Annotated in this window: 57 protein-coding genes, 2 pseudogenes, 1 riboswitch and 1 other annotated feature (1 of these 61 only partly in view); of the genes and pseudogenes, 32 read left to right on the forward strand and 27 right to left on the reverse strand. The window is 36.3% G+C overall.

Annotated features, from left to right (window positions below; genetic code table 11):
* Together qoxB and qoxA are read right to left on the reverse strand one after the other, a co-directional pair.
* A protein-coding gene (gene qoxB, locus JIN86_RS13715) for a cytochrome aa3 quinol oxidase subunit I (protein WP_202342185.1) crosses the window boundary here: on the reverse strand, nucleotides 1–1,885 show its 5' portion. The gene continues 65 nt to the left of window position 1, outside the view; only the first 1,885 of its 1,950 coding nucleotides appear in the window; the start codon lies at nucleotides 1,883–1,885; the stop codon falls past the left edge of the window.
* A 20-nt stretch (nucleotides 1,886–1,905) separates the two neighbouring features.
* Nucleotides 1,906–2,796, reverse strand: coding sequence for a cytochrome aa3 quinol oxidase subunit II (gene qoxA / locus JIN86_RS13720; protein WP_202342186.1), 891 nt, complete (start codon nucleotides 2,794–2,796; stop codon nucleotides 1,906–1,908).
* 352 nt (nucleotides 2,797–3,148) lie between these two features.
* Between qoxA and pdxR (JIN86_RS13725) the strand changes: the two genes are divergently transcribed.
* Nucleotides 3,149–4,579, forward strand: coding sequence for a MocR-like pyridoxine biosynthesis transcription factor PdxR (gene pdxR, locus JIN86_RS13725; protein WP_202342187.1), 1,431 nt, complete (start codon nucleotides 3,149–3,151; stop codon nucleotides 4,577–4,579).
* Between the two features lie 643 nt (nucleotides 4,580–5,222).
* On the opposite strand, the gene JIN86_RS13730 is transcribed toward pdxR (JIN86_RS13725), so the two are convergent.
* Together JIN86_RS13730 and JIN86_RS13735 are read right to left on the reverse strand one after the other, a co-directional pair.
* A complete protein-coding gene (locus tag JIN86_RS13730) occupies nucleotides 5,223–5,834 on the reverse strand; it encodes a hypothetical protein (protein ID WP_237497276.1) in 612 nt (203 codons plus the stop codon).
* A gap of 235 nt (nucleotides 5,835–6,069) precedes the next feature.
* Entirely contained in the window at nucleotides 6,070–6,702 is a 633-nt protein-coding gene (locus JIN86_RS13735; RefSeq protein WP_202342188.1) for a hypothetical protein, read from the reverse strand.
* Between the two features lie 918 nt (nucleotides 6,703–7,620).
* Between JIN86_RS13735 and JIN86_RS13740 the strand changes: the two genes are divergently transcribed.
* The 3 genes from JIN86_RS13740 (at nucleotide 7,621) to JIN86_RS13750 (ending at nucleotide 10,320) form a co-directional block, all read left to right on the forward strand.
* The gene (locus JIN86_RS13740; RefSeq protein WP_202342189.1) at nucleotides 7,621–9,150 is read left to right on the forward strand and encodes a DHA2 family efflux MFS transporter permease subunit; all 1,530 of its coding nucleotides are present in this window, start codon (nucleotides 7,621–7,623) and stop codon (nucleotides 9,148–9,150) included.
* A gap of 176 nt (nucleotides 9,151–9,326) precedes the next feature.
* Nucleotides 9,327–9,527 (forward strand): TetR/AcrR family transcriptional regulator, encoded by a 201-nt coding sequence (locus JIN86_RS13745; protein WP_237497277.1) that lies wholly within the window; start codon nucleotides 9,327–9,329, stop codon nucleotides 9,525–9,527.
* Nucleotides 9,445–10,320 (forward strand): MFS transporter, encoded by an 876-nt coding sequence (locus JIN86_RS13750; RefSeq protein WP_237497278.1) that lies wholly within the window; start codon nucleotides 9,445–9,447, stop codon nucleotides 10,318–10,320. The genes JIN86_RS13745 and JIN86_RS13750 overlap by 83 nt, the downstream gene beginning before the upstream one ends.
* A 189-nt stretch (nucleotides 10,321–10,509) precedes the next feature.
* Here the strand turns inward: JIN86_RS13750 and JIN86_RS13755 are convergent, their stop codons facing one another.
* Nucleotides 10,510–11,418: a C40 family peptidase gene (locus tag JIN86_RS13755; RefSeq protein WP_202342190.1), complete on the reverse strand. Its 909-nt coding sequence runs from the start codon at nucleotides 11,416–11,418 to the stop codon at nucleotides 10,510–10,512.
* Nucleotides 11,419–11,938: 520 nt separating this feature from the next.
* Between JIN86_RS13755 and JIN86_RS13760 the strand changes: the two genes are divergently transcribed.
* A complete protein-coding gene (locus tag JIN86_RS13760) occupies nucleotides 11,939–12,547 on the forward strand; it encodes a DUF4304 domain-containing protein (protein WP_202342191.1) in 609 nt (202 codons plus the stop codon).
* 47 nt (nucleotides 12,548–12,594) lie between these two features.
* Here the strand turns inward: JIN86_RS13760 and JIN86_RS13765 are convergent, their stop codons facing one another.
* The gene (locus JIN86_RS13765; RefSeq protein ID WP_202342192.1) at nucleotides 12,595–13,197 is read right to left on the reverse strand and encodes a YczE/YyaS/YitT family protein; all 603 of its coding nucleotides are present in this window, start codon (nucleotides 13,195–13,197) and stop codon (nucleotides 12,595–12,597) included.
* A gap of 127 nt (nucleotides 13,198–13,324) precedes the next feature.
* On the opposite strand from JIN86_RS13765, the gene paiA reads away from it, so the two are divergent.
* Nucleotides 13,325–13,843: a spermidine/spermine N(1)-acetyltransferase gene (gene paiA / locus JIN86_RS13770; RefSeq protein ID WP_004229956.1), complete on the forward strand. Its 519-nt coding sequence runs from the start codon at nucleotides 13,325–13,327 to the stop codon at nucleotides 13,841–13,843.
* A 45-nt stretch (nucleotides 13,844–13,888) separates the two neighbouring features.
* On the opposite strand, the gene JIN86_RS13775 is transcribed toward paiA, so the two are convergent.
* On the reverse strand, nucleotides 13,889–14,506 hold the full coding sequence (locus JIN86_RS13775; protein WP_202342193.1) for an FMN-binding negative transcriptional regulator: 618 nt from the start codon (nucleotides 14,504–14,506) through the stop codon (nucleotides 13,889–13,891).
* A gap of 165 nt (nucleotides 14,507–14,671) precedes the next feature.
* On the opposite strand from JIN86_RS13775, the gene pdxR (JIN86_RS13780) reads away from it, so the two are divergent.
* Both pdxR (JIN86_RS13780) and JIN86_RS13785 read left to right on the forward strand, forming a co-directional pair.
* Nucleotides 14,672–16,087 (forward strand): MocR-like pyridoxine biosynthesis transcription factor PdxR, encoded by a 1,416-nt coding sequence (pdxR, locus tag JIN86_RS13780; protein ID WP_202342194.1) that lies wholly within the window; start codon nucleotides 14,672–14,674, stop codon nucleotides 16,085–16,087.
* Nucleotides 16,088–16,156: 69 nt separating this feature from the next.
* A complete protein-coding gene (locus tag JIN86_RS13785) occupies nucleotides 16,157–16,588 on the forward strand; it encodes a DUF2935 domain-containing protein (protein WP_004229948.1) in 432 nt (143 codons plus the stop codon).
* A gap of 78 nt (nucleotides 16,589–16,666) precedes the next feature.
* Here JIN86_RS13785 and JIN86_RS13790 read toward each other — a convergent pair whose 3' ends face one another.
* Nucleotides 16,667–17,032, reverse strand: coding sequence for a hypothetical protein (locus JIN86_RS13790; RefSeq protein ID WP_004229945.1), 366 nt, complete (start codon nucleotides 17,030–17,032; stop codon nucleotides 16,667–16,669).
* Nucleotides 17,033–17,380: 348 nt separating this feature from the next.
* Here JIN86_RS13790 and JIN86_RS13795 point away from each other — a divergent pair, with 348 nt between their 5' ends.
* The 3 genes from JIN86_RS13795 to JIN86_RS13805 all read left to right on the forward strand — a co-directional run bounded on the left by JIN86_RS13795 (nucleotide 17,381) and on the right by JIN86_RS13805 (nucleotide 22,103).
* On the forward strand, nucleotides 17,381–20,428 hold the full coding sequence (locus tag JIN86_RS13795; RefSeq protein ID WP_202342195.1) for a sensor histidine kinase: 3,048 nt from the start codon (nucleotides 17,381–17,383) through the stop codon (nucleotides 20,426–20,428).
* Nucleotides 20,425–21,528, forward strand: a complete 1,104-nt coding sequence (locus JIN86_RS13800) for a response regulator (protein ID WP_202342196.1) — start codon at nucleotides 20,425–20,427, stop codon at nucleotides 21,526–21,528. The genes JIN86_RS13795 and JIN86_RS13800 overlap by 4 nt, the downstream gene beginning before the upstream one ends.
* 71 nt (nucleotides 21,529–21,599) lie before the next feature.
* Entirely contained in the window at nucleotides 21,600–22,103 is a 504-nt protein-coding gene (locus JIN86_RS13805; protein ID WP_202342197.1) for a GNAT family N-acetyltransferase, read from the forward strand.
* Nucleotides 22,104–22,199: 96 nt separating this feature from the next.
* On the opposite strand, the gene JIN86_RS13810 is transcribed toward JIN86_RS13805, so the two are convergent.
* Nucleotides 22,200–22,940, reverse strand: a complete 741-nt coding sequence (locus JIN86_RS13810) for a DUF3888 domain-containing protein (RefSeq protein ID WP_202342198.1) — start codon at nucleotides 22,938–22,940, stop codon at nucleotides 22,200–22,202.
* A gap of 90 nt (nucleotides 22,941–23,030) precedes the next feature.
* Between JIN86_RS13810 and JIN86_RS13815 the strand changes: the two genes are divergently transcribed.
* The gene (locus tag JIN86_RS13815; protein ID WP_202342199.1) at nucleotides 23,031–23,450 is read left to right on the forward strand and encodes a hypothetical protein; all 420 of its coding nucleotides are present in this window, start codon (nucleotides 23,031–23,033) and stop codon (nucleotides 23,448–23,450) included.
* Between the two features lie 32 nt (nucleotides 23,451–23,482).
* Here JIN86_RS13815 and JIN86_RS13820 read toward each other — a convergent pair whose 3' ends face one another.
* Nucleotides 23,483–24,964, reverse strand: a complete 1,482-nt coding sequence (locus JIN86_RS13820; protein WP_202342200.1) for an Lsa family ABC-F type ribosomal protection protein — start codon at nucleotides 24,962–24,964, stop codon at nucleotides 23,483–23,485.
* Between the two features lie 697 nt (nucleotides 24,965–25,661).
* Here JIN86_RS13820 and JIN86_RS13825 point away from each other — a divergent pair.
* The 9 genes from JIN86_RS13825 to JIN86_RS13865 all read left to right on the forward strand — a co-directional run bounded on the left by JIN86_RS13825 (nucleotide 25,662) and on the right by JIN86_RS13865 (nucleotide 32,443).
* Nucleotides 25,662–26,027: a DUF2089 domain-containing protein gene (locus JIN86_RS13825; protein ID WP_004229931.1), complete on the forward strand. Its 366-nt coding sequence runs from the start codon at nucleotides 25,662–25,664 to the stop codon at nucleotides 26,025–26,027.
* Nucleotides 26,028–26,040: 13 nt separating this feature from the next.
* Nucleotides 26,041–26,427 (forward strand): SHOCT-like domain-containing protein, encoded by a 387-nt coding sequence (locus JIN86_RS13830; RefSeq protein ID WP_202342201.1) that lies wholly within the window; start codon nucleotides 26,041–26,043, stop codon nucleotides 26,425–26,427.
* A gap of 9 nt (nucleotides 26,428–26,436) precedes the next feature.
* Entirely contained in the window at nucleotides 26,437–26,718 is a 282-nt protein-coding gene (locus JIN86_RS13835; protein WP_202342202.1) for a hypothetical protein, read from the forward strand.
* Between the two features lie 360 nt (nucleotides 26,719–27,078).
* Nucleotides 27,079–27,256, forward strand: a riboswitch (cobalamin riboswitch).
* Between the two features lie 118 nt (nucleotides 27,257–27,374).
* A complete protein-coding gene (locus JIN86_RS13840) occupies nucleotides 27,375–27,599 on the forward strand; it encodes a glutaredoxin family protein (protein WP_004229925.1) in 225 nt (74 codons plus the stop codon).
* Complete coding sequence (nrdI, locus tag JIN86_RS13845) at nucleotides 27,596–27,955, forward strand: class Ib ribonucleoside-diphosphate reductase assembly flavoprotein NrdI (protein ID WP_202342203.1); 360 nt, start codon at nucleotides 27,596–27,598, stop codon at nucleotides 27,953–27,955. The genes JIN86_RS13840 and nrdI overlap by 4 nt, the downstream gene beginning before the upstream one ends.
* Nucleotides 27,952–30,045 carry a class 1b ribonucleoside-diphosphate reductase subunit alpha gene (gene nrdE / locus JIN86_RS13850; protein ID WP_202342204.1) on the forward strand — a complete coding sequence of 698 codons (2,094 nt, stop codon included), beginning with the start codon at nucleotides 27,952–27,954 and terminating at the stop codon, nucleotides 30,043–30,045. The genes nrdI and nrdE overlap by 4 nt, the downstream gene beginning before the upstream one ends.
* Complete coding sequence (gene nrdF / locus JIN86_RS13855; protein WP_004229921.1) at nucleotides 30,033–31,001, forward strand: class 1b ribonucleoside-diphosphate reductase subunit beta; 969 nt, start codon at nucleotides 30,033–30,035, stop codon at nucleotides 30,999–31,001. Before nrdE ends, nrdF begins: the two co-directional genes overlap by 13 nt.
* A 12-nt stretch (nucleotides 31,002–31,013) precedes the next feature.
* Nucleotides 31,014–31,451 carry a dUTP diphosphatase gene (gene dut / locus JIN86_RS13860; RefSeq protein WP_202342205.1) on the forward strand — a complete coding sequence of 146 codons (438 nt, stop codon included), beginning with the start codon at nucleotides 31,014–31,016 and terminating at the stop codon, nucleotides 31,449–31,451.
* A 143-nt stretch (nucleotides 31,452–31,594) separates the two neighbouring features.
* A complete protein-coding gene (locus tag JIN86_RS13865) occupies nucleotides 31,595–32,443 on the forward strand; it encodes a stalk domain-containing protein (RefSeq protein WP_202342206.1) in 849 nt (282 codons plus the stop codon).
* An 81-nt stretch (nucleotides 32,444–32,524) separates the two neighbouring features.
* Here JIN86_RS13865 and JIN86_RS13870 read toward each other — a convergent pair whose 3' ends face one another.
* A complete protein-coding gene (locus tag JIN86_RS13870; RefSeq protein ID WP_202342207.1) occupies nucleotides 32,525–33,016 on the reverse strand; it encodes a PaaI family thioesterase in 492 nt (163 codons plus the stop codon).
* 308 nt (nucleotides 33,017–33,324) lie between these two features.
* Between JIN86_RS13870 and JIN86_RS13875 the strand changes: the two genes are divergently transcribed.
* The gene (locus JIN86_RS13875; RefSeq protein WP_202342208.1) at nucleotides 33,325–33,921 is read left to right on the forward strand and encodes a hypothetical protein; all 597 of its coding nucleotides are present in this window, start codon (nucleotides 33,325–33,327) and stop codon (nucleotides 33,919–33,921) included.
* A gap of 111 nt (nucleotides 33,922–34,032) precedes the next feature.
* On the opposite strand, the gene JIN86_RS13880 is transcribed toward JIN86_RS13875, so the two are convergent.
* Complete coding sequence (locus JIN86_RS13880) at nucleotides 34,033–34,419, reverse strand: hypothetical protein (RefSeq protein ID WP_004229908.1); 387 nt, start codon at nucleotides 34,417–34,419, stop codon at nucleotides 34,033–34,035.
* 191 nt (nucleotides 34,420–34,610) lie between these two features.
* Between JIN86_RS13880 and JIN86_RS13885 the strand changes: the two genes are divergently transcribed.
* The 9 genes and pseudogenes from JIN86_RS13885 to JIN86_RS13925 all read left to right on the forward strand — a co-directional run bounded on the left by JIN86_RS13885 (nucleotide 34,611) and on the right by JIN86_RS13925 (nucleotide 43,648).
* Nucleotides 34,611–35,105, forward strand: coding sequence for a DinB family protein (locus JIN86_RS13885; RefSeq protein WP_202342209.1), 495 nt, complete (start codon nucleotides 34,611–34,613; stop codon nucleotides 35,103–35,105).
* A gap of 47 nt (nucleotides 35,106–35,152) precedes the next feature.
* Nucleotides 35,153–35,707 (forward strand): GNAT family N-acetyltransferase, encoded by a 555-nt coding sequence (locus tag JIN86_RS13890; protein WP_016991743.1) that lies wholly within the window; start codon nucleotides 35,153–35,155, stop codon nucleotides 35,705–35,707.
* Between the two features lie 14 nt (nucleotides 35,708–35,721).
* Nucleotides 35,722–36,483 (forward strand): glycosyltransferase, encoded by a 762-nt coding sequence (locus JIN86_RS13895; RefSeq protein ID WP_004229896.1) that lies wholly within the window; start codon nucleotides 35,722–35,724, stop codon nucleotides 36,481–36,483.
* Nucleotides 36,484–36,684: 201 nt separating this feature from the next.
* Nucleotides 36,685–37,629, forward strand: coding sequence for a serine hydrolase domain-containing protein (locus tag JIN86_RS13900; RefSeq protein ID WP_237497279.1), 945 nt, complete (start codon nucleotides 36,685–36,687; stop codon nucleotides 37,627–37,629).
* 329 nt (nucleotides 37,630–37,958) lie between these two features.
* Nucleotides 37,959–38,525 carry a TetR/AcrR family transcriptional regulator gene (locus tag JIN86_RS13905; protein WP_131520400.1) on the forward strand — a complete coding sequence of 189 codons (567 nt, stop codon included), beginning with the start codon at nucleotides 37,959–37,961 and terminating at the stop codon, nucleotides 38,523–38,525.
* 57 nt (nucleotides 38,526–38,582) lie between these two features.
* The gene (locus tag JIN86_RS13910; RefSeq protein WP_202342211.1) at nucleotides 38,583–40,463 is read left to right on the forward strand and encodes an alpha/beta fold hydrolase; all 1,881 of its coding nucleotides are present in this window, start codon (nucleotides 38,583–38,585) and stop codon (nucleotides 40,461–40,463) included.
* Nucleotides 40,464–41,182: 719 nt separating this feature from the next.
* A complete protein-coding gene (locus tag JIN86_RS23610) occupies nucleotides 41,183–41,560 on the forward strand; it encodes a FadR/GntR family transcriptional regulator (protein WP_237497280.1) in 378 nt (125 codons plus the stop codon).
* Nucleotides 41,561–41,845: 285 nt separating this feature from the next.
* The gene (accD, locus tag JIN86_RS13920; protein ID WP_202342212.1) at nucleotides 41,846–42,694 is read left to right on the forward strand and encodes an acetyl-CoA carboxylase, carboxyltransferase subunit beta; all 849 of its coding nucleotides are present in this window, start codon (nucleotides 41,846–41,848) and stop codon (nucleotides 42,692–42,694) included.
* Nucleotides 42,687–43,648: pseudogene (locus tag JIN86_RS13925) on the forward strand (acetyl-CoA carboxylase carboxyltransferase subunit alpha). The gene accD and the pseudogene JIN86_RS13925 overlap by 8 nt, the downstream one beginning before the upstream one ends.
* Nucleotides 43,649–44,532: 884 nt before the next feature.
* On the opposite strand, the gene JIN86_RS13930 reads toward JIN86_RS13925, so the two are convergent.
* The 15 genes and pseudogenes from JIN86_RS13930 to JIN86_RS14000 form a co-directional block, all read right to left on the reverse strand.
* Nucleotides 44,533–45,018 (reverse strand): GNAT family N-acetyltransferase, encoded by a 486-nt coding sequence (locus JIN86_RS13930; protein ID WP_202342213.1) that lies wholly within the window; start codon nucleotides 45,016–45,018, stop codon nucleotides 44,533–44,535.
* Between the two features lie 58 nt (nucleotides 45,019–45,076).
* Nucleotides 45,077–46,429, reverse strand: a complete 1,353-nt coding sequence (locus tag JIN86_RS13935; RefSeq protein ID WP_202342244.1) for an NAD(P)-binding domain-containing protein — start codon at nucleotides 46,427–46,429, stop codon at nucleotides 45,077–45,079.
* A gap of 102 nt (nucleotides 46,430–46,531) precedes the next feature.
* On the reverse strand, nucleotides 46,532–46,738 hold the full coding sequence (locus JIN86_RS13940) for a hypothetical protein (protein ID WP_004230360.1): 207 nt from the start codon (nucleotides 46,736–46,738) through the stop codon (nucleotides 46,532–46,534).
* Nucleotides 46,739–46,803: 65 nt separating this feature from the next.
* Nucleotides 46,804–47,085, reverse strand: coding sequence for a Fe-S cluster assembly protein HesB (locus tag JIN86_RS13945; RefSeq protein ID WP_036124835.1), 282 nt, complete (start codon nucleotides 47,083–47,085; stop codon nucleotides 46,804–46,806).
* A complete protein-coding gene (gene arsA / locus JIN86_RS13950; RefSeq protein ID WP_202342214.1) occupies nucleotides 47,082–48,872 on the reverse strand; it encodes an arsenical pump-driving ATPase in 1,791 nt (596 codons plus the stop codon). The genes JIN86_RS13945 and arsA overlap by 4 nt, the downstream gene beginning before the upstream one ends.
* Nucleotide 48,873: 1 nt before the next feature.
* Complete coding sequence (gene arsD, locus JIN86_RS13955) at nucleotides 48,874–49,233, reverse strand: arsenite efflux transporter metallochaperone ArsD (RefSeq protein WP_089932857.1); 360 nt, start codon at nucleotides 49,231–49,233, stop codon at nucleotides 48,874–48,876.
* Between the two features lies 1 nt (nucleotide 49,234).
* Nucleotides 49,235–49,654: an arsenate reductase (thioredoxin) gene (gene arsC / locus JIN86_RS13960; RefSeq protein ID WP_202342215.1), complete on the reverse strand. Its 420-nt coding sequence runs from the start codon at nucleotides 49,652–49,654 to the stop codon at nucleotides 49,235–49,237.
* Between the two features lie 12 nt (nucleotides 49,655–49,666).
* Nucleotides 49,667–50,725: an ACR3 family arsenite efflux transporter gene (arsB, locus tag JIN86_RS13965; protein ID WP_202342216.1), complete on the reverse strand. Its 1,059-nt coding sequence runs from the start codon at nucleotides 50,723–50,725 to the stop codon at nucleotides 49,667–49,669.
* The gene (locus JIN86_RS13970) at nucleotides 50,718–51,044 is read right to left on the reverse strand and encodes an ArsR/SmtB family transcription factor (RefSeq protein WP_202342217.1); all 327 of its coding nucleotides are present in this window, start codon (nucleotides 51,042–51,044) and stop codon (nucleotides 50,718–50,720) included. Before JIN86_RS13970 ends, arsB begins: the two co-directional genes overlap by 8 nt.
* Nucleotides 51,045–51,427: 383 nt before the next feature.
* Nucleotides 51,428–52,144: a class I SAM-dependent methyltransferase gene (locus tag JIN86_RS13975; protein ID WP_202342218.1), complete on the reverse strand. Its 717-nt coding sequence runs from the start codon at nucleotides 52,142–52,144 to the stop codon at nucleotides 51,428–51,430.
* 179 nt (nucleotides 52,145–52,323) lie between these two features.
* Complete coding sequence (gene serS, locus JIN86_RS13980) at nucleotides 52,324–53,610, reverse strand: serine--tRNA ligase (protein ID WP_009371656.1); 1,287 nt, start codon at nucleotides 53,608–53,610, stop codon at nucleotides 52,324–52,326.
* Between the two features lie 130 nt (nucleotides 53,611–53,740).
* Nucleotides 53,741–53,957: a binding site (T-box leader), on the reverse strand.
* A gap of 225 nt (nucleotides 53,958–54,182) precedes the next feature.
* A complete protein-coding gene (locus JIN86_RS13985; RefSeq protein ID WP_202342219.1) occupies nucleotides 54,183–54,656 on the reverse strand; it encodes an EVE domain-containing protein in 474 nt (157 codons plus the stop codon).
* A gap of 11 nt (nucleotides 54,657–54,667) precedes the next feature.
* Nucleotides 54,668–55,204, reverse strand: coding sequence for a DinB family protein (locus tag JIN86_RS13990; RefSeq protein ID WP_202342220.1), 537 nt, complete (start codon nucleotides 55,202–55,204; stop codon nucleotides 54,668–54,670).
* Between the two features lie 67 nt (nucleotides 55,205–55,271).
* Complete coding sequence (locus JIN86_RS13995; RefSeq protein WP_004230373.1) at nucleotides 55,272–56,219, reverse strand: helix-turn-helix transcriptional regulator; 948 nt, start codon at nucleotides 56,217–56,219, stop codon at nucleotides 55,272–55,274.
* 141 nt (nucleotides 56,220–56,360) lie between these two features.
* A pseudogene (locus JIN86_RS14000) lies at nucleotides 56,361–56,755 on the reverse strand (NUDIX hydrolase).
* A 608-nt stretch (nucleotides 56,756–57,363) separates the two neighbouring features.
* On the opposite strand from JIN86_RS14000, the gene JIN86_RS14005 reads away from it, so the two are divergent.
* Nucleotides 57,364–57,510 (forward strand): YrzI family small protein, encoded by a 147-nt coding sequence (locus JIN86_RS14005; RefSeq protein ID WP_004230375.1) that lies wholly within the window; start codon nucleotides 57,364–57,366, stop codon nucleotides 57,508–57,510.
* The last annotated feature ends 161 nt before the right edge of the window (nucleotides 57,511–57,671 follow it).

A 57,671-nucleotide genomic window follows, 5' to 3' on the forward strand; every position in this document is an offset into this window, starting at 1 on the left:
CTGGATCTTTTTCCAATGAACGGTGAGCCATGCAAATAAAAATACCAATGGTTGTGAGAATTGTTGGTATCCACATTCCGAAAACAAAGGAGAAGCCCCATGCAAAGAAAATACATCCTAATATAAAAGGCACACCGCTATTATTCGGCATATGGATCTTTTCATATGGCTCTGGGAACAGTTCATGTTGATGATATTTTGCATCCCATAACGCTTCCGTTGAAATCACATGTGGAACCTTGGCAAAATTATAGTAAGGCACAGGGCTTGGTGTAGCCCACTCTAACGTGCGAGCGTCCCATGGATCCGACCCAACATTCCTTGGTGAATAACGAATACTGTAGATAACATTGTAAACAACTAATATAAAACCAATTGTTAAGCCAATTGCACCGATAAACGAAATCATATTCCATAATCCAAAGCCAGTGGAGGCAGAATAAGTGTACATACGTCGTGCTTGTCCATCTAAGCCAGAGACAAACATTGGCATAAAGGCTAGTAAAGTACTGATAGCAATAATCCAAGCCGTCCACTTGCCGATTTTTTCATTCAACATAAAGCCAAACATTTTTGGCCAATAGTAATGTAAACCAGCTAGCATAGCAAAGACAACACCAGGAATAATTACCATATGGAAGTGGGCAACCAAGAACATTGTATTATGGTATTGATAGTCAGCTGCTGACATGCCAAGCATTACACCCGTTACGCCACCTATTGTAAAGGTAGGAATAAATAACATGGAGTAAAGCATTGGCGTTGTAAAAACAATTTTTCCTTTCCACAGGGTGAATAACCAGTTAAAAATTTTAACACCAGTTGGAACGGCAATGGCCATCGTTGTAATCGAGAAAATACTATTTGTTAAAGCACCTTGTCCCATCGTAAAGAAATGATGGGTCCATACTAAAAACGAAAGGAAGGAAATGATCACCATGGAGCCGACCATTGATTTATAGCCATAGAGATTTCGACCTGAGAAAGTAGAAATAATCTCACTGTAGATCCCAAAGGCAGGTAAAATCAGAATATAAACCTCAGGATGCCCCCAGACCCAGAAAAAGTTTGCCCACAGCATATCCATACCACCATCGGATGTTGTGAAAAAATTAGTAGCAAATAGGCGGTCAAAAGTTCCCATCGTTAAGGCAACCGTTAAAACAGGAAAGGCAAAAACGATAATCACGTTTGCTACTAATGAAGACCACGTAAACATCGGCATTTTCATAAGCGTCATGCCTGGTGCTCTCATTTTAAGTATCGTCACAATCATATTAATACCAGTAATTAATGTGCCAAGACCTGAAATCTGTAAGGCAAATAAATAATAGTTTGTTCCTACAGATTGACTAAATTCATTATTTGCTAGAGGGAAATAATTCGTCCAGCCAGCATCAGGGGAGCCACCTATAACAAAGGATATATTTAGTAGCATAGCCCCCATGAAAAATAGCCAAAAGCTTAAAGCATTCAAACGTGGGAAAGCAACGTCTCTTGCACCGATTTGTAAGGGCACAATATAATTCATAAAGGCCATAATAAAAGGCATGGCCATAAAAATAATCATGACTGTTCCATGTGTTGTGAAGATTTCATTATAATGCTGCGCATCAAGTAATGTATTGTCAGGTACAGCCATTTGGGCGCGCATCATAATCGCATCTGCTCCACCACGGAAAAGCATCAGAAGGGCAGAAATTAGATACATAATACCAATACGTTTATGATCAACGGTAGTTAACCATTCACGCCAAAGGTAGCCCCATTTTTTAAAGTAGGTTAAGCCAACTATAATTGCTATCACCGTCAGTCCAATCGCAACCATCGATGCATAGATAGCTGGGCTTGGATGGGGTATAGCAAATCGTTCGAAGTACTCCATATGACTATGTCTCCTTTTAATTAATGATCGTTTTGTTGAGAAGCATGATCTTTAATGTGTGATGTGCCATGCTGATGTCCACCATTTTCACCCTCAGGGGCTGGCAGGAATGTTAAATGTGTACCCGTGTAGGTTGATTGGCCAACGTGTCCTGGTTCTAGCAACGTATTAAATTTTTCTTCTGTTAATGGTTCAGCTGTTGCTTTTACTTCCTTCACCCAATCATCAAACTCATCCTGAGTCACTGCTGTTACGTTAAACGTATTTTCAGCGAACCCTTTACCATTAAAGTTTGCATTTCTCCCCATATACTCCCCAGGTAGATCCGCAGCCAGATGCAATGTATTCACCATATCGGCCATTGCATATTTTTGACCACCTAGTTGAGGAATCCAGAAACTTGTAATTGGTCCGTAAGAATAAAGTTTAAATTCGATAGGACGCTCTGCAGGAATATACAAATAATTTACTGTTTCAATATCTTCCTCTGGATAGCTAAAATGCCATTTCCAGTTCGATGTTGAAGCATAAATGATTAACGGCTCTTCCTGTTTGTATTTCTCTGGGGTAGATTCCACCTTATAGTTACTTTCAACAGAAATGAAGGATAGGTACGCTACAATTAGAATGGGTATACCTACACAAATGATTTCCACCTTTGTACTCCCCTTAATGTGGGGAGGCTTATAGTCAGGGCTTTGCTTAGATGCACGAAATTTCACTAACATATAAGCTAACAACACAAAAACAATGAGTACGATAAAGGACATAATCCCTATCGAGAGTATAATATCTTTGGCTTGCACTTGAGCTTGAGGTCCTTTTGGATCTAATACTAACAATGGGTCACAGCCTGTTAGCATAGTGACAATAGTGGAAAGACCAATTAATCTGAGCCAACTTTTTTTCATAAACAAACCCCTTTAACTATTTCATTGAAGTGCTATTGGCTACTACGAGTTTGTATGGAATTCGATTCACAATTGATTTTTATAATAGGGGCACTTCTTTTGAAAGACAAGGCGTTTTCCAAGATAACACAGAATGTTCTCAAACGAGAAAAATAATTTCAGTATAATTTTATAGAAGGAAATGCGCATCGAGTAAGGGCTTTCATCAATTAGAATAGATTGAAATTGAAAGTGGATGGTGAAAGTAATAAGGAAATGGATGGTTAGTTTCAAATATTGTTATAGTATGATTGTCTTTTTAGCTTATTTACTAGAGCTAAGAAAGGATAAGGCATAACCGAGGTGAATAAACATGGATTGGAAACCTGATCGAACAGTAAAAAAAGCGATTTATAAGCAGCTCGCAGAATACATTGAAAAGGGTATTGCAGATGGGACATTCCCGCCCGATAAGCCCTTACCATCTGAGCGCTATTTAGCAAACGCTTTGAGTGTAAACAGAAGTACGGTAGTTAGTGCATACGATGAATTGGAAGCAATGGGGCTGATTGAACGAAATCGTGGAAGTGGCACAACCATTAGCAAAGACATCTGGGGCATCACGAGGAAACGAATTCCTAGCTGGAATCGCTATATTGAGGCAGGTTCCTTTTTACCGAACCTTCCTGTTACCCAAAAAATTAGAAAAGAGGCTATTGAACATAAATTAATTAATCTAGCTACTGGCGAATTATCAGAGGATCTTTTTCCCAAAAGCGCCTTGAGAGAAATTACCGCAACGCGTTCATTTATCGGTAGCCTTGGGTATGACCATCCTTTAGGGAGTGACATATTACGGACAACCCTTACACGGCATATTAAAAACAGCAGGGGAATTGAGACAAAGCCGTCCTCCATACTGATTACTTCAGGAGCACAGCAAGCGCTACATTTGATTGTCCAATGCCTGTTAAAGCCTGGAGATGCAGTCGCCATAGAAGATCCTTCTTACAACTTTAATCTGCCTATATTTAAAACAGCAGGCTTACAAATCCATTATCTTCCTGTCAACAAGGATGGCATTAACCCGGATGATTTGCAAGTATTATATAAAAAACATCGAATTAAAATGATTTTTCTAAATCCTGATTTTCATAATCCTACGGGATCTTCCTTAGATTTGAAGAAAAGAGAAGCTATTCTAGACATATCCTCTAAACTAGGTATACCAGTAGTAGAAGATGACCCCTATAGCCTAACAGCTTTTTCGGGGGATAAAATACCTACGCTTAAATCGCTCGATAAGAACGGGAATGTTTTATATATTAGCTCTTTGTCCAAAATTGTAGCCTCAGGCTTACGAATCGGATGGATTGTTGGTCCTACATCTGTAATCGAACGACTATCCGATGCCAAGCAACAAATTGACTTTGGGCATTCTAGTTTCACACAATGGATCGCCAATGATTTTTTAGAGTCCCCTAACTTTAATTTGCATATTAAGCATTTAGTGAAGGAATTAGAAACACGACGAGATACCATTGTACAGAGCTTCGATATGTATTTAAAGGACATAGTGACGTTTTCCATTCCACAAGGTGGGATTCATTTATGGTGTCATGTTCTCAAGGAATATAACGAAACGCAATTACCTGAGGAATCCATTAAGCGAGGCGTCATTTATGTTCCTGGATCTACGATGGGCTCCAAAAAGGGTTTTGTACGCTTCACTTACGCCAGAGAGGATGTTCATTCAATCAATGAGGGGATTAAAAGGTTTGCACAAGCTCTAAATAGCTTCTAGTAATTTTGTAAATTATAGCCAAGTGGATGGCTGAGAAAGTGCTTAAGTGGATGGTTTAAATTCGCTAGAAAGTATTTAAGATAGAGTCATGGATAACAACTATCCATCAAGGCTAACTACTATCATGGCAGTGTGGATGGATTCACAATTATTCACACAAGTAATGAAATCTGTAAATTGGGAAGGTGATAGAGGAACCTTGACTGCTATGCCGAGGACGTTAGGGAAGAGGTAGATCGCTAATGCTAGTAGGTTAATGCTTCACAGAGGTTATTGGAAAAAATCGCTATAGCCCACTTTTAATAAAGAGGTTATAACATTCACAACACCGATTGTTAAAGTTGTCTGAAAGCTTTACCTGTTCGACCAATTTCATTTTTAGCTTTAGCTGCTGATGAAAAAAACCAAGGCAGTCACTACTTATTATATTTTAAGGCCAACGAGAATATAGAAAGGATATAGGTACTCCTTATATATTCAATTAAAACTAGTTAAAAGCATCACTTAGCCACCTAGCTCTGCAATACCATCAGCGCGCTAGGTGGCTGGCTGCTTTTATAGAAAGATTGAGAAAATAGTTAAGTAATAATATCTGATTATAAAAATTTCGTGATCACTCAGTTAGTGGTGATGATATACAATATTATTTTTTAGTTACTATATTAATGCCTGCACTTGCAGTACCTATTACATTAACTGGTAGATTCACTGTTATTGAAGGAATATAAAAAACGATTAATAAACAATCACCTATCGTTATAGGTAAGGGTGAAATATTACCTGATGCGAAAGCTATTTTTCCTAAGGTTACAATCGGTAATGTTATAGGGGGAGTCAAATCAATAAAGGCACTTGTACCAGTGAACATATTACTTCCAACGGGTGCATGAAAAATTTGAGCACGGATTGTAACAGTTCCTTCTACTAAAGGTAATGATCCTAATGGAGAAAATGACGCTGAGATAGCTGTAATGTTACCATTACAAGGAACTGTGAAGGCTTCACTTGTGTTTCCATTTAAGTTAATGACATTATTTATAATAGAAACAGTATTTGCAGTACCGAACCCTATGCTACTTGCGAGTCCAACTAGAGCTTGAATATGTGATGTTGAATTTCCAGTTGAGAATGCAATTATAGTGTTATCAGTGGTAGAAGAAGGGTTTAAACAGTTGGTTTCTTTAGCCACAAATGGTCCTGATTGATCGCATGCTCTAAATGTTGACAATCTACTACTATATCGACAATTATCCATACAAGAACTTATCCCCTTTCTATTTTTAATATGTAGTAAAGAGTATTAGGCATGAACAATAACCTTATGTCTGGGTATTTAATGTGAGTAAAAACACTTTCAAATGGTTCACAAATGAACTACATATAATATAGATAAGGAAGATCACTTTGAGCGACAAGTGATCCTTCTTTTTTATACGTCCAATTAAGTTTCTTTAGTCCTGAAAGATTATGATTTATAAGGAATACAGGTTTTAGTCATCGCATGTATATTTAAATTCCGGATTAGTCTGAATAAAATATCCACTTCTAACTTGCCCTGCCCAATTCTGTAGTGCTTCTTTCCACGCTACACTTTCAAAAAACTCATCTACTGTTGTTGTTTCAGAAAACCAAATTAATGGTGTGAAGGGTGCAAGAGGTCCCGCATCACCCCAAATCCCCCCAGCTTTAATCGTACTTTGTTTCACAAGAAGCAAGGGGAGCCCGTGTTGAAAAGACATGGAAGGTTCTATTTGCATGAAAGGTGAATAGGGTTCTAATTGATCCGTACGACGTGTTGGCTTTAAAAGGGCAGCTATAGTTCCGTAAGTAGAGTTTACAATTCTACGGACATTTTCTAAAGTGGTGTTAGGATACTGGTCTGTATTGGGTAGTGTTCTAGGGAAAAGAAGAACCTCTTTTATTTCATTAAACATACGAATAATGAATCGCTGCTCTTGTGATAATGGTGGTTGCGATGGCCCCAGAGTAAATAGGTTCTGATGGCTAAAAAAAATAGGTATCCGGAAAAAAGCACTCGCTGCTTCATTGAAATCATCAACAGCTTTATAAAACTGATCTATTTCATTATTAGTAGCATTTTTTCTAGTTTTATTCTCACTCAATTTTTTATCACCTCCTCACGATAACTTATTCATAAGTTGGAAGGGAGGTTTGTGTTTACATACAAAGTTCACTATTCATTTTAGTATTCATGAATCTCTTTAAATAGATATTTATTTCTAGGATTATATATTATTTATGAAAAAATAAAATGAAACTAATTATTCGTCTGTTCAACATTTTTGTTTCAGAAAAATCTTTGCCTGCACATTTATGGTTCTTATGAATAATAACTTAACTCCTATTTTCCCATGTTGTAAACACCACAGAATAAAAGTGCACCTTTTAACTGTTTCTTATCAACAAAAGTTTGAAGATCCATTGATTTTGCTAGTGCTTCATTAGTATTATCGCCTTTATTCGACTGGCAATTTAAGTCCATGCTGAATCACCGTCAATAAATAATTGATTTGAGACATTCGCCTGTAAATATTTGAGCGCCTGATTAACTTGTATAATTGGTCCTAGATATTGCGGCAGAAACATTAGTGTTTCGCGTGGTCACTGCTACTTACAAGAAGTCACCCCTATCATTTACGAATTAATAAGGGAAGGATTATTTATAAAAATAACGACAACAAAAAAGTCGCATTCCAAGAATTCAGGAATCGACTTTTTGTGAAAAAATTATATAAAATACATTGAAATGTGAATAGTCTTATGATAAATTTATAGAGATAGACACTGTATAATTATTTTACCGCGCATTATCCCTATCTTAATTATACAATACAATTTATTGTGTCGTCAACAATTTTAATTTTATTTTTTTGAGGGGTGGTTGCGATGAAATTAACAGGGGCAAAACAGCAGATTGGGGGAACAAACACACGAAGAAGCTCCATTCTTTGACACAATCAATGGCTTCCTAAACATGTGAATGAAATTGAAAAAGATAAAGAAAGTAGGACTGATACTATATGTCAGAGAAAACCATTTCAGTTGAGACAAAAGCGCCATATGGCATGATTGCCATTTTATTTATCGGGGCCTTTGTTGCTATTTTAAATGAGACCTTACTCAACATTGCACTACCAGCCATTATGGACGAATTCGATGTGAAAGCCACTGCAGTACAATGGCTTTCAACAGGCTATATGCTAATTAACGGTATTTTAATTCCTGCCAGCGCGTTCTTCATTCAACGATTTACGGATAAAAAATTATTTATTACAGCGATGGCTCTGTTTACATTAGGTACATTTCTGGCCAGTATTGCACCTGCATTTGGTGTGTTATTAGCAGCACGTATGATACAAGCTGCAGGCTCAGCGATCATGATGCCTTTATTAATGAATGTGATGCTGACAGCATTCCCTGTAGAAAAACGAGGAGCTGCAATGGGGATGTTCGGTCTTGTCATGATTACAGCTCCAGCGATCGGCCCGACACTTTCTGGTTGGATTATCGAGCATTATAGCTGGAGAATGTTATTTGATCTTGTGCTACCAATTGCCATTTTAACTTTAATTTTTGCAGCCTTTAAATTAAAGGATGTAACGCCACAACGTGCGATTAAGCTCGATGTGATTTCTCTTATTCTATCAAGCATTGGATTTGGCGGTTTGCTTTATGGCTTTAGTTCCGCAGGTGAAAAAGGATGGGATCATATCCTTGTATATGGAACTATTATTATTGGGACGATTGCATTAATTACCTTTACCCTTCGTCAGCTTCGAATGGATGAACCAATGCTTGAGTTTCGTATTTTCAAATATCCAATGTTTTCCTTATCCTCAGCCATCTCCATCGTTATTTCGGTGGCGATGTTCTCGGCTATGATTTTAATGCCTATTTACGTACAAACCATTCGTGGTATTTCCCCAATGGATTCAGGTCTACTCATGCTGCCTGGTGCCATTGTGATGGGCATTATGTCGCCGATTACAGGGAAGCTCTTTGATAAATACGGGGCAAGAAGCTTGGCTGTATTTGGCTTGATCATTACCATTGTTACGACGTATTACTTCAGTAAAATTAGCATGGATACAGCTTATTCTACATTGGTGCTGCTGTATACATTACGTATGTTTGGGATGTCTATGGTAATGATGCCCGTGATGACAAATGGTTTAAATCAGCTACCAGCACACAATAATCCGCACGGTACAGCTATGAACAACACATTACAACAGGTTTCTGGTGCGATTGGTTCTGCGGTGCTGATTACGATTATGAACAATAAAACAACTGCCAAGGCAGAGGAATTGGCTGCAGGCACGATGAATAATATGAGTGCCAACGCAGCACAGGCAACGACACAGGCTGCCAGCGAATTAAAACAGCAAATCTTAAACGAAGCCATGCTGCATGGCATCAATTATACGTTCTTCCTTTCCACATTGATTGCGGCCATCGCACTCATACTTGCCTTCTTTATTAAGCGAGTAAAGCCTAACGATAATAATCACACAGGTGGGGAAGTTGCTGGAAAACAGGTAGAGGAATAGATGAATGGGATAAAAAAACAGGCGTTGCTTATGCTGAGCAACGTCTGTTTTTAATACAAAGAACTTTAAGAATATAAAAATTAAATTGACATAGGAAACAACTTACAATACATTTTGATTGATTCATCAATCATTTTTTTGAAGGAGTTTTGAAATGAAATCTAAATTAACTATTAATGAAAAAAAAGAAAATAAAACGATCCACTATTCTAAACGCTGCCATCAAATTATACAGCGAAAATGGTTTTGCAGAGACAAAAGTGGCAGAAATAGCAAAAGAAGCAGGTGTTAGTTTTGGAACAGTATTTACATATTTTGAATCGAAAGAAGCACTTTGGAATCATTGGCGCATTTCTCTTCAAAAATTACTTATTTGAATTATTTATCGGCATATCATTTATCTCGTTGTTATCTGTATTAATGACCCTTTTTTTCATTACGGAAACCTACATACCCAAACAACCTGCTAAACCATTAAATCAAAAACAAAATTGGGCATTAAAAGAAATGTTCTATAGTTTTTCTACTGTTTTAAAAGATAAATTGTTTATGTTTTACATTATAGGAGGGGTCTTAATCCTTTCATTGGAACAGTCTTTAACAAACTATATTGGCATTCGTCTCGAAAAAGATATACCTCATCAACTAACTACATTCTTCAATATAAATTTCATGCTTGATGGCACAAAGATGTTAGGCTTTCTACGCACAGAGAATACCATTCTTGTGGTTCTCTTATCCAGTGTTATATTATTCGCATTTAAAAAGTGGCGTGATCGCTGGACGCTAGTTACAGGCATGCTGATCTTTTCGATATGCTTCAGTATTTTTGCTTTTACAAATAATGTGTTAATTCTTTTTATTGCTATGTTTATTGGAACAATCGGGGAACTGATGTATGTTCCGATAAAGCAGGCAATGTTAGGCGAAATTGCACCACCCAACGCTCGGAGCACCTATATGGCTTTTAATAGCATGACCCTCTATGGAGCAATGGTAGTTTCTTCATTGCTAATCATCATAGGAGAGTGGGTTTCACCTATTTATATGGGAGGCTTACTTCTTCTACTAGGATTAACTGGTACATTTTTGTACTATATAGTTACAAAAACACTAGACGTGAGAGTCAGTGAGAAAAAAGAAAGTCAAGTACCTGTTTCTCAACTTTAATTTCGATTGAATAAATTTGAAAAAAACTTACTAACAGAGTCCAAAATAATTTACTTGGAAATCCTAGTTGATTAGTCAGTACAATTCGTACTGGCTTTTCTCTATGGTAGTGGGGGAGTAAAAGAATGCTATTTCCTAGTAAGAATGAAAAAGGTATTCCATCCATAGATGAAATACCTTTTCTAGTAGTTATTGAGCTAATCGTTGGATAAAGGCTTCTAATTGGACCAATGTGACATTGTCGTTCACACCGAATGTGCCGTCCCCTTTACCTACGGTTACTTTATTCGAAGCAAGGATTGCTACATAATTATTTGCCCAATGTGAGCCTGGAACATCAATAAATTGTTCAGCTGTTCCTTGCTGTGTTAAATGAAATGCTTCCACTAAGACTTTAGATAGTTGCCCACGTGTCATTGGAGACCCAGGATTGAATTTTCCATTATCATCACCCGTAAAAACGCCAATTTTTTTAAGTGCCTCTGCAGCACCTGCATATTGAGATGATGGTTTAATATCTGGGAAACTTGAATTTGTATTACTCGTATCTAAATGTAATTTATTGGCTAATCGAAGAGCTACCTCTCCACGCGATGCATAAATACTAAAGTCAATTTCCGCATCTTTTACTTCTCCATAATCAGAGAAGTTGGCAATACGTTTTGCCCCTACATAACGTGAACCCCAATAATATGGGTCATTCACTGTATCTACCTTAACCCCAGAACTTGTAGTAGCTGAGATAAAATTATTGTCACCTATGTATATGCCAACGTGTGAAACACCGCTTCCAGAAGTATTAAAAAATACGAGATCACCCGTTTTTAAATTGTCTTTTGAAATGGAAGTACCTTGTTGGTATTGATCTTTAGATGTACGCTCTAATGAAATGCCTACCTTAGAAAAAACTAACTGTGTATATGCTGAGCAATCCACACCTGTCTTAATATCCGTTCCTCCATATTTATAAGGAGCTCCAATATATGCTTTGGCTGTATTTGTTATATCTGCTATTGTTGCCGCTTTCGCATCATGAATACCCATACCTGTAAAGAACATAAACGATGCGAAAATGGGCAGTAACCATTTTTTCTTCAAATCAATCTTACCCCTTTCAAAAAGCTTTCGCATTTGAACTAAAGTAAGAATAGCATGAAATAGGGTAGAGTTATTTTTCAATAATATTACCGATTACCCCTAAACACCAAAATTGAAACCTTAATTTTAATTGTGTAAAACTTTTGCAATAATAATGGGCAATTTTACTAAAAATATATGAAATTAATGGATTTATAGGGACATAAGTGTTAATTTAAACGTTTTATCCAATTGAAAAATCGTTATTGTAATAGTGGCTTTCTAACATAACGGTTATTTAAACAATATTATTTTTATGTGATACTCACGTTATGACACGAAGGATGGTAGTATAAAATTCTGCTTTTATGTAGTTCCCATAACTTCAAAGTCATTTATTGCTAAATAGGAATGGTTAGCCTTAATTTATGTATTTTTGAGCAATGGATACGTTAAACTATGATAGAAATAATAAAGAAACATACGAGCGTGATAGAGAAATTAAAATCGAATGAATACTAAACGAGAAGGAGGTATTCCATTGCAGCAAATTTTTAATGAAATAATAAAACAGGACATCAAGCCATTTCTAATCAAGCTAGGCTACAAAAAGAAAGGATTGAACTTCTATCAAACAACTGAAAATCTTATCTATCTCATCAATTTTCAAAAATCCTCTGGTAATACAGCCGACACTCTGATGTTTTATGTGAATTGTGGGATATATGCAGCTGAGCTGGCACAGCTACAATCAAGAGAGTGTGTGACAGCACCCAAAGAAGCAGAATGCCACTTTCGAGCAAGGATTAGCTCCATTGTCGAAGATGCACCTGATCGATTTTCCATCACAGCCACTACAAATTTGGACGAATTAACCAACATATTGCTGCTGGGATTAGAGGAGGTTCATAATTTCTATGAAACAATGACTTCCGCAAGATCCATTGTGAATTATTATATAGCAGGGCCATTTTTGCACTTGGGCGAAGAAAGTTTTCATTTGTTATTACAAGCCAATGATGTAACAACAGCAAAGCTCTACTACAATGCATTGCAGAAACAGCATGGAACCGAACAGAGGTGGTCCATTTTCAAAAATATATACCAAGCCATTTTCAATCAATACGGTGTGGAACTTGGGGAAAATTAGGCATCAAAACCAGAACTCATTCTTGAACGAGTATCTGGTTTTATATTTTAGGAGTTGTTCAGTATATTATCTAGTATTCTTCCAGTTATCGGCATAAAAAAATGGAGGATATAACCACCTAAGCAAACTGTTAATAATGTACCGACACCGATGGGGCCATTAAAAATGATAGCTAACATTAAAAATAAAATATAAATAAGGGTTCTTGAGAAGAAAACCGTTTTTCTTGTTAATTCTTTGATGATCAAAGTAAGTCGATCTACAGGAATTGGTGCAAAATTTGTATGTAAATAAGTTGCCGTTCCTAACCCAACTATAACTAATCCAGTTATAAAACAGACAGCTTGGCTAAACCAAAGATCTGGTGATACTACATCGTGTAATAAAAATAACCATATATCAATCCCTATGCCAGTGATCAATGCGGTGAGCAAACCTAAAATTTCAGGCCTTTTTCTAGCTAATAGGGAATTACTACCTATTAATAGGAGAGCTAAGAGAATTTCCCAACTACCTACAGTTAGCCCCACATTTTTAGATAATCCTACTAGAAGCGCATCGAAAGGTGATGTGCCTAGTTTAGATTGTATCGTGAGCGAAATACCTAGCGTTAAAATTAAAATACCCACTACATAAAAGACATATTTCAACTAAAAGACCTCCTCCTACAATTTTTATTGCAAATACAACAAAATTGCGTTAAATTGACTATATACTCTTTTTATTGCATTTGCAATATAAAATCTAGTAAGAGTTTACGACAAAGGAGTGGAATCAATGTCTGTTAAATTAGAGAAGTGTGAGCACGCAAATTTAAAACAGCTTCAAGCAATAAGTATTGAAACATTTAATGATACATTTAAAGACCAGAACTCCCCCGAAAATATGAAGGCTTATTTAGAGCGTGCCTTTCATAGGCAGCAGCTAGAGAAGGAATTGGCCAATTTGGATTCAGCGTTTTATTTTATCTATTATGAGGAAGAAATAGCTGGTTATCTAAAAGTAAATGTCAATGAAGCACAATCCGAACTAATGGGGGATGAGTCATTAGAGGTGGAGAGAATTTATGTTCGACATCAATATCAAGGAAAAGGGCTTGGCAAATACCTTATGAATAAAGCAATAGAGGAGGCTGTGGCTCAAAACAAAAAAAGCATTTGGCTAGGGGTTTGGGAGAAAAATGACAGTGCCATCGGTTTTTATCAGAAAATAGGCTTTGTCCAAACAGGCGCCCATTCATTTTATATGGGTGACGAAGAACAAATTGATCTTATCATGACGAAAACACTTGCCTAAATGTTATGGCAGAAACGTTGATTCACAACATTTCTGCCTGCTATTTTAATGGCTTCTATTTTTCTTCATCGCCTCAGCTAACGCATCAGCATGTGGGTTTTCCTCTTTATAAAGTTCCTTTATTATATGGGCGTAATCACTAGCATTTCGATTTTGACTTAATTTATAGGCTGCCTGCACTTCTTCCACCTTTATTTTAAACCCCTTTATTCCTTTCATTTCTTGCTGCAAAAGCTCAGGAGATAGTTTATCCCATAACACAGGATTTTCACGGAATGACTCATATTTTTCAAGTAAGCTAGTCAAATCTTGTTCTAAAGCTATTCCTTCAATCAGACTTGCCTGTCCATATACATGGACAGCTTGATAATTCCAGGTTGGTACATTTTCATGCTCATACCACGAAGAAGAGATATAGGCATGTGGACCATTAAATATTACGAGAATGTCTTGTACTTCCTCAAAGGTCTTCCATAAAGGGTTACCATAGGCTAAGTGACCAGTCAAATAATAGTCATTCTCGATTTTTTTCAGCAACACGGGTATATGGGCTGCAATTGGCTTACCTTTTCTTATTGAAACGATTGTTGCGAAGGAATTATGTTGAATAAATTCTTTGATTTCTTCTAAATCCGATACTTTATAATACTTAGGAACATACATGGAAATCTCTCCTTATACATAAAATCATCGCGAGTTTTTTGAATAAAAAATAACTATGCAGGGATGTCTTTACATTTTCTACTCAACAATGTAAATTTTATTATAATCAATCACTGGCACCCCTTAAAAGTGCCAATAATGCTATTTTCAAAGGAGCCAAGCATCATGCTCGAAATGACCCCAAACCTGAATAATGAGGAGCCACTTTACCTTCAATTATATAACTATATAAAAGTAGAAATCCAAAATGGAAAGATAAGGGCTCAAAGTAAATTGCCGTCTCAGCGTAGTTTAGCTAAACATTTACAGATTAGTCGCAACACAGTAGATGCAGCATATCAGCAGCTTCTTGCAGAGGGCTATGTGATAAGTAGAGAGCGAGATGGACTATATGTGGTTGACCTTGAAAAAGGTTATTTTCAAGGAGGCCCTCATCATTTTGAACCACAATTAGCGACTCAGCAGAAACAAGACCGACCAGCGATTAAGTACAATTTTAATTATGGGGATATTAATCTAAAAGATTTTCCCTTTAAAATATGGCGTAAATTATCGATGCAGAGCCTTGATGAAGAACAGGCTCATCTCCTTTTATATGGAGATCCACAGGGAGAGCTGGAATTAAGAAATTATATGACAAGCTATCTTTATGAATCAAGAGGGGTGCAATGCAGTGCAGAGCAAATCGTTATAGGAGCAGGCTTGCAGTATCTTCTGGGTATCGTATGTAACCTAATTGGACGAAATGAGCTTTTTGCTATGGAAGATCCAGGTTATTATCGCGTTCGTTACCTGTTTAAAGATAATGGTATAAAGGTGAAACCAATCCCACTTGACGAGCATGGTATTCATATCGATCCGTTGAGAAACAATAATATCAAGGCTGTTTATGTCACACCCTCCCATCAATTTCCCCTTGGAACGGTTATGCCTATCTCAAGAAGATTAGCATTACTAGAGTGGGCTAAGGAAGAAGATGCTTATATCATTGAGGATGATTATGATGGGGAATTTCGATATGCTGGAAAACCGATTCCTGCACTACAGGGATTAGATTCAAGTGATCGCGTCATCTATATGGGCACCTTTTCAAAATCTTTGATTCCAGCCATTAAGCTAAGCTATATGATATTACCTAGAAAATTAATGGATTTATTTCATCAAAACCATTACTATGTTCAAACTGTGTCTAGACTCCATCAGCATACGTTACAGCTATTTATAGAGAGTGGGCATTGGGAGAGACATTTGAATAAAACACGAAATAGTTATAAGCGAAGATATGAGGCATTACTAAAGTCCATTCAACAAACGTTCGGGGAAAATGGGAAAATTTATGGAGCCAGCAGTGGCTTACATATTTTACTTGAACCAAATAATAAGATGACTGAAGAGGAATTGATTGATACAGCAAAAATGGCTGGTGTTAAGGTCTACCCAACATCTATTTTTTATGCAAATCCCTTGGTTGTTCAGCCCGCAAAGGTATTACTTGGATTTGCTAATCTAGCGGAAGATGAGATTGACAAAGGCATTAAGCTATTAAACAATGCCTGGTTTAACAGTTCTACTATGAAGTAAATCTCTTTGAAAGTTCTATTTCCACATTTCTTGTATATACATAATAGAGATAAGTGGGAGGGGAGTTTTATGCAATTTTATTATGGCCATCAAATGCCATTACGTGTATTAGATGAAGCTGAATTTTGGAAACATCAAGAAGAGGAGCATACAGTAGTAATCAGAGAGCTTGTGAAAGATTTGGAGCAGCAATATGTCGATGCGTTAAAGGAATGGGAAACAGCTTTCGCTCAAACACATCAGCAAGTTGTGAGATATATAGAAACCGTCAATCGTTCACAGGGACAAGTTTCTCCAGCTTTGTTTCAGGATATTTTACAGCTTACTTCCTTCTGTCTGCAACAGAGTGATCAATTTATTCAATTTTGCCGAACGCTTATGCAAGAAAGTCAACCGATAAGCGCCAATCCGACAGCTAAAGTTGTATTAAATCATATCATTGTAGAATCCGAATATTTTATCGGGATTGCTCAAACCATTTTATATCAACAGAAATACTAGGTCTTAGCGTCTGGAAAATGGAGTTTGGAGAAGGGACATTTGCCATACTCCATTTTCAGGTCGCTATACCCCAAAATATTAACTATTCGGAATTTTCTCTTTATATTTAAAAGAGAGGAGGCTTAATGAATAATTTTTAAGTGTATCTGTGTGAACAAAGTCATTTAAAATACTTTCAATTGAATGACAATGTTGATTGATTAAATTAATTTCTTCTATATAATTTGAATCAATCAATACTTCTTTTAATGTTTTAAACACTACTTTCTGCTCGTTAAATAAATAAACCAGTTCAAACCTAGCGTTCACTATTAGAGTGGTAATCTCGGGAAAAATAATTCGATCCTTTAGTACTTCAAGAATGGAATCCACGGATTTTACTCCCTCAATAGCTTGTAAAGCTGAAAAAACACCATTTAATAACTCTTCAAAATCAACCTTCATCAAAATCCTCCATCAATCAAAATCCTTTTTGATCATAACATTTTTTCAGAAAAATTTTAATGATTAATATTTTCCTTCAATAATGTGAAAAGACTATTTAGACAATAGTAAGTTGTTGAAAAACAAATCAATTCACATGCTTGAAGAGGTTAATAAAAATCCTTAATCTGCTCATAATCGTTTTTTTAAGATAACAACAAATAAAACATCAAGAAAGGTATTATTATTGTTTGTTTAGATTTTGTTCAAACACAGTATGCTACTATCTCAAAAGGGGTTGATTGTAAAAACTGTGAGCAATATGATGTAAAGATACATCATAAATGATCGATCTTTGGGGGCACGGAAATGAAAAAAAATATCATAATTATTGTCAGTATAATCATGCTTTTTGTGATTGTTTTTTTGATTGGTAACTGGCAATATTTCTCCAATAATCAGCCGAAAATTATACATAAAGGTGTAGGAAAGTTAGAGGAAGAGCAATTATTAAAGCCTGTAAAGCTAGAAGGCGAATGGGCATTTTATCCAAATGTATTAATTTCTTTGGGGGATAATTTTGATAGCTATCAACATAAAAGACTGAATTTAAATGTACCCTTCAATTGGCAAGCATATGTAGAGCCAAATGAAGAGGGGCTTTCGGTGGGAACCTATCACGTCAGCATAGAGGTACCATCAGATGGATTTTATGGCCTATATATTCGAACGATTCGTCAAGCTAGTCGTGTATTCATTAATGGCGTTGAGGTAGGGGCTAAAGGAAATCCAAGTACCGTTTTAAGCGCGTATGCATCTGAAAATGATGATAAATATACCGTGTTTTCTCCTAGTGTCAATAAAAAACTAGACATTGTCATCCATGTTGCCAACTACAATTATCCTCAGGCTGGAATTGTTTATCCTATTGAATTTGGGACGATGCAGACTATTCAAAAGCATTATCACTGGAAAGTGTTTTTAGATCTAGTAGTGAGTATAGGTCATATGATAGTTGGTGCGATCTATGTTTTTACATTTTTACAGGATCACAAGCGTAAAGAAGAGTTATTCTTTGGTCTTTTTACTATTTCATTAGGTTTTTATATGTCGTTTATCAATCAAAAAGTGTTTTTCCTGTTATTTACTGATCTATCAACGGTTAATCAATTGCGTCTGCAATTAGGAATCATTCCACTTGCATTACTTGCTTTAACATTTTTTATAAATGCGATGTATCCACAATTACTAGAAAGAAAAATTTTTTACACGCTTGCCATAGTGCTTGGTATCGTGTTTGTTATGTACGGTATCTATAATCCCTTTACAAAAAATGAAAGAGCCTCTTCAGAATTTGAAATGATTATGAGAAAAATAATCTATATTAGTGTCACGGCTCCGGTTATTTTCTATAATATATGGATGCTTATAAAGGTCATGCTAAAACGTCTAGAGGCTGTGCGTTATGTACTAATAGTTATTACAGCGATTAGTTGTTATTCCATTTTACTCATTTGTAACTTTTTATTTGGGACGCCTTTTGACTATACAGAATTTTTGTTATTTTTACTAATATTATTTGGCTTTGCCTCATTATTAAATTATCGTGCCAATCAAGCTGTTTTAAAAATAGCCGCATTGTCAGAAGAATTGCTTGAACATAACCAAATGAAGAATGAATTTCTTCTGAAAACATCGCATGAACTCCGTGCCCCCCTAAACGGAATATTAAATTTATCCAGATCCTTAATGGAAGGTGCTCAAGGACCATTAAAACGATCTCAACAGGAGCAAGTTATTCTAATTCACAGCGTTACACAGCGTATAGGCCATTTAGTAGAAGATTTATTGTTTTCTTCCAATCAAATGACAGGCGAAGTAAGGATTAGTCTACGTAGTGTATCTCTGTCTGTTATACATGAAGTAGTGGCCGAAATTCGTAGTGTAATGCCCAAAAATAGTCAAGTAAGGGTAGCCGCAGAGATAAACGGGGATTTGCCAAAGATCTTCACGGATGAATTACGCTTTAAACAAATTTTATATAACTTGCTGCATAATGCGATTAAATTTACACAAAACGGAACAATCACAGTCACTGCGCATGTTGAACAGCAGCAGATGGTCATCCAAGTAAGTGATACAGGCTGTGGAATTCCAACACAAGAGTTAGATCGTATTTTTAATGCCTTTTATCAAGGAAACCATCATCATAATAAAGAAGGGTTAGGTTTGGGACTAAGTATTACTAAAAATATTGTTGAAAAATTAAACGGTAACATTCATGTGACAAGCACTGTAGAGGAAGGTACAACATTTACATTTACAATGCCTCTCTCAACATCAGAAAACGTAAGTAATGAACAAGCTACCATTACATCGCATACTGATACAGAAATACAGCTTCGATTACCTCTTATTTATAAAGGAAGTGATAAAAAAATACTGGTGGTAGATGACAACCATGTTAATATAAAAGCTTTAACGGAAGCATTAAGTTTAAAGGGATATACAGTGATCGCCGTAGATAATGGCTTTGATGCGATCGATTATATTAAAACCAATCATGTAGATTGTATGTTAATCGACCTAATGATGAATGGGATGTCAGGTTATGAGTTATGTAAACGTGTACGTAAACAATATGATATGCTGGAACTACCCATAATTATCTTAACTACAGTAATGAAGCAATCTGACTTACTGCAAACGTTAAAAGTAGGGGCGAATGATTATCTACAAAAGCCGATTTCTACCGATGAACTTTTTATTCGTATTGAATCTTTATTGGCTGTTCGACAATCATCAATCGATGCGATCGAAGTAGAAATGAACTACTTATATTCACAGGTCACACCACATTTTGTATATAACACCCTTAATACGATTATTGGTTTAAGTTATACAGATATGGAAAACACACGTGAAGCTCTTTATTGTTTAGCCACTTATTTCCGTGCAAAATTGAATGTTCATTACCGAAATAGCATTGTCCCCATTGATGAGGAGATGGAGCTTGTAAAAGCCTATTTATCGATTGAAAAAATGCGCTTTGGAGATCGTTTACGTATTAAATATGATATTGACGAATCGATACAATTAGGAATCCCTGCTTTGTCTATTCAACCACTAGTTGAAAACGCAGTATTCCATGGAATTTCTAAGAAAGTAGAGGGAGGGACCATTGAATTAAGCCTACAGAGAGAGGGACAATTTGTAAGAATTAAAATCTATGATAATGGTGTAGGAATTTCAGAAGAAAAAGTGCAACAATTGCTAAATGAAGAAAGTACAAGAATTGGCTTTATGAATCCATTAAAGAAATTTAAATTAATAAAAAATGCTAGTTTACGAATTTACAGCAAAGAAGGAAAGGGAACAACAATTGTCATTTTATTACCAGCGGGTGGTGGCACATGAATATAATGATCGTTGATGATGAAAAATTGGCCATTGATGTTTTAACGATTATGGTTAAACAACTTGCCCAATTTCAGATTAACATTAAAGGAACATTTACAAATTCAACTGAAGCCCTCCAGTTTCTTGAAAAAGAAATAATTGATGTAGTGTTTTTAGATATTGAAATGATTGACACACACGGTATGCAACTTGCAAAGCTGTTACTACACAAGCAACCATCCTTACAAATTATTTTTGTTACAGCTCATACACAATTTGCAGTGGAGGCTTTTGAAGTAGAGGCAACAGATTATTTATTAAAGCCTGTACATGAAAAACGACTGATTATAGCGTTAACAAAAGCACAGAAAAAAATGGTCGTTACGGTGGCGCCGAGGGTTGAGAAAAACTCATTATATGCGCATACATTAGGCAGCTTTTATCTACTGGATGTTCAACATAATGTGATTAAGTGGCGTACGAGAAAAGTACGTGAACTATTTTTATATTTACTATTTCATCAAAAAAGGCCTATGTTAAATGCAATTCTTTTAGAGGAATTGTGGCCAGATTTGGACTTTGAAAAGGCAGCTAGTAATTTACATACAACTATTTATCATTTAAGAAAGATATTAAAGGACAATGGCATTCAAGATCCAATACTCTTAGTCAATAATCACTATAAATTAAATGCTCAAATTCAAACTGATTATGATGAGCTGAATCAACTATTGGAGCAGGAACAACATGATGAGAAATCCATTCAGCAGTTATTGAATTGCTATGAGGGTGATTTTTTATTAGATGAGGAGTATTTATGGGTTAATCAAATCAGGCTCCGCTTAAAGCAAGCTGTATTACATGTACTTGAACAGTATATAGCACGTCCAAACGCTGCACATACTTTATTAAAGTATAATTGCCTACAAAAGCTATTAGAGCTAGACGAATATAATGAATACTATATGTTTCAATTGTTAGAATTCTTAATTCAACAAAATAGAAAACAAGAATGTATAAAATTCTTTGAATCTATAGAGGCAAAATTAGCTGAAATTGATCTCCCTGTGCCAGAAAAAATTTATAGAAAATACAACGAGTTCTTACTCAACGTTTAGAAACGATTTCGGAAAAGTAATTTCTGTTTTAATAGTAGGCAATAATTTTATAAAAAGGGGATGCTTTCGACATGCAAAGGATTGAAATAATTGAGCTTCACCATATGGAGCAAGATTTGGAGGAGCTTACTGAATTATTGATTATGGTCGTAGATGAAGGAGCATCCGTAGGTTTTTTACCTCCACTCACACAAGAACAAGCGATAAAATATTGGCAATCTGTCTTGGCGTCAGATGTCTTGTTATTCATTGCGAAAATAAATAAACAAATTGTAGGTAGTATTCAATTGCATTTAACTAGCAAACCAAATGGCATTCACCGTGCTGAAATTTGCAAGTTACTGACACACCCCGACTTTAGACGCAACGGTATTGGACGAGCGCTGATGCAACAAGCAGAGGAACAAGCAAAACAAGAAAAACGTTCCCTGCTAGTTCTAGATACGAGAGAAGGAGATCCTTCCAATAAATTATATAAATCATTAGATTATCAAGAAGTGGGGAAAATTCCTCAATATACTATTTCACCAGATGGAGAATTAGAAGCAACCGTAATTTACTATAAATTCATTTAATCATGGTATCGAATACAAAAAATAACTGAAAACGTATAGACAGGGAGCTCTTAAAAAATGAAGCCTAACTGATGGAATCAGTTAGGCTTCATTTTTCTATATATACCACGGCAACAAATCCTCCATTTTCTTACCTGGCTTACTTGTTTTATCTGTTACGATCCATGTGCCGTCTTTCTTTTGCAGTTGATAGCTTACATTTGTACCATCCGCCCTTTTAAAGAGCATATAGCCGATATTACCCTTGATAAAGGTGACAGGGTCTATGACATTTTTGTAGGGAATCTTTCGCTCAGGAAATAAAATATGGGTCACTATTTCCTCTGCAATCGTAGCAAGGGGTTTCATATCACTATTTATTTCAGCTTGATATTGCAATTGATCGTAATGATAGGAAGTATACGATGCTAAGTCCAGCTTAAAACTCTGCTTTATATCTAACAGTGTTGCCCTATAGAATGCGTTTATTGCCTTTTCTACATCATCTGCCTCATGTATATAGCGAAGTGTACTGACACCAGTTGGACTGACTTCAAATGTAATGATTTCCTTACTGTAGGGTGGGGAATGTGCATGCTCAAAGGTGGTAGCTTCCACGTCAACCCTAAAGCTAAACTGACTTTCTCTAACAATCTTTAAAATTTTCACATCATATAAGCCGTACTGCTTAGGATAGCCGTAGTAATGATCAATTTCCTTTTCGATAAATGGATTAAGGATTGTAATGAATGTGTCCCTGATTAGTTGATCATCAGCTTGTTCACTTTGCGCATAAATCTTACATGGCACAATGAACATAGTGAAGATAGCCATTAAAACATAAGCAAATTTTTTCATGGAATAGTGACCTTTCTGCAGGATGATACTTTATAGAGTGCACCAATCACAGCAAATTATCGAGCATTTTTAAAGAAAGGGAATTGAACAATGGGAAAAATAATAATGCCCTTTTTATGTATGCTTTTGTTATTTCCAACAGCTACTTCGGGGTCAGAACCTGAAGGCTTAAAATGTCCAAATCCAGATGTATTGATGGAAACAACGGAGAAAGACAAAAATGAGCTTAGTCAAGCATTAGCTGACATCATTCCAAAAGTATATGGCTCAAGCCCTGATGATCAGGAGTGGCAAATTGAGGTGATAAAGCCCATGCCCATATTAACTGGCATGGAGGAGAATTACTATAAAATGGCGGTGAACTTCTGTGGAGAAAATGTGGCTAATCACTCCTGGTTTGTTCGATTAAGGTTTCCAAGATTACTGCCAGCGCAAAGTGCATCACTAGGTGAGCTATATATCGTGAAAGAGACAACTACTAAATGGGTCCATTGGTTTCAATATCATTAAAAAGGAAGAATCCATAAAATGGATTCTTCTCTTTACGACATCGCTACCGTTTTCGTTGCTATAGTTTGTTGAAATGCCTGATCATGCTCAACCATTACCATTGTGAGATGGGAGCTTTTTATGAGCTCTTCAATCTGCATGCGTGAATAGATATCAATAAAATTGAGTGGTTCATCCCAAATATATAAATGAGCCTTCTCACACAAGCTTTTAGCAATCAGCAGCTTTTTCTTTTGCCCACCAGAATAATGAGAGATATCCTTCTCAAATTGAATACGCTCAAAATCCATCTTGCGCAGGATTGATTTAAATAACGTCTCATCAATACCATGCTCTTCAATAAATTCCGATAGCAATCCCTTTAAATGGGATGTATCCTGCTGAACATAGGAAATGACTAGACCTGAAGCTAACTTTATCGAGCCTGTATGTTGGATGGGATTACCTAGAATAAGTTTTAACATACTACTTTTTCCGCTTCCATTTTTGCCATCTAAAACAACTCGATCCCCTTGTGCCACTTTGAAGCTAATAGGCTTATTCACAATATGGTCATCGTATTGAATGGATACATCTGTTACAGCAACCATTTCTTTTGATGGATATGCCAATGGCTCTACTTTCAATGACTCAGTTTTTTCCACATTTTTTAGCAGCTTTGATTTTTCCTCAATAGCTCTTTGTTGTCTGGATTCCAAATTCTTTGCTCGTTTCATCATTTTAGCTGCTTTATGCCCGACAAAGCCTTTGTCCAGCTTTGAACCTGAATTGGTTGTGCCATTTTTGGAGGCTTCCACTTGATTAGACCAACCTACCGAACGCTTTGAAGATTGTTTTAATCGATCAATATCTTTTTGCAGTCGTTGATTGGTTACTTCTTCGTGCTCCTGCTGTCGATCAAAATTTAACTTCCAAGAAGAATAGTTTCCACTTTGAACGTCAATATTGGCTCTATTGATCGATAGAATATGGTCAACACAGCCATCTAAAAAGTTTCTGTCATGTGAAATTAAAATAAATCCTTTTTTCCTGCGAAGATAATCTGAAACCGTCTTTCGTGCATCCGTGTCTAGATGATTGGTTGGCTCATCAATTAATAAAAATTGACCCTCTGTCAAAAACAACGCAGCAAGCAGCACCTTTGTTTGCTCGCCATTGGATAATGTTTTAAAAGGACGATACATGACCTCCGCATCTACATGTAGGTAAGCTATTTCACGTAGACATTCCCAATCCTCTGCCTGAGGACAAATTTCTTCAAATATTTCGTGGGTATATTTATTTGGATCTGAAACAGGGTAGGGGAAATAAGTAAAGTCTACAGAAGAGATGATTTTTCCGCTATACTCATATTTTCCTAATAACAACTGAAAGAATGTTGTTTTACCTCGTCCGTTTCTACCGATAAATCCAAGTTTCCAATCGGTATCGATTTGGAAGTTGACATTCTCAAAAATATTGTCAAAGCTACTTGGATAAGAAAAAGTTAAGTTTTGTACTTGTATCATGGACATGATAATTCCTCCTTTGTATTACAACAGTTTACTTTTCATACAAAGTCGGTCTATCCATCTATGTTTCATTTCTCCGTATAAGCAGATGGATATTAACGACTTATACGGAGTGTTACATGCGTCACAATAGTTTCTAAATCGCTCATATTTTTCCTCTCCTTTATGGGTAAATGAAAGGTACAAAATCAACTATGAAGCAAGAAAAAATCCCTCCACTTGTGCATTGGAAGGATTAGTCTTTCACTAAATAAATACGATTTGCCATTTGAGTCATGACAAATACAATGCAAACTGATTGTTAAAAATGGATAAACTAACCCTATATTTTGTGTTTGAAATCATTCAATTCAAATAAAAATATAGTTTAGTTCTTCATTGTCCATTCATCAGTCCTCTCATAATTGTCTTTTTATAGTAACAAATTTTTTTACAGAATACAATGTAACCTTATTTTCAATTCTAAACTGTCATGATCTAACTGATGTCGCTAGCTACAAGTAGAATAGAAAACACATACATAGAGTAAAGTTGACTGTGCTATGATTGCTTACGACAAGCAATACAGCAATGATTAATTAATATTTTTAATTCAATAATTAATTTTATTTATTTTATAATTAAAAAAATCAATTTTTATTATTTACATATTTAATTTCTTTGTTATATAATCAACTTAACTTAAAGGAAGGAGTTCACTATGGCTTATCAAGTAATCACAAATTGCCCTGTCTGCAGTAAAACATTAAAAATTACGAAGTTACAGTGTTCTCATTGTCACACGACCATTGAAAATGAATTTGAATTGTCGAAGCTAGCATCCTTATCACAGGATCAGCTTCATTTTGTGGAAGTGTTTTTAACCTGCAGAGGAAACATTAAAGAGGTTGAAAAGGAACTGGGTGTTTCGTATCCAACAGTTCGAGGCAAGCTAAACGACATTATTTCATCCCTTGGCTATGCTCAAAAGAAGAAAAATGAAGTAGACGAGAAAAAAATTGTAAGCATGCTGGAAAATGGCGAAATCACAACGGATGAAGCCATAAAGCTCTTAAAAGACGAATAGGGAGGAACGGACCATGAAAGAGGAAATCACAAAAGTGTTAACCATGATTCAAGAGGGAAAAATTGATGCGGATAAAGGATCAGAGCTGATTCAAGTGCTACAACAGAAAGAAGACTCAGAGAACAAATTTGTGGAAAAAACAAAGTATTTAGAAAAAACATTAAAGGTTCGTGTTGTATCCACCGAAAATGATAATGTTACGGTAAACTTGCCGATTAAACTTGTTAAAGCCGTATTGATGGCAGGACACAGCATCGCTGCGAGTATTCCACAATCAGAAAAATACGTAAAAGATATCGACATCAATCTTCTTCTTGAAGCAATCGAAAATGAATTAGACGGACAAATTGTAGATATAAAATCAGCAAACGGGGATTCCGTTGCAGTCTTCATTGAGTAGAGGCAACGAATGATGCATGTAAAAGTGAAAGCAAAAGATGTTCGCTTTACAGTCCCAGTTCCCTATATTGTGCTAACCATTGTCCTCTCCATTTTAACTTCTAAATGGATTCAGCAACAAGCCAATAAGTGGACAAAGGCATACTTCGATCGAAAGAACATAGACTTTACCTTTCCGATCATCGACAAAGAAATGCTAAAGCCGATTATCAAGGAACTACAAAATTATAAGGGAGTCGTGCTAGTCGATGTCAAAGCTCAGGACGGGACTGAGGTTAAGATTAGACTATAATCCCAATGATAGAATGGTAAGAGCATGTTATGATAAAAGCATGCTCTTTATTAATTTAATGAGCATCATTTGAAATGGGTAAGAGATGATCATTATTTCAGGATTTATGATAGAAGCTACTATTTTTCAATGGTACATAAAATAGAACATTTCTTTCAGAATTCTAGATACACTTTGATAGATAAACATGTACATCGTCTAAAATAGATTTTTGATTTGGGTATAAGCGATTAGTGGTAATCTATTTGGAACTACATAATTAAAAATACTGAATAATCCAAAAATAAAGAAGTTTAGAATCTTGATTTACTTTTCATTTGAAGGATGGTACACTTAAAACTATTGAACAACAACTATATATTGTGTTCGTTTTACAAAGGTACTACTACATGTAGTTTAAAAGGGAAGTTCGGTACAATTCCGACGCTGTCCCCGCAACTGTGTAGCTGACGATGATTGCAACCACTGTGCATTTGCATGGGAAGGGAATCAGAGAATGAAGCAAAGCCAGGAGACCTGCCTTTATAAAACAAATTTATCATTTCTTCGGGGATTAAGAGATGGGAACGTCAGTATTTTTGGTATGTTAACGTTTCCATTTAGCCTATCTCTCTAGAGGAGATAGGCTTTTTTATTTTATGAAAAGAGGGATTTCTATGAAACTTTATACGAAAACAATTTGTCCAAAATGCCTATGGGTAAAATCTGAACTACAACGTGCAGGACTTGAAGCTGAAATTGTTAACATCGATCACGATGAACAAGCAAAGCAAACGATTATTGACGCAGGTTTTTTAAGTGTGCCTGTTTTAGAGATGAATGAAACTTTTATAGGAGATGTTCAGGAAATTGTTTCTCAAATTGAGTTGATTGCCCTATGATTGTTTACGCGAGTCGTACAGGTAATGTCCGAAATGTTGTATCCAAATTAAAGGCAGAATGTATCGAGCTCTCGGAGGAATTGCGATTGAACAAGCCCTATCTTTTAATTACCTACACAGATGGTTTAGGTGACATTCCAGCAAAGGTACAACGTTTCTTAGAAAAAAACAGGGATTTTTGTAAAGGAGTAGTTGCCAGTGGTAATAGTAACTTCGGTCATCATGTATTTGGCGCTGCTGGTGAGAAAATCGCTGCTACCTATCATGTACCCTTAGTAAGGAAATTAGATTTACGAGGTAATCAAACGGATTACGAAGCAATACAAACGTTTTATGAAACGAGGGTAATAAGATGAAAACCTATTTAAAGCTTAATAATGACGTACTGAATCGTTATAGTACAACTGGATTACTTGAGTTAGAAAAGGACCGCGAAGCTACGCGCCGCTACTTTTTAGAGTATGTTAACGTACGTTTGCGTTATTTTATAGATATTGAGGAAAAAATTCGCTATTTAGTTGATGAGGGCTACTATGAGAAAGCATTTATCGATATGTACGAGATGGAATTTATTAAGAAGCTGTACAAGAAAGCCTATGATTATAATTTCCGCTTCCCATCCTTTATGAGCGCAAGCAAATTTTATGATAGCTATGCTATGAAAAGTCGTGACGGGGAAGAGATCTTAGAAAAGTATGAGGATCGTATTGTCATTATTGCTTTGTATTTGGCTCAAGGAAACACGGCTCTAGCAGAACGCTCTGTCGAAGCAATGATGGAAGCCTACCAGCCAGCAACACCAACTGCTTTAAATAGTGGTAAGAAAGCACGTGGTGAATTAGTTAGCTGCTTTAAATTATCAATGGATGACTCCATGAACAGTATTGCTGAAAATATTGGCTATTGTTTAGAGCTATCACGCCTTGGTGGTGGAGTAGGGGTCAACTTAACAGATTTACGCCCTTTAGGTGATCCAATTAAAGAGATATTAAATCGTGCAAGTGGTGTCATCCCAGTAGCAAAACTGTTAGAAAATTCTTTCAGTTATTCGAATCAGCTAGGGCAACGAAATGGCTCAGGCGTTGTTTATCTAAATATTTTCCATGCAGACATAGAAAATTTCATATCATCAAAAAAACCAAATGCTGACGATAAAATTCGCCTCGCAACTCTTTCAACAGGGATTATTATACCTAGTATTTTCTTCGAACTGATGAAACGTGATAAGGATATCGTCTTGTTTAGCCCATACGATATTTTTAAAGAATACGGTAAACGTATGTCTGAGATTTCCATTTCAGACATGTACTACGAGCTACTTGATAACCCAAAAATTCGTAAAATTAAACGTTTAAATGCACGGAAGCTTTACACAGAGGTGAAAAAAGCACAATTTGAATCAGGCTATCCGTTTGAAATCTTTGATGATAATGTCAATAAGGTACATCCTTTAAAAAATATTGGACGTGTCAAAATGTCCAATCTATGTACAGAAATTCTGCAAGTGCAAGAGACAAGTATCATTACGGATCAGGATCAACCAAATGACTATGGATTAGATGTATCGTGTAACTTAGGTTCCATCGATATCCATGCAGCAAGTAAAGTGAAGGATTTCGGCGCATTAGTCGATACAGCGATGCACCTACTAACAAATGTATCGCAAATGACGCATATTAAAAATGTACCGTCTGTTGCAAAAGCCAATCAATTAATGCATTCTGTAGGGCTTGGCTGTATGAACCTCCATGGGCATCTGGTGACGGAGGGCATCCTGTACGGCTCAAGAGAGTCGATTGATTTCATGGATCACTTTATGGAAGCGATGAACTATTATTCACTGAAATCTTCGATGGAAATGGCAAAAGAAAAAGCTGCAACCTTCTATCGATTCGAGGACAGTGATTATGCATCTGGTAGCTATTTTGACCAATATATCAATAAAGCTGAAGAAGAATTGTCACCTGTTGTATTGAAGGCGCTTGGCAATATTCCAATCATCACAAACAAGATGTGGGAAACGTTAAAGCAAGATGTGATGCAATACGGGCTATTCCATTCCTATCGTTTGGCTATTGCCCCAACTGGTAGTATTTCATATATTCGTAGCTGTACGGCTTCAATCGCTCCATGTACAGAGCGCGTAGAGGTTCGTGATTATGCCGATAGTAGAACCATTTATCCAATGCCTCATTTAACAAATGACAATAGTCATTTATATGTGGAGGCGTATGATGTGAATCCGTATGATTTAATTGATTTATATGCAGCTTCTCAAAAGCACGTTGACCAAGGTATTTCCATGACGCTTTATGTAACAGACAATTGGACAACCGAACAATTGGCTAAAGTATACATTTATGCGTGGATAAAGGGCATTAAGTCCGTTTACTATGTTCGTCAACGATTACAAAGCTTAGAGGAGTGTGTAGCATGTCAAATATAATTTATGAGGCAGTCAATTGGAATAAAGCAACAAGTGAACTTGCCCAAATATTTTGGGACCAGCAATGGAAGCAAATTTGGTTTCCAGAAGAAATTGCGGTCAGTAAAGATATTAAACAATGGAAAAGCTTTGAGCATCAGGACACATATAAAAAAGTATTTGCAGGATTAACCTTACTGGATACTGTACAAACAAATATCGGAATGAATCGTGTTGCCGCTTATACAGATGATTTACAGGAGAAGGCTGTGCTAACCGTTTTTGATGCATTCGAGGCGATACATGCCAAGTCCTATTCTTATATTTTCACAACGCTTTGTACAAACGAAGAAATCGATGAGCTATTTGAATGGGTCAAGAAAAATGAATTTCTACAGTATAAGGCCAATAAAATCGCAGATATTTATAATAGTATTGAAGAAGGCAATCCAGAGAGCCTATGGAAAGCGATGTTCTCATCCGTTATGCTTGAATCTTTCCTGTTTTATTCTGGCTTTTTCTATCCACTATACTTAGGGGGACAAGGCTTCCTACGAAACAGTGCCGAGATTATTTCACTTATCTTGCGTGATGAGTCTATCCATGGGGTAGCAGTTGGATTTTTTGCTCAAAATCTATTCAAGCAATTTTCAAAGGAAAAGCAAGAAGAGCTACATTTGTGGGGCTATGAGCTATTATTAGATTTATATCAAAATGAAATGAAGTATACAGATGATATTTATGCGGAAACAGGATTATCACCTGAAGTGCGAGCCTATGTACGTTATAATGCTAATAAAGCATTAATGAATGTCGGCTTTGAAGCCATGTTCCCAGAAGAAGAAGTCAATCCAATTGTGATGAATGGTATTCGTAATGAAGGCTCCACATATGATTTCTTTTCACAAAAGGGTGCTACCTATGCCAAGGCAAAAGTTGCGCCGATCACAGATGACACATTCAATTTTAATCGTTAAGGATGAAGAACAATGAATCTAGAAGTAAAAATTAAAAAAGTTCACGCTGATGCCATGCTACCGATACAAGCCAACCCTGGTGATGCAGGCATGGATCTCTATTCCATAGAAGCAGTAGAAATCCCAGCAGGCGTAGCCAAACTCATTAAGACAGGTATACAGATTGAATTACCTAAAGGAACGGAAGCCCAAATTCGACCAAGAAGTGGACTAGCATTAAAGCATAGTGTAACCGTACTGAATAGCCCAGGCACTATAGATGAAGGCTATAGAGGCGAAATCGGTGTTATTTTAATCAACCATGGTCAAGAACCATTTATCGTAGAAAAATCAATGCGCATTGCTCAAATGGTTATACAATTTGTTCCTTCTATTCAATTAGTGGAAGTAGATGAATTATCTCAAACAGAGCGCGGAACTTCTGGATTTGGCGCAAGTGGTACGAAATAGCGTGTGTATATAAACCTCATAAAGTTTACTTAAAAATCCTGCGAAGATGCAGGATTTTTTTGTTACCGTTGCTAATAACAGAAGGAAATAATAGGGTTCATATGGAATGAAGTAATGATAGCGAATTAAAGGAGCTAATAATCATGAAAAAAATATGTTCAGGTATTTTCCTTATGTTGATTGTCCTTCTTACATCTATCACAACTGCTGCAGCAGCTAGTAGTCAACTAAAAGTGGACGGTATGACAGTACAAACGGATGTGAAGCCCGAAATAAAAAACAATCGAACAATGGTACCTTTACGCGTGATTAGTGAAAATTTAGGGGCTAAAGTTCATTGGTCGGATGGCCAAGTGATACTGACCCAAAGTGAGATGAAAGTCAGTTTAAAGTTGAACAGTAGTAAAGCCACAGTAAATGGAAAAACGGTATTATTGGATGCAAAGCCATACCTAAAGAATGGACGCACCATTGTACCATTACGTTTTCTAGCAGAAACTCTTGGCTGTAAAGTTCATTACGATCATTTAACGATCTCAATCGATACAGAGCCATTGATGATGAAGGGGGTGGAAGTGAAAGCATTCCTTCATGAATACCACATGACAATGGGCGGAGTAGTCGAGCAAATCAATGGCAATGCCTATATGGAAGAAATGCACCGTATATTTACTAAAAATATGGGCAAGAAGATAAAACAGCCTAACGACTACACATGGTCTGTCCATAGCACCGTAATTGGGGGCTATTATAAAATGGGCCAATATGATTTCCTGAACAAGGAAGGTAGTAGCATAGCACGTTATGATCTCTATTCGTTGGTGCAATCTTCAGATAAACCTTTGACTGGACAGCCAGACGTGTTGATTTATGATGCCACTGTTGACCAATGGTATGAGTTTAACAAAACTGCCAGTGACGCTATTTATTCGTTAATGGAAACTGCCACGAGAAATGGCTTTGTGACAGTTATTAGTAATACAGTTCCATGATGATGAATCCATTAAAAACGCAATAGAGAGCACATCTATGAATAAGATGTGCTCTTCTTATTTTAGTGAGGATAAAAAATGCTAATCATTTTTATTTAGAAAAGTACTAGGCATGACTACAAGAACTACTGTTCCACGAGCACAAAGCGTATCCTGCGCGTAAACTTCAGTTTCTACTTTCCATTTCTTCGGATGAATTTCTTCAACAGTGCCAATTGCCTTTAAGGGAACATCTTGGGGTGTTGGCTTTAGGAAATCTACATGAAGGTTAGCCGTTACAAATCGAGGTGGCTCCGCTCCATCACCAATTTCATGTCCATTTTTACGATGCAAGGCAAGCGCTGCCGACCCTGTTCCATGGCAATCAATTAATGAAGCAATTAAACCACCATAGATAAATCCTGGAATACCCATATATTTTGATTCAGGTGTATAGATTGTAATCGTCTTTTCACCATGCCACCCTGTGCGAAGATGATGACCATCATCATTCAAACGACCACAGCCATAACACCAAGCGATATCATCTGGATAAATATCTTGAATTGCTTTTTCTACTTTTAATTCTTCCATTTTTCTCTCCCCAATACTCTAGTATTATATGTTTCTCATCGAACGTTAATCATTTAAGTATAATTAATCATTGCCATTCCATCAATAAAAATCTAAATATTCCATCTATTTAAACTAAGTAAAAAAGCACTACCATAAAGTTGGACAAGTTTTATAAATGACAGATGGAGAGGGCTGGTATCAGGAAGAAGGAAAAGCTGCATAGCTTGTAAAATGCTGGCATGGTGCAACAAAAGAAAGATGGTATACTAAGATCGTTACATTTTTCTTTTACCGTGCTGAAGAAGGAATTAAAGGAGTCAAAAGGGATGTCATTAGAAAAGATAATCGATTGTATTTGCAAGGAAGCAACCAATAAAGACAGAAAAAAATTAGAAGAATTATTAGAACAATTGTACGATTATGAAAGTGCTAAAATACTTGATATTTACCCTTATCAGATACAAAGTAATGAAAAATATAGTCAAGTTGAAGTATTCTTCGATAAATTAGAGATGGTCGATTTCCAACAAAAAACGCAGGATTATCATACGTATCAAAAAAGTCTAGAAAAATTCGAGAGATTTTTTGAATTGATGTGGTTAAAATCATCTGAATTTTATGCATTTTATTATTTACCAGATCCTTTAGATATGGATCAAATGTATTATAAAGTCTACAAGAATGAATGGAATAAAATTATACCTAAAGATCGTACAGAAGGCATTTTATTAAACATTGATGAATACACAATGTTAATTTCACTAATAAAATTAGCTGTTTCGGACCATCTCCCTTTACATTTTATTTTACCTGAGGAGAATATTGTATTTAATGGGAATGGCTTAGCCTTTTTAATTTACAGCCAACATAATCTTGAGCTATTAGAAAAGGTTGCTAATACGGAGGGGCTCTATATCCGTTGAAAAAGTGAGAGAACATTTCCCGCTACATGGAGCCAGATAAATATGAAACATACCCTAAAAAAATAGCAACCATCTGTGTTGTGTACAGATCGTTGCTACTGTTATATGAAATCATTTATTTTGCTCTCGATAATTTATGGCCTCTTTAAATTCATCGGTAGCTAGGATATTGTAAAACATATTTCTACTGTTTACGTTTGCTATTGTCCCCGTGACTGTATTGTCTATCCATAGGTAGTATTCATCATCGTTTAGTTTGATCTTATACTGCGGAGCAATTTCGTTATCGACCTCACCGAATTCTCTAGCTTTTTTAAATGTTTTTTCTATAATTTGAATATCTTTCGCATCGGAGATTTGTTGTAAAGTATCGGGCTGCACTTCATCGAAATTAATTAATTCTTGAATTTCTATCACCTTTGCTGTTTCTTTCTGATCGTTACAAGCAACTAACGCTAAGGAACAAATCATGAACAACAAAATTGTTTTTATTTTCACCTTGTCTTCACCTCTTTTTGTTCAATCTAGTATATTCCCTTATGAACATTTCTTCAAACTGCAAAACCCTCGAAGTATTTACATATTCTAACAGTCTAAAAAAGTTTAACCATAGCATAAAAACTTATCTGAGAGCTTTCCCCTTGAATGGAATTTATAGTATGCTGATTAAAAGGGAGGAGAGGGATTTTATGGTTAAACAATTGATTGTTGGGGATACAACACAGGAATTGGCTTCTACTCGTCGCATGCTGGAACGCTTGCCCGACGAGCATATGACATGGAGGCCACATGAGAAATCAATGACACTAGGAGGTCTGGCCACGCACCTAATCAATCTGCTAAACTGGCAAATGGCTATTTTACAGTACTTAGACTTTGATCTTTCCACCGTTCCGTTGCGACGAGAGGCATTAGAAAAGCGAGCTGACATTCTGGATGAGTTCGATACAAACGTAAGAAAACTGGAAATGATGCTTACTGAATGTGATGAGAAAACGCTCGGAGAGGAATGGACACTACGTCATGGTGACCATATTATTCGCCAAGAGCCTCGAGCAATTGCGTTCCGCACCTTCGGATTAAGCCACATGGTCCATCATCGGGCGCAGCTTGGGGTATACTTGCGACTTCTCGATATTCCAATACCAGGCATCTACGGCCCCTCTGCAGACGAAGAAGCCTAGTAAACTACTTCCATGAATCGCTATTTAGAAAGGTATGAGGTGTTCGATTGACTAAGATAATGACGAAAACAGAACGATTAATTATTCGATTAATGGAAGAGGGAGATTACTCTTCTTGGCTTACGCAATATGAAAATCGTTTACCTTCCCAGCATAAATACGATGAAGGTAAATTAGATATGAGCATCTGTACGAAAGAATGGTTTCGTGATTTAGTTACTAAGCATCATCAGATGGCTGAGGATGATAAGGTGTATGTATTTGGCGTATTTAGAAAAACAGATAATACGCATATTGGGTTTGTAGACTTTTCCACAATTATGAGGGAAGAATTTCAATGGGCTAGGTTCGGGTATACCATTCATAACCATTTTTGGAGAAAAGGTTATGGTAAAGAGGCTGTAAAGGCAGCGATTGATCTAGCATTTGAAAAATTAAATTATCATCGAATAGAAGCTCATATAAACCTCGACAATACGGCATCTATAAAATTAGCAGAAAATGTTGGGATGCTTTATGAATGCACGAGGAAAGGATTCATATACGAGGACAACAAGTGGACTGATCAGCTGGTTTATTTTATAAATGCAGAAGACATTTAAAAGGGAGGAGCTGTATGTACGACATGGAGAACTCTTTAGAAGTGCAAAAGAAAGAGGATATAAAAATTTCAATAGTCATACCAGCCCATAATGAAGAAAAATACATTGGAAAATGCTTAGAATCTATTTTAAAGGCTTCCAAATCCTTTGAAAATCAAGTAGAGATTATTGTTGTTTTAAATCGCTGTACAGATCGAACAGAGGAAATTGCCAAATCGTATAATTGTATCCTCCTAAAAAATAGCGATAAGAACCTTTCGAAGATTAGGAACGCTGGCGTTGATATAGCAAGAGGGGAAATCATCGTCACAATTGATGCCGATACACAGATGAACGAACATGTGTTATCGAAGGCAGTGGAGAACTTAAGCACAGGTAAGTACATTGGCGGGGGCGTTACAGGAAAGTTTGAAAGAATGTCCTTAGGAATTTTTGTTTCAGCTTTGTTATTAATCGGACCACTATTTTTAAAATATGGTGCAATTTCTGTAGGCATCTTTTGGTGCTACAAAAAAGATTTTCAAGCAATTAATGGATTTAATGAAAATATGCTCATGGCAGAAGATGCCGATTTTGCTAAACGATTAAAAGATTGGGGAAAAAAGAACGGAAAAAAATACGGAACAATTCAAAATGGAATGATCACTTCAAGCAGAAAATTTGATAAGCATGGAGACTGGGTTTTACTTAAACGTCCTAAAATGATCCTAGCATACCTTAAAGGTACAGATCAGAAACATGCGAATGAAGCATATTATGAAAATGAAGATCGATAAAAAGAAACCGTAACGTTAATCTTACAATGATTAACGTTTTTTTGTTACGATGCAATCATTCTAGCTATATTAAAGAAAAGAATTGAATAATTTTTTATAATAAATTATTCTTTATTACATCAATATTGATGATTCATTTTAGCGAAAGGATGGGGATTGATATAGCTGACGTCAATGTGTCAAACCCTAACAATCAGAATGATGAATAACTTTGAAGATTTAATAGAAAAAGAGTATGCCAATATAGCAGGCATCGCTATTAGAAAAGATAATCATTTAATTTACGAAAAATATTTTGATGGATACACCCAAGATGATGCTTTGCATATAGCATCTGTCACTAAAAGTATCATCTCGATTCTTATTGGAATGGCAATTGATAAAGGATATATGAAAAATATAGAACAGCATGTGTTAGATTTTTTTCCAAATTATACAGTGAAACGTGGCGAAAAAACCATTCAAAACATCACCATAGCAAATTTGTTGTCAATGACAGCACCCTATAAATACAAGTCAGAGCCTTATACGAAAGTATATTCAAGTGATGACTGGGTAAAAGCTGCATTGGATTTGCTAGGAGGCAAAGGTAGTATGGGGGTGTTTAACTATTCTACCGTTGGCACACATATTTTATCAGGTGTTCTTACAACTGCCACTGGTCAATCTGTTCTTGATTTCGCTACTGAAAACTTGTTTAAACCTCTTGCAATCAAAGCACCCACAAATACAACTATACAAAATAAAGAAGACTATTTCGCTTTTCTGAAGAATAAATATGTCACTGGCTGGATAGTAGATCCTAAGGAAATAAGCACCGCTGGTTGGGGACTTACGTTAACGCCACGGGATATGGCCAAAATAGGTCAGCTCTATTTAAATGGGGGTGTATGGAACGGTCGCCAAATTCTTTCTTCTCAATGGATAGAGGACAGCACTAAAGTACAAAGTCGATCAGGAAAGCTAACCTATGGTTATTTGTGGTGGATACTTGATGATTGCTATGCAGCTTTGGGGGATGGTGGAAATGTAATATTCATAAATCCTCAAAAGAAGATGGTCATTTCGATTACTTCGCGCTTTATGCCTCGTGCCAAGGATCGTGTTGAATTGATTCGAAAACATATGATGCCATTGTTTGAATAACAGCTAGGGATAATAAAAACTCCATTTTGATCAGCATCAATCAAAATGGCGTTTTTATATTGATGAAGGGTATTAATGAATCAATTTTGCAAATCATCTTTAATGGGCATAAAAGCATCTCCTTTATTGACTACAAAATAACACAAGTGAAAAATTACAAGCCATCCAAAACAGTTTTGGGATCCGTTCAACTTTGTTCAAAATGACATTTTTAGCAGTAAAATCATTAAATCATCGCTTTTTTGATCAAAATTTTTTTAAACTAACAAAAATACTTGCAACACCCATTTTAGTACTGTATAGTTCTAATTATGACAAAAGTAAAATTAATGAATCAAAAACGTGTGATTGAAGTAGCTGCAACATTATTTTTAGAAAAAGGATTTGCTTATACAAGCATGGATGAATTAGTTCGTGTAAGCAAAGTTTCAAAGTCTAATGTGTATTATCACTTCTCTAATAAGGAAGAATTGTTGGAAGGGGTCGTTGATTATTGGATTGAAATGTATCAATCTGCAATAGAGGACTTACTATCTCAAAACCAATTATTAGTTGAAGATCGTATCCAATTGTTTTTAAAGCAAATATCACAAGGAGTTCAGACCAGAGAATATAAGGGGAGCTGTCCATTTATTACGCTTTATATTCAAAGTCCTACAAATGCCACAAAAGTAAAAGAAAAAATAGGTCTTTTTTTTAAAGGCTTACAAACGAAAGTTTCTCTATTCCTTAAACAAGGGGTAGAGAATGGTGAATTTAGAAAGACAATAAATATTGACGAGGTTGCATCTCTTTTTATTACAAATCTTGAAGGAGCGCTATTTATTTCAGAAACACTGGAGGATGCAACTGTAATCATGAAAACAGCAGATCATTTGTTTAACTTGCTTCGATAAAAGAAGCATTTTTTTTACATCAAATTAGTACTACATAGTACTACTAGGAGGATTTTTATGAGAACAGTATTTTTAACGGGTGGAACAGGTTTTATTGGAAAGCAATTAGTGAATGAATTAGTCAAAGAGGATGTGAACATTCTTCTTTTAGTGAGGTCGAAAAGTAAAGCAACACACATTTTTCAGGAAAGAGGCATCTTAAAAGAGGAAAATATGCACTTTATTGAAGGTGATTTAACGAAAATAGACTTAGGTCTAAGTGCTGAAGATAAGGAGTTGGTATTGAAAACGGATGTGATGATTCACGCAGGAGGCTCCATGGATATTCAAGCGACAAACCAAGAGGCAACTTCTGTATTTTTGAATGGCGCCAAACATATTAGTGAATTCGCTAAAAGTATTCATCAATTGAAGGGCTTGCAGCAATTTATTCATGTTGTAGGTTATATGAGTCCATTTGATGATAATAATAGCAAGGTTGCGATAGATGTATTTAAAGAAGGAAACAAATTTTTAAAAATAAAAAATCCATATGAGAAAACAAAATTTTTAGCAGATCTTTATATCCGTCAACAGGCATCAGCAGTAGGTTATCCGCTGTCTGTCATTAATCCGCCAACTGTGGTTGGGAGTAGTAAAACAGGGAGTACAGAGCAGATAGCAGGATTAGGTTTGCTTGTGACAAGTATGCGAAGAGGGCTCATGCCAGTGATTCCTGGAGGTAAGGGATATAGGTTGCCACTGATTTCAAACGATGAGTTTGCGAAGTTTATTGTGCAGGTTTTCAAATTGGAGCAGCCGGCTATTCAAACATATACACTTGTTGATGACAAAGAGAACGATCCGAACATTGCTGAATTACTAAGTGTTATGTCGGAAAGTATGAATATGAGGGCACCAAAAATCTCTGTTCCAATGCCGCTTATGAAAACAATAATGAAAAGTGGAGTAAGTAAAATAACAAACATTCCTTCTGATGGACTGAATTTTATCACAAAACGAACATTTTCAAATGGTTCGGTGAAAAACATGAGGGGGGGAGATTGGTTTAAGAAGATGAGTGTCATGAACTTTTTCCCTGCCGTAGTAGCTGATCTGGATTATCGATTGATGTATCAAAATGGAAAGCATCATCATTTATTTGAGCGAACATTATGCGATAACAATACCCTTTACCAATTACAAGGAGAGGGGAAACCGTTTATATTATTACATGGTTTATTGAGTGATGGAGAGGATTTATTTCCTTTAGGAAAAGAGCTTCATGAAAAAACAGGCCGTCCTGTATGGATCATGGACCTTCCTGGTTTGGGACGTTCTCCTTTTAAACGAGAGAAAAATCTTTTAAATATCTATTTGAATGTAGTAAAAAAGTTATTGGAGAAAGCTACTAACGGTGCCCATCTAATTGGTCATTCATTTGGTGCGTATATTCTTTTGGAAGCATTAGTACAAAAGTACATAGATAAGAAGTATACAATTACTTTACTTCAGCCACCTGTTGCCAAAAAAAATGCTAAATCAATAAATGTTCCTCAATTTATAAACAAATGGACATTGAAATTCGCAACTACTAATTTGATAGAGCGTTATTTATTAAGTAATGGTTTATTTGAAAATATGGAGAGCATCCCTGAACATTATATTCAAAAAATAAGTAAAAGTTTTACTTCTCCTAGAATTTTAAACACTACCGTTCAGCTTAACAGTTTACTATCGAAAAACGTTCAAGGTGATTTCAATGAAGTAACAAAGTATAATCTTCACATTATTTGGGGGGATTCTGATAGAGGCTACTCTGCTCCTAAGCATCTGGGTAAGGTTGATTTTGTTCCATATGGTCATCATTTTCCTCTTAACCATCCGAGTGAAACGGCTAATTTGGTCATAAAAAAAAGTAATGAATTTGCAAAAGAAGCTGAGATCTTGCTTCGGTAAAACTACTATTTAGTGTCCTTTCTACAGGTAGCAGTGAAAATTACTGATATATTACAGCCGAAAAAGTATACACCTAACCAGTTGTCGAAATTTATTTGACGACTGGTTATTTAGTATTGTTCTTCAGAAGAAATTATAATGAACTTCCATGTTGTTTATTATAAGTAGTTGAAGTTATAGGTAAACTCAAATGTAATCAAAATTATGCTGTTAATTAAATTTTTCAAGTAAGTTGAAAGAGTTGGTGTTACTGCGTTGGAAATTTATGTCAAAGATATGCTTAAAATCTTACCTAGATCCAAAGTTTTTCATCTACTTCAAGAGCTGTTACTAGAAGATGAATTGCTTTACATTGAGTGAACGCTTGAAAAGCGCTTTGGTAGACCTCAAGTGAAAATAAAATATGCACAAACGACGAAATGAATATGAAATTGAAGGGAATTTTAGGAACTGCATAAATTTTTATGCAGTTTTTTCTTTACTTTCAAATAATTATTTTGTAAGATAAAGCCAACTTCAAAAGTGGCCAGACCACTTTTGAATTCATTCAGTAAGAGACGCCATCATCTGAAGGTGGTGGATTTTGTTTCTTTTATAGTAGGTATCCAAACACCTATTGAATGAAGATAAAGCCTTTGGATGCATTGTTTATCTGTGCGAAAGGAAAGCGACAGCGATCATTATGCCAAGGCGAATAGATTGACCGAGGAGTTGATCGTATGGATAAAAAAACCGAACAAAAGAAAGTGTTTTTAGATATCGTCCAACAATTACGACAACTTATTAAAATAGAAAAAATACAGGCTGGTGAAAAGTTACCCTCCGAAAGAGTCCTTTCAGAACGTTTAGGTGTCGGGCGATCCTCTGAGAGAGAGGCATTGCGAAGTTTAGAATTGTTAGGTCTTATTGACAAGAGACATGGAGGAGGTACATTCCTAGCTTCAACACAAAAGCATCAGTTCGTAGAAATATTGTGGTTGTTTATATTAGAAGATGAAAAATCAAAAAAGGATGTCGAATTAACGCGACAAATTCATGAAAAGGAAGCCATTCGCATTATAAGTTGTACAGATACTATGCGAGCACTACCAGTGTAGGACAGTGTTTTTGTAAAGCTAGAGATAGAAAGTACGATTAATTGTCGGGATGTTTTACGAGAAATAATCATTACGTCAGGAAATCGTCTTTCACTAAAGGTCTGGTTTCAGTTAGCAGTTTATGAGGGTGACAGTTTAAATCGAAACTCAACAAAAGTAGCAAAATTAATTATTCAAACGATGTTGAAATCGATGCAACTTGGCTATGAAAAAGAAGTATTAAAAGCTTACGAACAGTGGATGAATGCTGAACAATTCATTTAGACAACATAGGGGGAGTCAAACATGGCAATACGTAACCTATTTAGTAAAAAGAAAGAGGACGGACAGGAAAAGGGATTTCCAGAAGGACTTATGACAAAATGTCCAGAGTGCCGTCACATTCAGTTAACAAAGGAATTAGAAAAAAATCATAAAGTGTGTACAAATTGCGACCATCATTTCAAAATGACTGCACAGGAGCGCGTAGCTTATTTATTAGATGAAGGTTCATTTGTTTCAATGGACGATCATTTACAAACAAGTAATCCACTCAATTTCCCTGATTATGTAGAAAAAATTTCAGTGGCTAAACAACAAACAGGATTAAGCGAAGCTGTACTGACTGGGGTAGGTACTCTTGATGGAGAAGAAATTGTTGTAGCCATTATGGATTCTCATTTCCGTATGGGCTCAATGGGCTCCGTTGTAGGAGAAAAAATCACACGTGCCGTTGAAAAAGCTATTGAATTACGTGTACCGGTTATTATCTTTACTGCTAGTGGTGGAGCGCGCATGCAAGAAGGTATTCTATCATTAATGCAAATGGTAAAAACGAGTGTGGCATTAAAACGTCATAGTGAAGAAGGACTATTATTTATTTCGATCATGACGCACCCTACATACGGTGGCGTTTCAGCAAGCTTTGCTTCTGTTGGAGATATTAATATTGCAGAACCGCAAGCATTGATTGGCTTTGCTGGTCGCCGTGTAATCGAAGAAACATTAAGAGAAAAATTACCAAATGATTTCCAAAAGTCAGAGTTTTTACTAGCGCATGGTCAGCTTGATGCAATTTTCCATCGGAAAGATTTACGAAACCAAGTAGCAATGCTTGTAAAAATGCATACAAAAGGCGGTGTGCAACATGTCTAAAAATTTAGCTTTTGAAGAACCAGTAGTACAATTACGAGAAAAAATTGATGAATTAAAAACGATTGCTACAAAGGCAGATGTTGACATGACAGGCGAAATCGAAAAGCTTGAAACACGTCTAACACAGCTAGAACAATCTATTTATGCCAATATGAAGCCCTGGGATCGTGTACAGGTTGCTAGACATCCAGAACGACCAACAACTTTACAATATAATATATAGAAGCGATGTGTGAAAACTTTATTGAGTTACATGGAGATCGTAAATTTGGCGATGATGCAGCTATTCTTGGAGGAATTGCTCTCTTTGAAGGTCAGCCCGTAACAATTGTTGGACATCAGCGCGGAAAATCAACTAAAGAAAATATTCGACGAAATTTTGGTATGCCACACCCTGAAGGATATCGTAAAGCATTACGCTTAATGAAGCAGGCTGAGAAATTTAAGCGCCCAATTATTTGTTTTATTGATACAAAAGGAGCCTATCCAGGTAAGGCAGCCGAGGAACGCGGCCAAAGTGAAGCCATTGCTAGAACTCTCTCTGAAATGGCGATTCTAACAGTACCAGTTATTAGTATTGTTATTGGGGAAGGCGGAAGTGGCGGTGCAATTGCATTAGGCGTAGCTAATCGAGTCTTTATGTTAGAGAACTCAACGTATTCGGTTATCTCGCCTGAAGGGGCTGCATCGATCTTATGGCGAGATGGTAGCCTAGGGAAGCAAGCTGCAGAAGCAATGCGGATAACAGCACCTGACTTAAAAGAGCTTGACGTTATTGATGGAATAATCCCTGAAATAACGGGTGGAGCACACCGCAATGTTGCGAAGCAAGCATTTAATATAAAAAAGTGTATAAGCGTCACACTAAAAGCATTGAATTCTTTAAATGGCGAACAATTACTTGACGATCGCTATGAGAAATTTAGAAAGATGGGACAATATACAGAAGCTTAAATTTATTTTTAGTTTTTTGGACATGTAAATTTGTTCGTAAAGAGATAAAAAATCAACGTTTGCAACAAACTTTTAATCAAACTTTATTCCAAACCAACATAAGCTAATATCGATTCTATTTAGAAAATCGTGAATTAAAGACTAAAATATACAAAAGTTAATTATAATAATTCGATATTAAAATAATCGTTTTTTATCAATCATGTTTTCATGGGTTATTTTTATTTTTATAGTTAAAACATTTGAGTGTCTATGAGGAATAAAAAAGGAAGACATCAAAATCTAAACTTATTTGACAATTAAGTAAAGTTTAGATTTTGATGTCTATGTACATCCATTTTGTCTCACTATTATTAGTATACTTTTCAATGAAACATAACTTCCTATAATTTATATTATGTAAACTAAAATTATTTGGCGTGGAGGAGAGCCTTGATTCATCGACTACCTATAATATCTGTACTTGTATATGGACAAGAACTTTTAGACAAATTGGACAAGAACCTTTAGACAATGCCGCAAACCTGCCTTCTTTGCTCGAGGATTATAAAGAATTCTTATTATTTGGACAAGAACTTTTAGACACTTTATTTTATTTGAGGACAAGAACTTTTAGACATTTTATTTTTATGATTAGTTGATAAGATGAAAATGTTCATGGATAAGAATCTACAGGCATTTTAGATAGGAATGTCTGGACATATTTTAAAACCCTTTTTGTAAAAGAATGTCCAGACAATCATATTTTTCAGTGTAATTTAATAATAAAGTTTCAGTAAAAATAGGCCCGTTCACATTTGAATGAAATTTGCTCCGAGTAAAAACCTTTAATAAACTAGATACTAGTGTTTTTTCATAACATTAAATATAAATAATTAGTAAAATTAATCACTTCTTTTTTCCATTATGATGGTATCATGCCACTTTCCATGTAACTGAGCAATTTTTTCTCGAGTTCCAACAACTCTAAATCCCATCTTTTTATGTAATTGAATACTTGATGTATTGATGGCAAAGATAGATGATTGGAGTGTCCAAAATCCTGCCTTTTCACTCTCTTCAATTAGTACTTTGAAAAGCTCTGAAGCTATGCCCTTCCCTTTATGATCACTCGATATATAAACACTAACTTCTCCAACTCCAGAATAAACAGCACGTGTAGAAACCGGTGAAATGCCAATCCAACCAACCACTTTATTGTGGTTTTCTGCTACAAAACGCAATGTTGAATGATGTCCTTCATCCCACACTTGTTCACTTGGTACTTCCGTTTGAAAAGTTGCCATCCCAGTTTCGATTCCTTCTTTATAAATCTTTAATATCTCTTGTAAATCCTTATTTTCCATTTTACGAATAATAAGATTGTCCATTCCATTTCCCCCTTGAATATTTTAAAAGGACTGCTAGCTTTCGCTAACAGTCAAATTATTAACAACATGTATTTGATTGATTAACCAGATTAATACTACATACCCCTGTTTCTGGTAATTCCAATTCCACACGTTTTGACGCTTCTATATCTCCGGATAAATAGGCTGTTATAGAACGAACTTGTTCATAACCTGTGGCCATTAAGAATGTAGGTGCGCGTCCATAACTTTTTGCACCGACAATGTAGAAGTTCTTTTCTGGTTGTCGTAGTATTTCTTCTCCATGCGCTCTTACTGTGCCACAACTATGCTCATTAGGATCAATTAGTGGCGCCAATGCTTGCACACTTTCTGTTGCTGTATCAATAGATAAACGCAGTTCATTGTTCATGGTAAAATCAGGTCGATTTCCTGCATTTACGATAAGTTCATCGAATCCTGTAAGTACTTTTTGTTCTCCATTTATAGTACCTACAATATGGATATTTTCTTCTTTTTTCACCTGTGAAATATAGAAAGGTGTTACTACCTCAATCTTTCCTGTATCTACTAATTCATGGATGCGAATACCGAGTGCGCCGCGTGCTGCAAACGCATCTTTTTCCTCACCTCCATAGGCTTCTTCTACAGATCTTTTACGCATAATCCACACAAGCTTTGTTGAAGGATTATCTTTTTGTAACTCAGCTAAAGTTAATAAAGTATTGATCGCTGAATGACCACCACCAATGACAGCAACCTTCTTATTTGCATATCTCTTAGGATTCGTATTTATATCTGGAATACCATACTCAATGTAATCTGCTAATGCTTTCTCATTTTTCAGCCATACACCTGTAGAATTTGCTGGGTTTGGATTTCCCCATGTTCCTGTTGCATCAATAACTGCTTTTGCCTCAATAATATCGATGTCATCCTCTTTTTCAACATAAATATTAAAGGACTGATTGAATCGATTTTTTGATTTCATTTTATCATTTAATTGTCGTGAAATACCTACTACTTTTGAGTTCAATCGGATACTTGGTTTTATTTGTTTTAATTCTGCCAAGGGTTTTAAATAAAGATCAATTAACTCATGCCCGGTAGGTATTGTTTCTAAGTTAGGTTCTACCCAATCAGACCCCTCTAATAATGATTTAGCAGCTTTATTGATGTTATATCGCCATGGTGAAAATAATGTAACATGCCCCCAGGTACGAATATTGTGTGCTATTTCATGCCCAGCCTCAAGTAAAATAAATGCTTGCTTTTGTTCCACTAAATGAGCAGCTGTAGCTAATCCAATGGGACCTGCACCAATTATGACAATCGGTAAATTCTTCTTGGAGTTCTTAACACTCTCCTGTACTTCAATATCCTTAGTAGTACAACAAGATCCATTTTGGTTGATTACTTTTAGTGTTTTCATCATTAACTTCTCCTCTTTTTTTCTTTATATAAGCATTCACTTATATAAAATGCATTTTTTACGCCTAGCACTTGGCTAGACGTTTATACTGTGCATGTGTAATTAACACATTTCAATTTCAATTTCTTTTATAGCCTTTTCAAATTGCAACCAAGTAGAAGTGCCGTAATGATCTCTATCTCCTTTAAAAAAGAAATCAAATGCAAACTTTTTAGCTTGATTCAATGTGTATTCTCTACTTTTCATAATTAACATTAAATAAGCGATAAAATAATTTTTAGTCAATACGCTAGCATGGTTAACTGTCATTACTGTATCCTCCATTCAACGGATTGAATAATTGCTACGACAGACAGTATATTTAGGATCACTCGTTAGCAAGATGTTGGTGAGTATCCAACTAATACTAAACCTAGTTCACCATTCTCTTCTTCTGCATGGATCGTAACATCTGTTAATTGCGGTGCAATATCAGGATGAATTGCGACTTCGATACCTTCAATTGTTTGAATTGCATCTTCTTCTGCTGGTGCTTCTAAGCCTACACCTAAATTAACCCCACAGCAGCCTGCAATACCAAAGAAACGAAGTGTTTTAACCTCTGAATCAGCTAATACCTGTTCTAAATAATTTTTACCTTCTGGACTCATTTTCATTTGATTTTCTCTCCTTTTAATTCATGTAAGCCTTGTGTTCCAACCGGTGGCGTTTTTACCCATGGAATGGCTACGAATTGATTATTGCTGATAGATTTTACTTCTTTTAGCCATTTTGTTTCGGCTTGTTGTTTTTGTCTTAATGTTGGACTTGTTGTTTTGATAGATGAAAATGTCTGATTGACAACCCACCAATCAACAGATAATCCAGCACGGTGTAAGTCTTCTTGTAAGCGCGTAGCTTCATAAACAGGTGTTGCTTCAGGAAGAGTTACGATGGCTACACTCGTATAGGAAGCATCACGTAACCTTGGTAACAGGTTTGAAACAGCAGGGGGAATATCTCCCTGTGAACGGCTTATTTCGTGGTGATAAGCTTCTGTTGCGTCTAGTAAAAGCAACGTATGCCCTGTTGGTGCGGTATCAATAATAATGACTTCATCTTGGTGATTTTCTACAACGTTAGCAAATGCTCTGAATACAGCTATTTCCTCTGTACAAGGAGAAGCCAAATCCTCTTTCACAAATGCTAAACCTTCCTCATTCATCGTTTCACTTGCCTTTGCAAGCACTTCTGCTTCATAGTTTGCCACTTCTGCTTCATAGTTTGCCACTTCTGCTTTTGGATCAATACGACTGATCGTTAAATTATTAACGTTGTCATCTCCGAATGTCCAATCGAGGTGTGCGGCGGGATCTGTTGTAGTTAAATGTACATGAGTACCCTCTTCTGCTAATCGTAATGCAATATAAGAAGCCACAGTTGTTTTTCCAACCCCACCTTTACCCATCGTAAAAATGAGTTTCGGTTTACGTTCTAAATAATCTGCAATCATTTCTTCTATCTCAGGAATCTTAGTTTCTTCATTTGATTCATCTTCATGTATAACTTCTTGGTCAGTCATCCATGCTTGCATACGCTCAATACTTGATAATGAGTACGGTACAAAAGGTAAGTAGAAATGCTCAAATTGATTTAGTTCTTCAGGAATTCTTGCTATTGCATCAGCTTGACGTGCAATGAAAGCCTCTTCGATATCATCAGTAGAATTGGCATTGCTCATATATCCATTAATTAGTAGAGTCTGATTTTGAATGCCTATTTCAAATAATTCGTGAGAAGCACGTGCAGCTTCCTTTAAAGGATTTTCTTCTGGGCGTGTCACTAACATTAACGTTGTTTGATTAGCATTCTTTAAACGTTCAACTGCCTCTTTATAGACTTCACGTTGTGGTTCTAGCCCTTTTAAAGGACCTAAACATGAAGTGCCAGTCGTGTTATCGTCTAGAAACGTAGACCATGCAGAAGGCAACTGTAATAATCGTAACGTATTCCCTGTAGGGGCTGTATCAAACACGACAGTGTCAAAATTTCCAATCACTGAAGTATCAGTCAATAGTGATGCAAATTCATTAAAGGCAGCAATTTCTACTGTGCAAGCACCAGAAAGTTGTTCCTCCATATTTTGTAATACCACTTCAGGTAGTTTTCCACGGTACGGACCAACCATTTGCTCTTTGTAATGCTGTGCTGCCTGTTCAGGGTCCAAATTGATCGCAAATAAATTGTCTATGCCTTCAATTTTTGTCGGACTATTAGAAAGCGTTTGGCCAAAAATATCTTGTAAGTTGGATGCGGGGTCTGTACTAATTAAAAGTACCTTTTTCCCTTCCTTTGCAATGGCTATTGATAGGCTACAAGCAACCGATGTTTTTCCAACGCCCCCTTTCCCCGTAAAAAACAGGAATGGGGTGTCTGGGAAATGACTTCTTGTAAAGCGTTCCATCTTACGCATCTCCTTTTAGTGACAAGCGTACTTTTGGCTTTTGAAGTAATTCGTCTTCGGAAAGTCCTGACCACTGTGAAAATTGTTCATTTGTTGGATAGATCCCTTTGCAAAGTAATTCTCCATCCACAAACGTTGCAGGCAAGGCATCCATTCCTTCTGACATTAATAGTTGATTGATTGCTTCGTTTTCTACAAAGGCATTTGGTTCATTTGTTAGATTAAAACGTTCAGCTTCTATGTTTGTTTTCTTTAAATTATTCATAATAAATGACATACGCAATAATTCTGGGTCTATAGAGGGTCCACATAAGCCTGTAGAACAGCACATTGCTGGCTCATAGATATGAATTTTTTTCAATTTATTTCAGCTCCTCAGCTACAAATTGTTCAATGCGTTTACCAATTGCATCACGAACATTTTGGAATACAGCCCACTTCTCTTCATCCGTACCTGTCGCTTTCGCTGGATCCTCAAATCCCCAATGCTCACGACGAACATGAGGAGGTGTCATTGGGCATTTATCAGCTGCATCCCCACATAACGTGACTACTAACGTGGCGTTATATAATGTCTCCATATTAATTAAATCGGATGTATGATTTGAAATATCAATTCCTACCTCTGCCATCGCTTTAATTGCATTCTGATTTACCCCGTGTGCTTCAATACCAGCACTTTTAACTGTCCAATTGGTTGGTAGTAGCTTTTTTCCCCATCCTTCAGCCATCTGACTTCGACATGAGTTACCTGTACATAAGAAATAAAGTGTATTTGTCATAGTAATTGCTCCTTATAATTTAATGGTTTTAAAGTATTTTTTCTGCCAACGTAGGGCAACCCATACAAGTCCGATGAGAACAGGTACTTCTACAAGTGGACCAATAACAGCAGCGAATGCCACGCCACTGTGAAGACCAAACACGCCAACTGCTACCGCAATCGCCAGCTCAAAATTGTTACTTGCAGCTGTAAAAGAAAGGGCTGCTGTGACAGGATAAGATGCACCTACTTTACGGGAAGAGAAGAATGACACAGCAAACATAATGACAAAGTAAATAAATAATGGGATTGCAATTCGTACCACATCAAGTGGCAGTTCTACTAATTGCTCACCCTTTAAGGCAAACATCATCACTATCGTAAATAACAGGGCAATTAAAGTAAGTGGTGAAATTTTTGGCAAGAATTTTTCCTCATACCACTGTTTCCCTTTTGTTTTAATGCCTATCCATCGTGTGAGGAACCCTGCAGCAAATGGTATCCCTAAGTAAATTAGAACGCTCTTAGTAATTTCCCACATGGAAATAGAAACACTAAAATTCTCTAAGCCAAACCAACCAGGTAATACATTTAAGAAAAAGTAAGCAAAAATTGAATACGTCACGATTTGAAAGATGGAGTTAAACGCAACTAAACCAGCTACATATTCACGGTCTCCACGCGCTAAATCATTCCATACAATGACCATTGCAATACATCGAGCTAAACCAATCATAATGAGTCCTGCCATATATTCAGGGTAATCATGCAGGAAGATGATGGCTAAAAAGAACATTAAGAACGGTCCGAGTAACCAGTTTTGAAAAAGCGATAGTAAAAGCACTTTCCAATCCTTAAAGACCCGCCACATTTCCTCATATTTTACTTTCGCTAATGGTGGATACATCATGACAATTAACCCGATTGCAATTGGTATGGACGTTGTGCCAATAGACATGGACTCTAACGCTTCACCAACATTAGGCATGGTGATACTTAATACAACACCTATTCCCATCGCAACGAATATCCAAAGGGTAAGGTAACGATCTAGAAAAGAAAGCTGTTTTGTTAAAGATTCATTACTCATTTATATTTCCCCCTACATGGCAGCAATCTGTGCCACAGTTGCACCCGTTTAAAGGCTGAATTTGTTCTAAAATGCCCTTCATCAGTGGCGTTTGATCCTCTATTAAACGGTAATGTTTCCAAGTCCCTACTTTTCGTTCCGTAATAATGCCTGCCTCCTTTAATTTTCGCAGATGTTGACTAACGGCTGGTTGTGAAATTCCTAACACATCCACAAAATCACATACACATACCTCCCCATTTTTCATACATGCAAGTAATTTAATGCGATTTAAATCAGCTGCTGCTTTTAATTGTTTTTCAATTAGTGTGTTTTCCATTTAGCTGCACTCCTTATATAATCATTTGCTTATATATTAATTTAAATAAAGTCACCTTGTTAAGGAAAGGTGACTTAATCCGTATATAACTATATTCTTATATTATGATTTAATGTTTTGAATTGCAACAGAAATTTGCCCAATTTGAAAATTTCTTTTTTCAACTCCCTTAAAAACATACATAAGAATTTTAACAACTTCAAAAACTCCATTTTGAAAAAAGTATTCAAAATGGAGTTACTCCTTTTAAATAAATATGAGATTTTTAAAAAGGTTTGATCAATTTCCAGCTATGTTGTTTAACAAACGCGCCTAATTGTTGAATAAGGATACCTAAATGCTGGAATTGTCAAATTCGATAAGTTTACGAAGAACCTCCCTATTTATTTTATCCCATGAAAAATAAAAGATTTTGTTTCTGCAGTTGCTTGTTTAAACTCCCAATCTCCATAAGCTTGAATTTGTGAAAAGCCTGCCTTTTGTAAAGATTCATAGATTTCTTCCTGTGTTCGGAATTTTAATTGCATTTTTTCACGAATAACTACTTCTTCTGTACATGTATTTTTCACCGTTTCATAAAACGTAAAAACATCTTCTACAAACCCCTCGTATTCAGTCCAAATTTCAAGTGGCTCCCCGCTCACCTGATTCACTGCAACATCAGGTGTTAAATCCTTTTTCCAATGTTCCCAAGCTTTTGCTAATGGATTGCGTGTATCAAAAATAAAGTGTCCTCCAGATTTTAAAGCTCGATATGCATCTGAAATGACGTTCTTCCAACTTTCCTCTGTAAGAAATACTTGCGCAACATTTGCTGTCATTATGACAGCATCAAACATATTGGTTTTTAAGTTTGAGCTATCACCAACAATCCAAGCCACTTCCCCTTGATACTCTTTATTTTTTGCATATTCGATTGCCTCTTCATTCGGGTCAATAGCTATAATATGATAACCAGCTTTAGCAAAGTGGTTGGTCAATCTTCCTGTTCCGCAACCCAAATCAGCTATTTTTTTTACATTTAATTTCTTTAACATTGTTACAAAGAATTCATCGTCTTTGCCCCATTTATTAACTTGGTCATATACTAATGGAATCATTTACTTACCTACTTTCTTCATCTACTCATTATTTCTCTTAAACTACTTATTAAAGAAATGCGCCCTATTATTGAATAAGCTATTGCATGATGTATTCATAATATTCATTAGTTTGTTATAGCACGTAATTACGCTACATCTTTATAAGGCAAGACAATAAAGGATATCTAAAATCGCTTTTACCCGTTATTTAGGGCAATTACTTCTTTACCACCCATATATGGTCTTAAAACTTCAGGAAGTACTACGCTTCCATCGGCTTGTTGATAGTTTTCTAGTATAGCGGCAACTGTACGACCAATCGCAAGACCTGAACCGTTTAATGTGTGAACATATTCTGGTTTTGCATTTGGTTCACGACGAAAGCGAATATTTGCGCGTCGTGCTTGGAAGTCCTCAAAGTTTGAGCAAGAAGAAATTTCACGGTACATGTTTTGTGCAGGAATCCAAACTTCTAAATCATATTTCTTCGCTGCAGTAAAACCTAAATCAGCAGTGCACATTTTTAGTTTACGATATGGTAAGCCTAGTAATTGCAGTACTTTTTCAGCATGACCTGTCAACAACTCTAGCTGTTCATATGACTCCTCTGGTTTTACAAAGCGTACTAATTCCACTTTGTTGAATTGGTGCTGACGGATTAAACCACGTGTATCACGACCCGCAGAACCTGCCTCTGAGCGGAAGCACGGACTGTAAGAAGCAAAGCCTTGGGGTAAAGCCTCAGCCAGTAAAATTTCATCACGATAGAAGTTTGTTACAGGTACCTCTGCCGTTGGAATCATGAAATAATCTGTTTCCTCTAATTTAAATAAATCTTCCTCAAATTTAGGGAGATTTCCAGTACCCGTTAAGCTATCACGATTAACAATGATAGGTGGCAGCATTTCCTCATAACCATGCTCTTCTGCATGTAAATCCATCATAAATGTCATCAGTGCTCGTTCTAAGCGAGCTCCAAGACCACGGTAGAATAAGAAACGGCTACCTGTTACTTTTGCTCCTCGTTCAAAGTCAGCAATCTTCAAATCTGTAGCAAGATCCCAGTGTGCTTTAATGTCAAAATCAAATGTTGGAATTTCGCCCCAGGTATATTCTTCTATATTGTCGTCCTCTGTTGTGCCTACTGGTACAGATTCGTGTGGAATATTTGGCAAGCGCATCATCATATCTTTAAAGTGCTCTTCCACATTATTTAGTTGAACATCTATCTCTTTAATTTCATCACCAACCTGACGCATACGAGCAATAATTTCATCTACATTCTCCTTGTTGCGCTTCATAATTGAAATCTGTTCAGATACTTTATTGCGCTCTGCCTTTAATTCTTCTGTTTTAGCAATTAACTCACGACGCTTTGCATCTAAATCTTCAAAATCATCTAAGTTTCCTAAATCTTCATTACGTGTTAATAGAATTTCTTTAATTTCCGTGAAATTATCACGTATGCGTTTAATATCTAACATAGTCATACCTCCAGTAAATTTAATGATGGGAATCGTTGCATCCTTTAAGTCTTGGTGTAATTGCGTTGTAAGCTAAACTCAAATAGCTCCATTTTGAATAAAAATATACACAAAAAAGCCCCCACCCCTAAAAAGGGACGAGAGCTACCCGCGTTACCACCCTAATTGATTAAGGCATATGCCTAATCCACTTATTTTATAACGGCATTTCAGCCGGCAACAGCCTACTTACATTACTTCGACTGTGCAACTCCAGGACGGATTCACAAGTGCTTTTATCAGCTTCCACCGACCGCTGACTCTCTAAAAAAAACGTGCTTGCTACTACTTCCCATCATCGTGTTCAGTTATTTAAATTTCAACCATACTGTACTATATAAAAACAAATTTTTCAAGTCATTCCATAGGATACAAATTATTCTAGAAATTTTATTACCTTAACAAGATACTCCGCAATCTGGCCCTAAAATGAGAGCGAGCGCTGATCCTTATTACAGAATCGCGCCCGATTGCTGAAGATTGTTCTAACTAAGGCACACTATAGTTTAAGTGAAATTGTTCACAAAATGTAATCAGTGTTTTAATATCTCGGATAACGCCTGTTCCTCACCATCTAACATCGAAGTAACGATTGTCATAAAATCTTCAGCTCCAATTTCAAAATGACCTCTACGAAATGGATATCCCCAATTGCGATTTCCACGTGTAAAAGTGAGCTGGTTTAACAACAATGCAATCTTAACTTCTCGACAAGGAATATAACGCATATCTCTGCGAAATGGCATAAACGACTCCGACACTTGATGTTTGTAAGCACCGTTGTCCGTAACCTGACCAATAGCAGTAAATGCTTGAACTGGCTTCCCTTTTAACATGTCTGTGCGAGGGGAATAGTATATCAGCCAATCACCTGGAGACATTTTACGCAAAGGTGCAGCCTTACCGTGGCACAACTGTGCAAAACCACCTTCTATGGCTAAATTTACATGAGAAGCGGATACAACGCCAATCCAATATCTGCTTTTCTGACTTGTTTTATTCGACATGATGCATCCCCCTACTCTTCAAATGCTAAACTTTTCAACCGATCCAGTTGTAAAAAATGATGTCTGTAATGCATGTCAATCAACATAAACCATTCCTGCGCGTTTAAAGCACCGAACGCCGGATGAAGTATCTTGTTACTTACAGGCGCTTGTAGTAGAACTGATTCCGTATTCCTCATCCGTTCCACTACATTGTGAAGTCCATCTACCAAATGCTCCATGCTCTCTGGTGGTTGCGGAGTATAAATCGGAGAAGCAGGAACCTTAATACGAACAGCAGGAAATTGTTCTAGATTAAAAACAATCTTACCCTGCTCAGTTTTTTCCTTCGTTGGGTTCAATGTCGATTCTCTACCAGCTAAACATTGCTCGACATTATGTAGATGCATGAAAGCTGATTGTATTAAATGTACATACATCTGTCCAATGGACCAATCTTCTTCGTTCAGCTTTCTATGTAATTTTTCCATACTGAGTTTTGTCAGTTCTTCCAAATATCTTTCTACTGTAAGTTCAAATGACTTCAATACTTCCTTTGTACTTTTCATCCTTTAAGCAGCTCCTCTTCATTTTGGTATAGTCACAGTATAAAAGAACACTACTGACAGGTGTATGTCAGTAGTGTTCTAAAATTTTTTTCGCTACTTCCCGAATCTTGAAGCGTAAAGACTTCGGCTCAATCACCTCGATATCTCCGCCCCAGCCGAGTAAATGATGTAATAGTTCCTCTGGATACCGAACACGAAATTGAAAGATTACATCCTCATTCCGCTCCTCAATGGATGCAATATAAAAATTAACTGCTTCAATGATTTTGTCGGCAATTTCGGGGTTTGCTCTCATTATTATTCTTTCATCTCGATTGTCAGGTGGCCGATAGCTACTTAGGTCAAAATCATTTGGTAGAAGAAATTGATCTTCCAACACAGAAAGGTCGGACATCCGGGACAAGCGGAAATGTCGCATTTCTTGCCTCATTTCACAGTATGCTAGTAAAACCCAATTTTCATGGACAAGTGTTAATCCATATGGAGAGACCACACGTTTATGCTTCCGATTCCCATCTGTTTCTGGCATTTTTTTAATATACATAAAACTGATTTTGCACTGTTTCAAAATTGCATCGCGAACTTGATTAAGATACGTTTTTACCCGCTCTTCAGTTGACTGCTCACCTATATGAAGCAGTCGCATTGTTTCTCGAACAAGCCTTGACTCGTTACGAACTGACTCCGACAAAGTAGCCTCGATTTTGCGTTTAGCGGACTTTGCATTAATACCATAATCTGTATCCAACCTTTGTTCGATAAAATCAGCTCCCATGAGCAGGGAGACGGCCTCTTCTGCTGTGAACCTAACAGGGGGTAGAAAATATCCTTCCATTAAGGAATATCCCTGACCAGGGGCGCCTAAAATGGGAACCCCAGCCTCACTTAGTGCTTGAATATCCCTATATATCGTACGCACACTTGTTTCAAATTGAGAAGCTAAATCTTCTGCTCTCAGTGTTTTACTTCGCTGTAATTCAAGCGTGATTGCAAGCTGCCTCTCCGTTTTGTTCATTTTTTCCCTCCACCATTTCTGCATTCTATTACGGTACTTGTCCAATAGTAGAATAATAGCAAGTACTGTATGTGAGCTATATCCCTAAAAGTGAGCTGCCTATGCAACTCAGTATTCTTCAAGCAAAGCACCCGTTTTAGCTTAAATATTTTCTTTCATCTGTTTGGTGTTAATCAGATTTAACAACCTTTTGTTCAATTCCCAACGCCGTTTTATTGCTATCCCATTTCAAAAGTGTTACTGCCTCTTCAAAACATAACCATTCATAGTTAAGGTGCTCTTTGGATAATGATATATCTTTTGTAGGAACTTTAACACCAAATGAAAATTCATTGAATACATAAACGACTTGTCCCCAAAGGAAATTACTTTAACTACATCTTCTACTGCTAGTGAAGTAATGCAATATATGGATAATCTCTTGTAAAGCCAGCCTCTTCAAATACTTCTCGTTTAGCAGATTCAATAGGAGTCTGACCCTCTTCTCCACCACCAGCTAATCCCTGCCAATATCCATAATCACTTCTCTTAAAAATTGCATATTCAACCCGTGAATGTGAACACCGAGTGTGCCATGTACTGCCAAAACATCTTTTTCTTCGCCGCCATAGGCTTTTTCTACAGATTTTTACGCATAATCCACACTAGCTTTGTTGCAGAATTCTAGCCGAATGGTCACCATCAATAATTGCAATTTTCTTTAGTATTCATATTTATGTCTGGGATACCCTACTCAATGTGATCTGCTAATACTTTTTCATTTTGTAGCCATACCCCGGGTTTGGATTTCCCTATGTACCGCAGCATTCATAACGCTTCACACTTCAATAATTAGGAAAGCTTAGTAAAAGATGTTTACAAACAACGTAAAGTTAGTTATACTTACTAAGTAATCAAAAAAATTCTTAAGGAGGTCGAATAAAATGATCGTTATCGTTAAATTGATGTCATTGGTAGCTACAACTTCAGTAAAAATGAAAATCACACATTCGACCACATCGGAATGGACCGCTTAAGATTTTTTTGTAAATAAGCATACCCATACCGCAGGGAGAAGTGTCCCCCTGCGGTATTTTTGTGCCTTTTTCACCGTAGGGGAGTCTCTCTACGGTTTTTTTATGGCCATTTAAGGAGGTGATAATAAATGATATTAAACTTTTTTGCGCTCACGATAACTATTACCAAACGTAAGATCTCTCTTGAGAAAGCACTTCGTGATGAATATGTGGAAAAAATCTTTGAAGAGAACCGAAGAAAAATAGACGATTATATTCGTATTCGTCAATATTAATCTTGTTAATTAAAAAATATGAAAGGTGGGAATTGAAATGTTTTATATGATCAAAAGACGTTATGCAGTTTTATGGCTGGAGAAAGACACAACCACCAGATGAAGTAATATAAAGTGATAATATAGCTAATGTTATAATCTCAGTTGAGCTAACCCGTTCT

The organism is Lysinibacillus sp. HST-98 (genome assembly GCF_016757845.1).
GTDB lineage: Bacteria > Bacillota > Bacilli > Bacillales_A > Planococcaceae > Lysinibacillus > Lysinibacillus capsici.

Excerpts from the sequence above, each read along its gene's own strand:
- qoxA (WP_202342186.1), bottom strand. The coding sequence starts at position 2,796 with ATGAAAAAAAGTTGGCTCAGATTAATTGGTCTTTCCACTATTGTCACT.
- pdxR (WP_202342187.1), top strand. The coding sequence starts at position 3,149 with ATGGATTGGAAACCTGATCGAACAGTAAAAAAAGCGATTTATAAGCAG.
- JIN86_RS13730 (WP_237497276.1), bottom strand. The coding sequence starts at position 5,834 with ATGGATAATTGTCGATATAGTAGTAGATTGTCAACATTTAGAGCATGC.
- JIN86_RS13740 (WP_202342189.1), top strand. The coding sequence starts at position 7,621 with ATGTCAGAGAAAACCATTTCAGTTGAGACAAAAGCGCCATATGGCATG.
- JIN86_RS13745 (WP_237497277.1), top strand. The coding sequence starts at position 9,327 with ATGAAAAAAAAGAAAATAAAACGATCCACTATTCTAAACGCTGCCATC.
- paiA (WP_004229956.1), top strand. The coding sequence starts at position 13,325 with ATGTCTGTTAAATTAGAGAAGTGTGAGCACGCAAATTTAAAACAGCTT.
- JIN86_RS13775 (WP_202342193.1), bottom strand. The coding sequence starts at position 14,506 with ATGTATGTTCCTAAGTATTATAAAGTATCGGATTTAGAAGAAATCAAA.
- pdxR (WP_202342194.1), top strand. The coding sequence starts at position 14,672 with ATGCTCGAAATGACCCCAAACCTGAATAATGAGGAGCCACTTTACCTT.
- JIN86_RS13785 (WP_004229948.1), top strand. The coding sequence starts at position 16,157 with ATGCAATTTTATTATGGCCATCAAATGCCATTACGTGTATTAGATGAA.
- JIN86_RS13790 (WP_004229945.1), bottom strand. The coding sequence starts at position 17,032 with ATGAAGGTTGATTTTGAAGAGTTATTAAATGGTGTTTTTTCAGCTTTA.
- JIN86_RS13795 (WP_202342195.1), top strand. The coding sequence starts at position 17,381 with ATGAAAAAAAATATCATAATTATTGTCAGTATAATCATGCTTTTTGTG.
- JIN86_RS13800 (WP_202342196.1), top strand. The coding sequence starts at position 20,425 with ATGAATATAATGATCGTTGATGATGAAAAATTGGCCATTGATGTTTTA.
- JIN86_RS13805 (WP_202342197.1), top strand. The coding sequence starts at position 21,600 with ATGCAAAGGATTGAAATAATTGAGCTTCACCATATGGAGCAAGATTTG.
- JIN86_RS13810 (WP_202342198.1), bottom strand. The coding sequence starts at position 22,940 with ATGAAAAAATTTGCTTATGTTTTAATGGCTATCTTCACTATGTTCATT.
- JIN86_RS13815 (WP_202342199.1), top strand. The coding sequence starts at position 23,031 with ATGGGAAAAATAATAATGCCCTTTTTATGTATGCTTTTGTTATTTCCA.
- JIN86_RS13820 (WP_202342200.1), bottom strand. The coding sequence starts at position 24,964 with ATGTCCATGATACAAGTACAAAACTTAACTTTTTCTTATCCAAGTAGC.
- JIN86_RS13825 (WP_004229931.1), top strand. The coding sequence starts at position 25,662 with ATGGCTTATCAAGTAATCACAAATTGCCCTGTCTGCAGTAAAACATTA.
- JIN86_RS13830 (WP_202342201.1), top strand. The coding sequence starts at position 26,041 with ATGAAAGAGGAAATCACAAAAGTGTTAACCATGATTCAAGAGGGAAAA.
- JIN86_RS13835 (WP_202342202.1), top strand. The coding sequence starts at position 26,437 with ATGATGCATGTAAAAGTGAAAGCAAAAGATGTTCGCTTTACAGTCCCA.
- JIN86_RS13840 (WP_004229925.1), top strand. The coding sequence starts at position 27,375 with ATGAAACTTTATACGAAAACAATTTGTCCAAAATGCCTATGGGTAAAA.
- nrdI (WP_202342203.1), top strand. The coding sequence starts at position 27,596 with ATGATTGTTTACGCGAGTCGTACAGGTAATGTCCGAAATGTTGTATCC.
- nrdE (WP_202342204.1), top strand. The coding sequence starts at position 27,952 with ATGAAAACCTATTTAAAGCTTAATAATGACGTACTGAATCGTTATAGT.
- nrdF (WP_004229921.1), top strand. The coding sequence starts at position 30,033 with ATGTCAAATATAATTTATGAGGCAGTCAATTGGAATAAAGCAACAAGT.
- dut (WP_202342205.1), top strand. The coding sequence starts at position 31,014 with ATGAATCTAGAAGTAAAAATTAAAAAAGTTCACGCTGATGCCATGCTA.
- JIN86_RS13865 (WP_202342206.1), top strand. The coding sequence starts at position 31,595 with ATGAAAAAAATATGTTCAGGTATTTTCCTTATGTTGATTGTCCTTCTT.
- JIN86_RS13870 (WP_202342207.1), bottom strand. The coding sequence starts at position 33,016 with ATGGAAGAATTAAAAGTAGAAAAAGCAATTCAAGATATTTATCCAGAT.
- JIN86_RS13875 (WP_202342208.1), top strand. The coding sequence starts at position 33,325 with ATGTCATTAGAAAAGATAATCGATTGTATTTGCAAGGAAGCAACCAAT.
- JIN86_RS13885 (WP_202342209.1), top strand. The coding sequence starts at position 34,611 with ATGGTTAAACAATTGATTGTTGGGGATACAACACAGGAATTGGCTTCT.
- JIN86_RS13895 (WP_004229896.1), top strand. The coding sequence starts at position 35,722 with ATGTACGACATGGAGAACTCTTTAGAAGTGCAAAAGAAAGAGGATATA.
- JIN86_RS13900 (WP_237497279.1), top strand. The coding sequence starts at position 36,685 with ATGAATAACTTTGAAGATTTAATAGAAAAAGAGTATGCCAATATAGCA.
- JIN86_RS13905 (WP_131520400.1), top strand. The coding sequence starts at position 37,959 with ATGAATCAAAAACGTGTGATTGAAGTAGCTGCAACATTATTTTTAGAA.
- JIN86_RS13910 (WP_202342211.1), top strand. The coding sequence starts at position 38,583 with ATGAGAACAGTATTTTTAACGGGTGGAACAGGTTTTATTGGAAAGCAA.
- JIN86_RS23610 (WP_237497280.1), top strand. The coding sequence starts at position 41,183 with ATGGATAAAAAAACCGAACAAAAGAAAGTGTTTTTAGATATCGTCCAA.
- accD (WP_202342212.1), top strand. The coding sequence starts at position 41,846 with ATGGCAATACGTAACCTATTTAGTAAAAAGAAAGAGGACGGACAGGAA.
- JIN86_RS13930 (WP_202342213.1), bottom strand. The coding sequence starts at position 45,018 with ATGGACAATCTTATTATTCGTAAAATGGAAAATAAGGATTTACAAGAG.
- JIN86_RS13935 (WP_202342244.1), bottom strand. The coding sequence starts at position 46,429 with ATGAAAACACTAAAAGTAATCAACCAAAATGGATCTTGTTGTACTACT.
- JIN86_RS13940 (WP_004230360.1), bottom strand. The coding sequence starts at position 46,738 with ATGACAGTTAACCATGCTAGCGTATTGACTAAAAATTATTTTATCGCT.
- JIN86_RS13945 (WP_036124835.1), bottom strand. The coding sequence starts at position 47,085 with ATGAAAATGAGTCCAGAAGGTAAAAATTATTTAGAACAGGTATTAGCT.
- arsA (WP_202342214.1), bottom strand. The coding sequence starts at position 48,872 with ATGGAACGCTTTACAAGAAGTCATTTCCCAGACACCCCATTCCTGTTT.
- arsC (WP_202342215.1), bottom strand. The coding sequence starts at position 49,654 with ATGACAAATACACTTTATTTCTTATGTACAGGTAACTCATGTCGAAGT.
- arsB (WP_202342216.1), bottom strand. The coding sequence starts at position 50,725 with ATGAGTAATGAATCTTTAACAAAACAGCTTTCTTTTCTAGATCGTTAC.
- JIN86_RS13970 (WP_202342217.1), bottom strand. The coding sequence starts at position 51,044 with ATGGAAAACACACTAATTGAAAAACAATTAAAAGCAGCAGCTGATTTA.
- JIN86_RS13975 (WP_202342218.1), bottom strand. The coding sequence starts at position 52,144 with ATGATTCCATTAGTATATGACCAAGTTAATAAATGGGGCAAAGACGAT.
- serS (WP_009371656.1), bottom strand. The coding sequence starts at position 53,610 with ATGTTAGATATTAAACGCATACGTGATAATTTCACGGAAATTAAAGAA.
- JIN86_RS13985 (WP_202342219.1), bottom strand. The coding sequence starts at position 54,656 with ATGTCGAATAAAACAAGTCAGAAAAGCAGATATTGGATTGGCGTTGTA.
- JIN86_RS13990 (WP_202342220.1), bottom strand. The coding sequence starts at position 55,204 with ATGAAAAGTACAAAGGAAGTATTGAAGTCATTTGAACTTACAGTAGAA.
- JIN86_RS13995 (WP_004230373.1), bottom strand. The coding sequence starts at position 56,219 with ATGAACAAAACGGAGAGGCAGCTTGCAATCACGCTTGAATTACAGCGA.
- JIN86_RS14005 (WP_004230375.1), top strand. The coding sequence starts at position 57,364 with ATGATATTAAACTTTTTTGCGCTCACGATAACTATTACCAAACGTAAG.